This is a genomic window from Corynebacterium sp. MSK008 (genome assembly GCF_030232585.1).
Taxonomy (GTDB): domain Bacteria; phylum Actinomycetota; class Actinomycetes; order Mycobacteriales; family Mycobacteriaceae; genus Corynebacterium.
Genome location: NZ_JASPJX010000004.1, coordinates 32,263 through 88,403 on the forward strand (window position 1 = coordinate 32,263; position 56,141 = coordinate 88,403).

General features: G+C 65.5%; 57 protein-coding genes and 1 tRNA gene (1 of these 58 running past the window's edge). 18 read left to right on the forward strand and 40 right to left on the reverse strand.

The window, feature by feature from the left end; all coding sequences use genetic code 11:
• From QP996_RS04235 to QP996_RS04250, 4 genes are all read left to right on the forward strand, one after another.
• Positions 1–1,064, forward strand: a 1,064-nt coding sequence (locus tag QP996_RS04235) for a collagen-like domain-containing protein (protein ID WP_502870112.1), incomplete at its 5' end; no start/stop codon positions are given.
• Positions 1,065–1,163: 99 nt separating this feature from the next.
• Positions 1,164–2,063 (forward strand): metal ABC transporter solute-binding protein, Zn/Mn family, encoded by a 900-nt coding sequence (locus QP996_RS04240; protein WP_284871400.1) that lies wholly within the window; start codon positions 1,164–1,166, stop codon positions 2,061–2,063.
• Positions 2,064–2,074: 11 nt separating this feature from the next.
• Complete coding sequence (locus tag QP996_RS04245) at positions 2,075–2,746, forward strand: metal ABC transporter ATP-binding protein (RefSeq protein WP_284871401.1); 672 nt, start codon at positions 2,075–2,077, stop codon at positions 2,744–2,746.
• Positions 2,743–3,561 carry a metal ABC transporter permease gene (locus QP996_RS04250; RefSeq protein WP_284871402.1) on the forward strand — a complete coding sequence of 273 codons (819 nt, stop codon included), beginning with the start codon at positions 2,743–2,745 and terminating at the stop codon, positions 3,559–3,561. Before QP996_RS04245 ends, QP996_RS04250 begins: the two co-directional genes overlap by 4 nt.
• On the opposite strand, the gene QP996_RS04255 is transcribed toward QP996_RS04250, so the two are convergent.
• Complete coding sequence (locus tag QP996_RS04255; RefSeq protein ID WP_284871403.1) at positions 3,562–4,236, reverse strand: DUF2334 domain-containing protein; 675 nt, start codon at positions 4,234–4,236, stop codon at positions 3,562–3,564.
• Positions 4,237–4,376: 140 nt separating this feature from the next.
• Here QP996_RS04255 and QP996_RS04260 point away from each other — a divergent pair, with 140 nt between their 5' ends.
• The gene (locus tag QP996_RS04260; protein ID WP_284871404.1) at positions 4,377–5,852 is read left to right on the forward strand and encodes an HNH endonuclease signature motif containing protein; all 1,476 of its coding nucleotides are present in this window, start codon (positions 4,377–4,379) and stop codon (positions 5,850–5,852) included.
• Here QP996_RS04260 and QP996_RS04265 read toward each other — a convergent pair.
• The gene (locus QP996_RS04265; protein WP_284871405.1) at positions 5,849–7,930 is read right to left on the reverse strand and encodes a S9 family peptidase; all 2,082 of its coding nucleotides are present in this window, start codon (positions 7,928–7,930) and stop codon (positions 5,849–5,851) included. The genes QP996_RS04260 and QP996_RS04265 overlap by 4 nt on opposite strands.
• Complete coding sequence (locus QP996_RS04270; RefSeq protein WP_284871406.1) at positions 7,927–8,823, reverse strand: phosphoribosylaminoimidazolesuccinocarboxamide synthase; 897 nt, start codon at positions 8,821–8,823, stop codon at positions 7,927–7,929. The genes QP996_RS04265 and QP996_RS04270 overlap by 4 nt, the downstream gene beginning before the upstream one ends.
• 19 nt (positions 8,824–8,842) lie before the next feature.
• Here QP996_RS04270 and QP996_RS04275 point away from each other — a divergent pair, with 19 nt between their 5' ends.
• Positions 8,843–9,370 carry a hypothetical protein gene (locus QP996_RS04275; protein ID WP_284871407.1) on the forward strand — a complete coding sequence of 176 codons (528 nt, stop codon included), beginning with the start codon at positions 8,843–8,845 and terminating at the stop codon, positions 9,368–9,370.
• On the opposite strand, the gene purB is transcribed toward QP996_RS04275, so the two are convergent.
• Together purB and purD are read right to left on the reverse strand one after the other, a co-directional pair.
• Positions 9,371–10,804 carry an adenylosuccinate lyase gene (gene purB / locus QP996_RS04280; RefSeq protein WP_284871542.1) on the reverse strand — a complete coding sequence of 478 codons (1,434 nt, stop codon included), beginning with the start codon at positions 10,802–10,804 and terminating at the stop codon, positions 9,371–9,373.
• Entirely contained in the window at positions 10,804–12,051 is a 1,248-nt protein-coding gene (gene purD / locus QP996_RS04285) for a phosphoribosylamine--glycine ligase (RefSeq protein WP_284871408.1), read from the reverse strand. The genes purB and purD overlap by 1 nt, the downstream gene beginning before the upstream one ends.
• A gap of 31 nt (positions 12,052–12,082) precedes the next feature.
• On the opposite strand from purD, the gene QP996_RS04290 reads away from it, so the two are divergent.
• Positions 12,083–12,499, forward strand: coding sequence for an HIT family protein (locus QP996_RS04290; protein WP_284871409.1), 417 nt, complete (start codon positions 12,083–12,085; stop codon positions 12,497–12,499).
• Here QP996_RS04290 and QP996_RS04295 read toward each other — a convergent pair.
• The 3 genes from QP996_RS04295 to QP996_RS04305 form a co-directional block, all read right to left on the reverse strand.
• Complete coding sequence (locus QP996_RS04295; protein ID WP_284871410.1) at positions 12,477–13,853, reverse strand: sensor histidine kinase; 1,377 nt, start codon at positions 13,851–13,853, stop codon at positions 12,477–12,479. The two genes, QP996_RS04290 and QP996_RS04295, sit on opposite strands and share 23 nt — an antisense overlap.
• A 4-nt stretch (positions 13,854–13,857) precedes the next feature.
• A complete protein-coding gene (locus QP996_RS04300; RefSeq protein ID WP_181889050.1) occupies positions 13,858–14,565 on the reverse strand; it encodes a response regulator transcription factor in 708 nt (235 codons plus the stop codon).
• A 138-nt stretch (positions 14,566–14,703) separates the two neighbouring features.
• Positions 14,704–14,779, reverse strand: a tRNA-Thr gene (locus QP996_RS04305).
• A 66-nt stretch (positions 14,780–14,845) separates the two neighbouring features.
• Between QP996_RS04305 and thrE the strand changes: the two genes are divergently transcribed.
• The 6 genes from thrE to QP996_RS04335 are packed head-to-tail and all read left to right on the forward strand — an operon-like array spanning position 14,846 to position 19,815.
• Complete coding sequence (gene thrE, locus QP996_RS04310) at positions 14,846–16,300, forward strand: threonine/serine exporter ThrE (protein WP_284871411.1); 1,455 nt, start codon at positions 14,846–14,848, stop codon at positions 16,298–16,300.
• A gap of 53 nt (positions 16,301–16,353) precedes the next feature.
• A complete protein-coding gene (locus tag QP996_RS04315) occupies positions 16,354–16,713 on the forward strand; it encodes a hypothetical protein (RefSeq protein ID WP_284871412.1) in 360 nt (119 codons plus the stop codon).
• Positions 16,714–17,991 carry an alpha,alpha-trehalose-phosphate synthase (UDP-forming) gene (locus QP996_RS04320; protein WP_284871413.1) on the forward strand — a complete coding sequence of 426 codons (1,278 nt, stop codon included), beginning with the start codon at positions 16,714–16,716 and terminating at the stop codon, positions 17,989–17,991.
• Positions 17,988–18,371, forward strand: a complete 384-nt coding sequence (locus tag QP996_RS04325) for an META domain-containing protein (protein WP_284871414.1) — start codon at positions 17,988–17,990, stop codon at positions 18,369–18,371. The genes QP996_RS04320 and QP996_RS04325 overlap by 4 nt, the downstream gene beginning before the upstream one ends.
• Positions 18,368–19,063, forward strand: coding sequence for a trehalose-phosphatase (locus tag QP996_RS04330; RefSeq protein ID WP_284871415.1), 696 nt, complete (start codon positions 18,368–18,370; stop codon positions 19,061–19,063). The genes QP996_RS04325 and QP996_RS04330 overlap by 4 nt, the downstream gene beginning before the upstream one ends.
• Positions 19,045–19,815 (forward strand): CE1 family esterase, encoded by a 771-nt coding sequence (locus QP996_RS04335; protein WP_284871416.1) that lies wholly within the window; start codon positions 19,045–19,047, stop codon positions 19,813–19,815. Before QP996_RS04330 ends, QP996_RS04335 begins: the two co-directional genes overlap by 19 nt.
• Here QP996_RS04335 and rlmB read toward each other — a convergent pair.
• From rlmB to QP996_RS04380, 9 genes are all read right to left on the reverse strand, one after another.
• Positions 19,790–20,722, reverse strand: a complete 933-nt coding sequence (gene rlmB / locus QP996_RS04340; protein WP_284871417.1) for a 23S rRNA (guanosine(2251)-2'-O)-methyltransferase RlmB — start codon at positions 20,720–20,722, stop codon at positions 19,790–19,792. The two genes, QP996_RS04335 and rlmB, sit on opposite strands and share 26 nt — an antisense overlap.
• Before the next feature lie 3 nt (positions 20,723–20,725).
• Positions 20,726–22,051, reverse strand: a complete 1,326-nt coding sequence (gene cysS / locus QP996_RS04345) for a cysteine--tRNA ligase (RefSeq protein ID WP_284871418.1) — start codon at positions 22,049–22,051, stop codon at positions 20,726–20,728.
• An 11-nt stretch (positions 22,052–22,062) separates the two neighbouring features.
• Entirely contained in the window at positions 22,063–22,620 is a 558-nt protein-coding gene (locus tag QP996_RS04350) for a hypothetical protein (RefSeq protein ID WP_284871419.1), read from the reverse strand.
• Positions 22,621–23,181 (reverse strand): hypothetical protein, encoded by a 561-nt coding sequence (locus tag QP996_RS04355; RefSeq protein WP_284871420.1) that lies wholly within the window; start codon positions 23,179–23,181, stop codon positions 22,621–22,623.
• A gap of 9 nt (positions 23,182–23,190) precedes the next feature.
• On the reverse strand, positions 23,191–24,444 hold the full coding sequence (locus QP996_RS04360; protein ID WP_284871421.1) for a hypothetical protein: 1,254 nt from the start codon (positions 24,442–24,444) through the stop codon (positions 23,191–23,193).
• A gap of 62 nt (positions 24,445–24,506) precedes the next feature.
• Positions 24,507–24,992: a 2-C-methyl-D-erythritol 2,4-cyclodiphosphate synthase gene (ispF, locus tag QP996_RS04365; protein WP_284871422.1), complete on the reverse strand. Its 486-nt coding sequence runs from the start codon at positions 24,990–24,992 to the stop codon at positions 24,507–24,509.
• A complete protein-coding gene (locus tag QP996_RS04370) occupies positions 24,989–26,461 on the reverse strand; it encodes an HNH endonuclease signature motif containing protein (RefSeq protein ID WP_284871423.1) in 1,473 nt (490 codons plus the stop codon). Before QP996_RS04370 ends, ispF begins: the two co-directional genes overlap by 4 nt.
• Positions 26,462–26,615: 154 nt before the next feature.
• Complete coding sequence (ispD, locus tag QP996_RS04375) at positions 26,616–27,293, reverse strand: 2-C-methyl-D-erythritol 4-phosphate cytidylyltransferase (protein WP_284871424.1); 678 nt, start codon at positions 27,291–27,293, stop codon at positions 26,616–26,618.
• 1 nt (position 27,294) lies between these two features.
• Entirely contained in the window at positions 27,295–27,885 is a 591-nt protein-coding gene (locus tag QP996_RS04380; RefSeq protein WP_070844590.1) for a CarD family transcriptional regulator, read from the reverse strand.
• 166 nt (positions 27,886–28,051) lie between these two features.
• Here QP996_RS04380 and QP996_RS04385 point away from each other — a divergent pair, with 166 nt between their 5' ends.
• The 3 genes from QP996_RS04385 (at position 28,052) to QP996_RS04395 (ending at position 31,382) form a co-directional block, all read left to right on the forward strand.
• Entirely contained in the window at positions 28,052–28,597 is a 546-nt protein-coding gene (locus QP996_RS04385; RefSeq protein WP_284871425.1) for a hypothetical protein, read from the forward strand.
• Between the two features lie 86 nt (positions 28,598–28,683).
• Positions 28,684–30,036: a DNA repair protein RadA gene (radA, locus tag QP996_RS04390; protein WP_284871426.1), complete on the forward strand. Its 1,353-nt coding sequence runs from the start codon at positions 28,684–28,686 to the stop codon at positions 30,034–30,036.
• A 5-nt stretch (positions 30,037–30,041) separates the two neighbouring features.
• Positions 30,042–31,382, forward strand: coding sequence for a hypothetical protein (locus tag QP996_RS04395; protein ID WP_284871427.1), 1,341 nt, complete (start codon positions 30,042–30,044; stop codon positions 31,380–31,382).
• Here the strand turns inward: QP996_RS04395 and QP996_RS04400 are convergent.
• Positions 31,375–32,058, reverse strand: a complete 684-nt coding sequence (locus tag QP996_RS04400) for a hypothetical protein (protein WP_284871428.1) — start codon at positions 32,056–32,058, stop codon at positions 31,375–31,377. The two genes, QP996_RS04395 and QP996_RS04400, sit on opposite strands and share 8 nt — an antisense overlap.
• A gap of 9 nt (positions 32,059–32,067) precedes the next feature.
• Positions 32,068–32,688, reverse strand: a complete 621-nt coding sequence (locus QP996_RS04405; protein WP_284871429.1) for a carbonic anhydrase — start codon at positions 32,686–32,688, stop codon at positions 32,068–32,070.
• Here QP996_RS04405 and QP996_RS04410 point away from each other — a divergent pair.
• Positions 32,687–33,568, forward strand: a complete 882-nt coding sequence (locus tag QP996_RS04410) for an iron-sulfur binding domain-containing protein (RefSeq protein WP_284871430.1) — start codon at positions 32,687–32,689, stop codon at positions 33,566–33,568. The genes QP996_RS04405 and QP996_RS04410 overlap by 2 nt on opposite strands.
• Here QP996_RS04410 and QP996_RS04415 read toward each other — a convergent pair.
• Positions 33,547–33,717, reverse strand: coding sequence for a DUF4236 domain-containing protein (locus tag QP996_RS04415; RefSeq protein WP_074432070.1), 171 nt, complete (start codon positions 33,715–33,717; stop codon positions 33,547–33,549). The two genes, QP996_RS04410 and QP996_RS04415, sit on opposite strands and share 22 nt — an antisense overlap.
• A 90-nt stretch (positions 33,718–33,807) precedes the next feature.
• On the opposite strand from QP996_RS04415, the gene QP996_RS04420 reads away from it, so the two are divergent.
• Complete coding sequence (locus tag QP996_RS04420; protein ID WP_284871431.1) at positions 33,808–35,205, forward strand: alpha/beta fold hydrolase; 1,398 nt, start codon at positions 33,808–33,810, stop codon at positions 35,203–35,205.
• Here the strand turns inward: QP996_RS04420 and QP996_RS04425 are convergent.
• The 20 genes from QP996_RS04425 to dacB form a co-directional block, all read right to left on the reverse strand.
• Positions 35,148–37,877, reverse strand: a complete 2,730-nt coding sequence (locus tag QP996_RS04425) for an ATP-dependent Clp protease ATP-binding subunit (RefSeq protein ID WP_284871432.1) — start codon at positions 37,875–37,877, stop codon at positions 35,148–35,150. The two genes, QP996_RS04420 and QP996_RS04425, sit on opposite strands and share 58 nt — an antisense overlap.
• A 130-nt stretch (positions 37,878–38,007) precedes the next feature.
• Positions 38,008–38,310, reverse strand: a complete 303-nt coding sequence (locus QP996_RS04430; protein WP_284871433.1) for a CHY zinc finger protein — start codon at positions 38,308–38,310, stop codon at positions 38,008–38,010.
• Positions 38,310–39,122 (reverse strand): MetQ/NlpA family ABC transporter substrate-binding protein, encoded by an 813-nt coding sequence (locus QP996_RS04435; RefSeq protein ID WP_284871434.1) that lies wholly within the window; start codon positions 39,120–39,122, stop codon positions 38,310–38,312. The genes QP996_RS04430 and QP996_RS04435 overlap by 1 nt, the downstream gene beginning before the upstream one ends.
• A 78-nt stretch (positions 39,123–39,200) precedes the next feature.
• A complete protein-coding gene (gene ptsP / locus QP996_RS04440) occupies positions 39,201–40,892 on the reverse strand; it encodes a phosphoenolpyruvate--protein phosphotransferase (RefSeq protein ID WP_284871435.1) in 1,692 nt (563 codons plus the stop codon).
• On the reverse strand, positions 40,885–42,942 hold the full coding sequence (locus QP996_RS04445; RefSeq protein ID WP_284871436.1) for a glucose PTS transporter subunit IIA: 2,058 nt from the start codon (positions 42,940–42,942) through the stop codon (positions 40,885–40,887). Before QP996_RS04445 ends, ptsP begins: the two co-directional genes overlap by 8 nt.
• Before the next feature lie 78 nt (positions 42,943–43,020).
• Entirely contained in the window at positions 43,021–44,532 is a 1,512-nt protein-coding gene (gene lysS, locus QP996_RS04450) for a lysine--tRNA ligase (protein ID WP_284871437.1), read from the reverse strand.
• Between the two features lie 16 nt (positions 44,533–44,548).
• Positions 44,549–45,805, reverse strand: a complete 1,257-nt coding sequence (locus QP996_RS04455; protein ID WP_284871438.1) for a protein kinase family protein — start codon at positions 45,803–45,805, stop codon at positions 44,549–44,551.
• A 20-nt stretch (positions 45,806–45,825) separates the two neighbouring features.
• A complete protein-coding gene (locus QP996_RS04460) occupies positions 45,826–46,617 on the reverse strand; it encodes a pantoate--beta-alanine ligase (protein WP_284871439.1) in 792 nt (263 codons plus the stop codon).
• Complete coding sequence (locus QP996_RS04465; RefSeq protein WP_284871440.1) at positions 46,618–47,319, reverse strand: 6PGD fold domain-containing protein; 702 nt, start codon at positions 47,317–47,319, stop codon at positions 46,618–46,620.
• On the reverse strand, positions 47,320–48,117 hold the full coding sequence (locus QP996_RS04470) for a DUF6779 domain-containing protein (protein ID WP_284871441.1): 798 nt from the start codon (positions 48,115–48,117) through the stop codon (positions 47,320–47,322).
• Between the two features lie 10 nt (positions 48,118–48,127).
• Positions 48,128–48,595: a DUF3180 domain-containing protein gene (locus tag QP996_RS04475; protein ID WP_284871442.1), complete on the reverse strand. Its 468-nt coding sequence runs from the start codon at positions 48,593–48,595 to the stop codon at positions 48,128–48,130.
• Positions 48,592–49,050: a 2-amino-4-hydroxy-6-hydroxymethyldihydropteridine diphosphokinase gene (folK, locus tag QP996_RS04480; RefSeq protein WP_284871443.1), complete on the reverse strand. Its 459-nt coding sequence runs from the start codon at positions 49,048–49,050 to the stop codon at positions 48,592–48,594. The genes QP996_RS04475 and folK overlap by 4 nt, the downstream gene beginning before the upstream one ends.
• A gap of 3 nt (positions 49,051–49,053) precedes the next feature.
• Positions 49,054–49,425, reverse strand: coding sequence for a dihydroneopterin aldolase (gene folB / locus QP996_RS04485; RefSeq protein ID WP_284871444.1), 372 nt, complete (start codon positions 49,423–49,425; stop codon positions 49,054–49,056).
• Entirely contained in the window at positions 49,418–50,260 is an 843-nt protein-coding gene (folP, locus tag QP996_RS04490) for a dihydropteroate synthase (RefSeq protein ID WP_284871445.1), read from the reverse strand. The genes folB and folP overlap by 8 nt, the downstream gene beginning before the upstream one ends.
• Positions 50,261–50,263: 3 nt before the next feature.
• Complete coding sequence (gene folE / locus QP996_RS04495) at positions 50,264–50,839, reverse strand: GTP cyclohydrolase I FolE (RefSeq protein ID WP_269027977.1); 576 nt, start codon at positions 50,837–50,839, stop codon at positions 50,264–50,266.
• Complete coding sequence (gene ftsH / locus QP996_RS04500) at positions 50,832–53,162, reverse strand: ATP-dependent zinc metalloprotease FtsH (RefSeq protein WP_284871446.1); 2,331 nt, start codon at positions 53,160–53,162, stop codon at positions 50,832–50,834. The genes folE and ftsH overlap by 8 nt, the downstream gene beginning before the upstream one ends.
• 11 nt (positions 53,163–53,173) lie before the next feature.
• The gene (gene hpt / locus QP996_RS04505; protein WP_284871447.1) at positions 53,174–53,773 is read right to left on the reverse strand and encodes a hypoxanthine phosphoribosyltransferase; all 600 of its coding nucleotides are present in this window, start codon (positions 53,771–53,773) and stop codon (positions 53,174–53,176) included.
• Between the two features lie 540 nt (positions 53,774–54,313).
• Complete coding sequence (locus tag QP996_RS04510; protein ID WP_284871448.1) at positions 54,314–55,204, reverse strand: hypothetical protein; 891 nt, start codon at positions 55,202–55,204, stop codon at positions 54,314–54,316.
• 15 nt (positions 55,205–55,219) lie between these two features.
• A complete protein-coding gene (gene tilS / locus QP996_RS04515) occupies positions 55,220–56,116 on the reverse strand; it encodes a tRNA lysidine(34) synthetase TilS (RefSeq protein WP_284871449.1) in 897 nt (298 codons plus the stop codon).
• On the reverse strand, positions 56,116–56,141 hold the 3' portion of the coding sequence (gene dacB, locus QP996_RS04520) for a D-alanyl-D-alanine carboxypeptidase/D-alanyl-D-alanine endopeptidase (RefSeq protein ID WP_284871450.1). The gene runs 1,228 nt beyond the window's last position; the window shows 26 of its 1,254 coding nt (coding positions 1,229–1,254); its start codon lies off the right edge, out of view — the gene reads right to left on this strand; it ends in the stop codon at positions 56,116–56,118. The genes tilS and dacB overlap by 1 nt, the downstream gene beginning before the upstream one ends.

Here is a 56,141-nt window from a genome sequence, read left to right on the forward strand (position 1 = left end):
GCGGCCCCAAGGGCGACAAGGGCGACACCGGCGCTGACGGCAAGGATGGCGCCGACGGCAAGCCGGGCAAGGACGGCGAGCGCGGCCCCAAGGGCGACAAGGGCGACACCGGCGCTGACGGCAAGGATGGCGCCGACGGCAAGCCGGGCAAGGACGGCCGCGACGGCACCGACGGTAAAGACGGCCTCGGTGTGAAATCCTTCGAGGTCAACGGCGAGGGCCACTTGATCGTTACCTACTCGGACGGTGAGACCGCAGATCTGGGGAAGGTCACTGGCGAGGACGGTGCCGATGGCGAGCAGGGCCCGAAGGGCGACAAGGGCGACACCGGCAAACCTGGTAAAGACGGCCGCGACGGCAAGGACGGCAAGGACGGCGTCGATGGCAAGCCGGGCAAGGACGGCGAGCAGGGCCCGAAGGGTGACAAGGGCGACACCGGCACCGCAGGCAAGGACGGCGAGGACGGCACCGACGGCGAGAAGGGGCCGAAGGGCAACAAGGGCGAGACCGGCGCACCGGGCAAGGACGGCCGCGACGGCACCGACGGTAAAGACGGCAAGGACGGCGCTCCGGGCACCAATGGTCGTGGCATCGCCGAAGCTGCCGTCAACGAAGACGGCGAGCTCATCCTCACCTACACCGACGGCGAGACCCAGAACCTGGGCCGCGTGACCGGCGCTGACGGCATCGACGGTCGCGACGGCCAGGACGGCAAGCCGGGCAGGGACGGCGAGAAGGGCGCAGATGGCGCTGATGGCCGCGACGGCAAGGATGGCCAAGACGGCACCAACGCCCCGGCCGGCGAAGGCTCCAGCGTGAGCGACCGCTGTCTGCCGGCGGTGGGCATCATGGCGCTGCCGCTGCTGGCACTGGTCCCGCTGGGCCTGGCAGCCACCATGGACGTGCCGGCTCTGGCTCCGCTGAAGGAGCAGATCAACAAGGTCGGCGAGCAGCTGCCGGTTCCGGTCGAGACCGCCGGCGGCATCGCTGGTGCGACGCTGGCGATCGCGGCGATCGCCACGCTGGCAACGGTGTGCAGCACCGAGGGCGGCTCCTCTAAGTAGGACCACAACTCACCCCACGCGTCAGCCCCGCCCCGGGAATCGCCCGGCGCGGGGCTAACGCATTTGAAAACCGTTTCCAATAGTGGTTAGATTTCACTTATGCGAAACCGTTTTCATTTGACTCCCCTGGCCGCGGTTGCGGCTACTGCTCTGGTTGGCGCGTTGGGCGGATGCTCGTCGGAAAGCAATAGCGCGAGCGGCAGCGACATCATCGCCACCACCGGTGTGTGGGCGGACGTGGCCTCGGCGGTCACGGGCAGCGACGTGGACGCGATCATCACCGGTGACGCGGTGGACCCCCACCACTTCGAGCCGTCGGCGAAGGACCTAGCGCGTATCAAGGGCGCAAACACCGTCGTGGCCAACGGGGGCGCGTACGACGCGGCGCTTTACACCGCCGCCGAGCAGGACCGCATCATCTACGCGATCCCGCTTCTCGACGAGCACGAGGCCCACGACCACGACCACGACCACGCGCACATGCCCGACTCCCTGGACGAGCTCGAGCACGCCTGGTTCGCGCCGGAGAAGGTGCTGCAGGTCGCAGAGTACGTCGCGGAGCGCACCGGTGGCGACGCAAGCGACGTCAAGCAGCGCATCGGTGCCATCCAAGACAAGCTCAACGCAGTGCCGCACGTGCACATCGGCATGACTGAGCCGATCGCCGCGGGTCTGGTGTGGGGCACCGAGCTGCACGACATCACGCCCGAGGAATACGTCAAGGCCAGCCTGAACCACCAGGAGCCGTCCGCATCTGCGGTGGCGGCCTTCCTGGAGCAGATCGAAAACGGCGAGCTGGACATGCTGTTTGTGAACCCGCAGAGCACCAACAGCGCGACGCAAAGGTTGGCGGATGCGGCGAAGGAGCATAATGTTCCCGTTGTTGAAATCCGCGAGACACCGCCGTCCGGCCAGCGCTTCCTCGACTACTTCGAGGAGATCGTCGACCAGATTGCGGACATCGCTGCCCACGCCGAGCCGACCAGCCACCACCACTAGGAAATGCCAATTTGATCGCTGAGCTTCGCAGCGCCGCCGTCGAACCACTCTGGCGCGACCTCACCCTCACCGTCGAGCCCGGCGAATTCATCGCAGTGCTCGGCCCAAACGGCGTGGGCAAATCCACCCTGCTGGGCACGCTGATGGGCACGCGCAAGCTCACTTCCGGCACGGCCACGGTCCACGGGCAGATCGGTTTTATCCCGCAGCAGCACATGTTTCCGAAGGACCTTCCGGTGCGCGGGCGCGACCTGGTGGCGTTGGCGATGGGAAAAGGTGCGAGACCGGAGGACGTCGATAAGCAATTGGCCTCTGTGGGGGCGCAATCCTTTTCCGAGCGGCGCGTGGGGGTACTCTCCGGCGGCCAGCAGCAGCTGATCCGCCAGGCGCAGGCATTCTCGCAATCGCCGGAGCTTTTGCTTTGCGACGAGCCCCTGCTCTCCCTCGACCCCGCCCGCGCACGCGACACAGTGCAGCGCCTCGCCGCGCACCCCGCGGCCGTGATCTGCGTGACGCACTCCATCAACCCGGTGATGGGCGTGGTGGACCGGGTGCTGTACCTGGGACCTGAGGGACACGTGGTGGGCAGCGTTTCCGAAGTGATGCGCTCCGAGGTGCTCAGCGAGCTCTACGGCACCCGCGTGGACGTGGTCGAAGTTGACGGACGGATGGTGGTCCTGTGAGTGCGTTTTTGGCGGACACGTCCTACCTGCTCGGGCAGGATTTCGTGCAGACGACGCTGGTGGCGTGCGCGCTTTTGGGAGTGTTGTCCGGGGTGATGGCTCCGCTGATCGTGCTGCGCCAGATGTCGTTTTCGGTGCACGCGACCTCGGAACTCGCGCTCATGGGCGCCTCGGCGGCGCTGCTGTTCGGGCTCAACGTCGGCTTCGGCGCTGTGGCTGGCGCGGTGGTCGCTGCCCTGGTGCTGGCGGCGCTGGGGTTAAAGGGCCAGCAGGACTCCGCTGTGGGCGTGGCCATGAGCTTCGGCATGGCCCTGTCTGTGCTGTTTATCCACCTGTACCCAGGAAACTCGAACCGGGCGCTGGCGCTTTTGACCGGCCAGATTGTTGGCGTGTCGGCGCAAAACGTGGCGCTGCTGGCGGGCACTACCGTGCTGGTTGCAGGCGCCGTGCTGGTCCTGTGGCGGCCGCTGCTGTTCGCCTCCGCGGACCCCGTGATGGCCGCCGCATGCGGGGTGCCCGTGCGGACGATGGCGCTGGTGTTCGCCATGCTGGTGGGCGTCGCGTCGGCACAGTCCGTGCAGATCGTCGGCGCACTGCTGGTGATGTCGCTGCTGATCACCCCCGGTGCGGCAGCCGCTCAGGTCACCGCGAACCCCAAGCTTGCGGTGGTGCTGTCCGTGGTATTCGCCGAGGTCGCGGCGGTCGGCGGGATGGTGCTCTCGCTCGCCCCCGGCATGCCGGTGAGCGTGTTCGTGGCCTTTATCTCGTTCGGGATCTACCTGGTGTGCCGGGTGGTCGGCAGGGTGCGGAGCTAGCTAGCGGTACTCCCGGTAGTCCGCCGGTGTCGCGCCCTTGTCTACCGCCGCTGCGGCGGCTGCGAGGAAGTCGCGGCGCACCTTCTTCTGCCCCAGCTCGCGCCCGGAGACCGACAGACGGATCGTGTTGCCCTTCTCCGCGCCGCGCTCAGCAGCCTTGATCACGTTGCGGCGCCACCACTTCGCGGCGCCGTAGCCCTCGCCCACAGACAGGTTGCGGGCCTGGGCGAACTCGCCGCGTTCAAGGCGGTAGATGCCCTTCGTGGAGGCGGCGACGGTAAACCCAAACTCGCCGAGCACCTTCAGCGTGCCATCCGACATGCGCCAGCGCGGCGGCGCGAACATGTCCAAGTCAAACCCCAGCGCGGCCATCTGGCGCGTCGCACCTTTAAGCCGAAGCCGCGCCTCGTGCTCCTCCAAGCTGGCAAACTCGCTTCGGCGCCCCTGCACCGGCTGGTCAAAACCGTTGAGCATGAGCGCACGGCTTTCGAGCTGCTCGGCAAGCCAGGAACGTGTGGTCTCATCCTTGGCCAAGTGCCACTTTTTGTCGATGTGCGGCGCCACCAGCAACGACACCGGCACCCCCTCGCGGTCCAGGTCGCGCACCATGCTGGCGACGTCCCCCAACGTCGCATCGAAGATGGAGGAAATAGAGACAAGCACGCACCCAGGCATAGGGGAAATTATCGCACACGCAGACGGTGCGTGCCGGGTGAAATTTCCACCGCGATTCGAATGTGTGTTCTATTTCAGCGGGCGCGTGTCGGACGAGGTTCTACTATGCGAAGTCAAGTGCAATGAAAGGAGGTGCTCCAATGAGTGCAGTGCTCGACCAGGCGGTCAATCAAATCGTCGCCGGGCTGCGGTCGCTTGCCGACGTGATGAGGGAGCCGGACTCCCTCCACCTCGCCTCCACCCACGTGGCCATGGAGCGCCTCCACGCCTGCCTGCCGCTGCTGTCCAACGCGGACGCCGCGTTCGCGTTCCTCTGCGACCGGGACGGCGCAGGCGCACTCGTCGGCGCGAACCACGCCGTCGAGTATCTGACGCGGAGCCTGGGCTTGTCTCGTCGAGAAGCATTCGCACTCTTGGAGCAGGGTAAGAAGCTCTACGGCGAGCCCGAGGTACCCGAGCCGGAGCCGAGCGCGGACGAAGCAGACCGCGAGCGCAAAGAGCAGGAGGCGGAAGCGCGCCGAAAGAAAGCGCGCGAGGCGCAGGAGCGGGCGCGACGTGCAGCAGAAAACGCCAACGCGGAGAAGAAGCGGATCATCACCGACGCGCTCAAAGACCTCAACGAGCATGCTAACCCCGGCTACGAAGAGATCCTCGCCGAGGCGTTGGAGGCAGCCGAATCCCTCACCGCCGAGGAGCTCCGGAAGTTCGTCCGCGACCTAGTCAAGCGCGCCAACAAGCGCGGGCGCGACTACGACGGGCAGAAAGACCCCCTCGCGGCCTGGAAGAAGCGCGGCATCTGGCTCGGGGAACCGGACGCGGACGGCGGCTCCTACTTCAATGGCTACCTCGACGCCGCATCGCGGGCGCAGCTCGAGGCCTGCCTCGCCGCTGGCGACCACATGGGTTCCAACATGGAAGGCGAGGACGCCGCGAAGCGGGACAGCCGGCGCAAGCACCAGCGCCGCTTCGACCAACTCATGAACGTGCTCGACCGCTACAGCGACGCCGCCACCAAATCCCGCGGCGGGGTGGGCACAGTGGTGATCTCGCTGACCCTCGACGACCTTTTGGAGGCGGACGCCTTCACCGAGTTCGCCACCAACACCTCGGTGTCGCTCACCCCGCTCGACATCGTGCGCTTGGGCCTTGCCGGCGACAGCTTCATCCTCCAACTCGACTCGGTCACCGGTGTCCCACGCTCCCTCGGCCGCACCCGCCTGGCATCCGTAGAGCAGAAACTCGCGCTGCTGGCTATGCAGGGCGTGTGCGCCTGGAACGGCTGCACCAAGCCGGGCGTCGAACTCGAGGCCCACCACCTGGATTCCTACGTCAGCGGCGGGCTTACCAGCATCGAAAACCTGGTGCTGTTGTGCCGCGAGCACCACATGTGCAACAACGACAACAAAGACGGCGCCGGAAACAAAGGCCACTTCGGCCGGGACCCCGACACCGGCGACGTGCACTACCACCCCGCCAACGGGGACCCACCCAGGCACACGACCACCTACCAGTACCGAAATTCACCTGGTCAGAGGCTTGCCAAGAAGGCAAGGTCCCGGCACGGCGGCAACCATAACCGCCCGCCGGACCCTGCCCTATTCGAGCCGGACGGTTAAACCGCCCCGGACTTCACCAGCGTCCACGCGTACTCAAACGCGGTCTGCTTCCACTTGGCGTAGCGGCCCGACACGCCGCCGTGCCCTGCGGACATCTCCGTCTTCAACAGGATCTCGCCTGCGGTGCCCACCTCGCGCAGCTTGGCCACCCACTTCGCGGGCTCGACGTAGAGCACGCGGGTGTCGTTCAAGCTGGTTACCGCGAGAATGTCCGGGTAGTCCTGGGCGGTGACGTTCTCGTACGGGGCGTACGTCGCCATGTAGTCGTACACCTCGGGGTCGTGGAACGGGTCGCCCCACTCCTCCCACTCCCCCACCGTCAGCGGCAGCTCGGGTTTCAAGATAGAGGTCAGCGGGTCCACGAACGGCACGATCGCGAGAATGCCGGCGAACTTCTCCGGCGCCATGTTCGCCACCGCGCCCATGAGCAGGCCGCCGGCGGAGCCTCCCTCGGCCACCAACTGCTTAGGCGTGGTCAGGCCCAGCTCCACGATGCGGTCGGCGCACGCGATGAAGTCAGTGAACGTGTTGGCCTTGTGCAGCATCTTGCCGTTGTCGTACCACGCGCGGCCCATCTCGCCGCCGCCGCGCACGTGGGCGCACACCCACACCATGCCGCGGTCGAGCAAACTCAGCCGCGCAACGGAGAACCCGGGATCCGTGGACGCTTCGTACGAGCCGTAGCCGTACAGCAGCGCAGGTGCCGGGCCTTCGACGCCCTTGCGGCGCACCACCGAAATCGGCACCTGCTGCCCGTCCGCGGCGGTTGCCCACTCGCGGAAGGCCTCATACTCATCCGGGTCGTAGCCGCCCTCGACCTCTTTTTCCTTCAGCAGGGTCAGCTCGCCCGTCGCCACCGTGTAGTCCAGCACCTGCGAGGGCTGGGTGTAGGAGGAGTACCCGATGCGCACCACCGGGGCGTCCCACTCTGGGTTCCCGCCGAGGCCGACGGTGTAGAGCTCCTCGGAGAACTCCAGCTCCTTGAACTCCCCGAAGCCGCCGTCGAGCGACGCCACGGCCAGCCGCGGGATCCCGCCGCGCCGGTAGGCCATGAACATGAAGTCGCGGTAGGTGTCGATCGCCTCGACGCGCACGGTCTCGGAATGCTCGACCAGCACCGGCAGCTCCCGCAGGGGCGGCACAGCACCGACGGGTGTCGTCGCCACGCAGAAGTTTGCACCGTGGGCGTTGTGCGTGACCACCCACTGCTCTTCGCCGTCGACGACGCAGAAGTCCGGGTGGTACTCGATGCCGGCCTCGCGCTCCCACAGCACCTCGAACTCGCCGGTGGGATCCGCCATGTCAAGCACGCGGTACTCGGAGGTCAGCGACGACGACGCGATGATCATGAGGAAACGCTCGGCACGGTCCGCGCCCACGCCGACGCCAAACTTCTCGTCGGTTTCTTCGTACACCAGCACGTCTTCGGCAGCGGGCGTGCCCAGCTTATGGCGCCAGATCTGGTGGGGGCGCCAGGCGTCGTCGCAGCGGACGTAGAACAGGTAGTCCTCGCCCGCCCAGGTCGCACCGTAGAAGATCCCCTCGAGCTCGTCGTCGAGCAGCTCGCCGGTCTCCAAATTCTTAATCCGCAGGGTGAAGCGCTCGTCGCCCTCGGTATCGAAGGAGTACGCCAGCAGGCGCCCGGAGGTGGACACGGACGATGCCCCGAGCGCGAAGAACTCGTACCCGGCGGCGAGCTCGTTGACGTCCAGAAGCACCTGCTCCCCCGGCATGTCCTCGGTGACCTCAGGCGGGGTCCACGGGTCATCGGCGGTCGGGACGCGGCACGAGATGCCGTAGTCCTTGCCCTCGATCGTGCGGCCGTAGTACCACCAGTCGCCCTGGCGCTGCGGCACGGACATGTCGGTCTCTTTGACGCGGGACTTGATCTCGCCGTAGACCTCGTCCACCAGCCCGGACCAGGCGGAAGTCCGCTCCGACGTGTAGGCGTTTTCCGCCTCGAGATACCCAATGACCTCGGGGTTGTCCTTATCGCGCAGCCACTCGTAGTTGTCCACGAACTCGCGGCCGTGAAACTTCCGGACAATCGGGCGCTTGTCAGCTACGGGTGGGATCATGCATGCTCCCCCGGCCACTCGGAGAAGCGGCGGCCAGAAAGGCGCTCGTACGCCTCGATGTAGCGGTCGCGGGTGGCCTCCACGACGGAGCCCGGCAGCTCCGGCGGCGTGGTGCCTTCCTCCTGGTCCCACCCGGACTTCGGTCCGGTGAGCCAGTTGCGCACGTACTGCTTGTCAAAGCTGGGCTGGCTGCGGCCTTCCTCGTAGCTGTCGGCGGGCCAGTAGCGGGAAGAATCCGGCGTGAGCACCTCGTCGGCAAGCACGAGCTCGCCGTTTTCGTCCAGGCCGAACTCGAGCTTGGTGTCGGCGAGGATGATGCCCTTGGTCTCCGCGTAGTCGGCAGCGCGACGGTACACCTCGAGCGTGGCGTCCCGCAGACGCTCCGCAAGGTCCGCGCCGAGCTTGCCCGCCATGTGCTCGAAGGTGACGTTGATGTCGTGGTTGCCCTGCTCAGCCTTGGTTGCGGGGGTGAAGATCGGCTCGTCCAGCTTGGACGCTTCGGTCAGCCCCTCGGGCAGCTTCACGCCGCAGACGCGGCCGGTGGCATCGTATTCCTTCTTGCCGGAGCCGGTGAGGTAGCCGCGGGCGACGCACTCGAACGGCACCATGTCCAGCTTCTTCACCACCATCGCGCGGCCGAGGACGTCTTCGGGGATGCGCTCGTCGTCGATCGGGCCTGCCAGGTGGTTCGGCACGTCGGACAGCAGGTCGAAGAAGAACATGGAGGTGGCGGTGAGGATCCGCCCCTTGTCCGGGATCGCCGGTTCGAGGGAGAAGTCGAAGGCGGAGATGCGGTCTGTCGCGACCATGAGCAGGGTCTGCTCATCCACCTCGTAGATCTCGCGAACCTTGCCGCCGGAGATGTGTGAGTAATCTGAAAGCTCTGGACGCATGCGCGCTAGTATATGCGCCGTGAAAAACCGCGCTACCGTTGTCCTCCTCCCACTTCTTCTCGCAGCGTGCACCGCACCTTCGGAGTTCAGCGGGCAGATGCCGGAGTTTTATCCTTCGCGCGACGGCGCCACGTTCCGTTTTGGGCAGACCGCCAAGATCGTCACCGAGGACGTGCGCTACCACGTGCCGGTGCAGTGGGAAGTCACGGTGGATGAGCCCACCACCACCCGCGCGCCCCGCAGCGCCGAGCACGCCCGCTCCATCGTGTGCTTCCCCGTCAGCTTCACGCCGGTTGGCATCGGCGAGTTTCCCATGGATGTCACGGTTGCTTTGCCGGAGCTTTTGCCTATCGACGGCGACCTCGCCGCCAACGTGGCCGACCCGAATTACTGCGGCGACTGGGACATCACCGGCTACACCGGCGAGCTGGAAGAAAACCACACCTACACCGGCTTCGTGGCCTCCTGGGCGGGCAGCGCCGACCCGGGCATCATCGGCCGCGGCGTCGAGCTCAAATCCCGCGACGCCACCCTCACTTGGAAGTAGCTACAGGATGTCGCCCGGGGTGTAAGCGGCGGCCTGCGGATGCGCGTCGACAAGCTGTTGCACCCTCGCGAGCACCCGGTCCACCTGGGACTCGGCCGCGCCGATGAAAGCGTGGCGATCCGAAAGCGCCTCCTCCAACTGGGCCTGATCCAGCGGCAGGCGCTCGTCGGTGGCCAAACGCTCCACCAGGTTCTGCTCCGCGCCGCGCTCGCGCATGTCCAGCGCCATGGCCACCGCGTTTTCCTTGATCACCTCGTGCGCCGTCTCGCGGCCCACGCCGGCGCGCACGGACGCCATGAGGATGCGGGTGGTGGCCAGGAAAGGCAGGTAGCGGTCCAGTTCGCGGTTGATCATGGCCGGGAAGGCGCCGAACTCGTCGAGCACGGTGAGCATGGTCTCCAGCTGGCCGTCGATGGCGAAGAACGCGTCCGGCAGCGCCACGCGGCGCACCACGGAGCAGAACACGTCGCCCTCGTTCCACTGCTGGCCGGACAAATCCGCCACCATCGTGAGGTAGCCGCGCAAGATGACCTGGAAGCCGCCGACGCGCTCGCAGGAACGCGCGTTCATCTTGTGCGGCATTGCAGAAGAGCCAACCTGGCCTTCCTTGAAGCCCTCGGTGACGGTCTCGTTGCCGGCCATGAGCCTAATAGTGGTCGCCAGCGAGGACGGGCCCGCGCCCAGCTGCACCAGCGAGGACACGACGTCGAAGTCGAGGGAGCGCGGGTAAACCTGCCCCACCGAATCAAACACGCGGTCAAAGCCGAGGCCTTCGGCGATGCCCTGCTCGAGCTGGGACAGCTTCTTCTCGTCGCCGCCCATGAGGTCCAGCATGTCTTGCGCGGTGCCCATCGGACCTTTGATGCCGCGCAGCGGATACCGCTCCAACAGCTCATCAATGCGCTCGACCGCAACCAGGATCTCGTCGGCAGCGGAGGCGAAGCGCTTGCCCAGGGTGGTGGCCTGCGCCGCCACGTTGTGGGAACGGCCCGCCATGACCAGGGACTTGTACTCGCCGGCGCGGTTGCCCACGGCCTTCAGCAGCGCGATCGCCTTGTCGCGGGTGAGCTCGAGGGCGCGACGCACCTGCAGCTGCTCCACGTTCTCGGTGAGGTCGCGCGAGGTCATGCCCTTGTGGATTTCCTCGTGGCCCGCCAGCGCGTTGAACTCCTCGATGCGCGCCTTCACGTCGTGGCGCGTAACTTTCTCGCGCTCAGCGATGGATTCCAGGTCAACCTGGTCGATGACCTTCTCGTAGTCGTCGATCGCGCCCGGCTCCACAGAAACACCGAGCTCTTGCTGCGCTTTTAGCACCGCGATCCAGAGCTGGCGCTCCAGGATGATTTTGTGCTCCGGGGCCCACAGGGTGGCCATCTCCGGGGAGGCGTAACGGTTACTCAAAACATTCGCGTTATTCGGCTTCACGGCATTCATCATAGGGAGATGGCACCCTCGATCGCGGGACGGGCGATGTCCTTGCGGTAAAACGCCCCGGGAAGTTCAATCCCAGCCATGACCTCGTACGCCTCCGCCACGGCGTCCTCGAGCGTCGCACCCTGCCCGACGACGCCGAGCACACGGCCGCCAGACGCAACGTACTCGCCGTCCTCCAACGCAGTGCCGGCGTGCAGGACCTTTGTCGGATCGTCCAACGCCTCGCCGGTCACAACACCACCGGTCTTGGCGGCCTGCGGGTAGCCCTCGGCAGCCAGCACAACCATGGCGGCGAACCCGTCGCGCCACTGCAACGGCTCAACCTGGTCCAGGCGGCCTTCCGCGACGGCGAGCAGCACGTCCGCCAGCGAGGTCTCCAGAAGCGACAGCACCGCCTGAGTTTCCGGGTCGCCGAAGCGGGCGTTGAACTCCACCACTGCCGGGCCCTGCGGCCCCCAAGCAGCGCCGATGTACAAAAGCCCCTGGTACGGGGTCCCGCGGCGCACCATTTCTTCCGCTACCGGGCGCGCAATCGCATCCACGATGGTCTGCACCCCATCCTCCGGCAGCCACGGCAGCGGCGCGTACGCACCCATGCCACCGGTGTTGGGGCCCTCGTCGTTGTCGTAGGCGCGCTTGTGGTCCTGCGCGGGCAGCAGAGGCACCACCGTCTCGCCGTCCACCAGGCAGAATAGCGAGACCTCGGGGCCTTCCAAGAAGGATTCGAACAGCACCGGGTTGCCGGCCGCCAGCACCGCTTCCGCGTGCGCTTTCGCCTCGGCGCGGTCCTCGGTGACCACCACGCCTTTGCCGCCTGCCAGGCCGTCGTCTTTGACCACGTAGCGCGGGCCGTACTCGTCCAGCGCGGCCTCAACGTCTTCCGGCTTCTCAACGCGGGCCGCCGACGCGGTGAGCACCCCCGCCGCGGCCATCACGTCTTTGGCAAACGCCTTGGACCCCTCGAGCTGCGCCGCGGCCTTCGTCGGGCCGAACACCGGCACGCCCGCTTCAATGAGCGCGTCCGCCGCACCCGCTACCAGGGGCACCTCCGGGCCGATCACCACAAGCTCTGCGTTGGTCTCGCGGGCCAATTCAACGATGGCTTGGGGCGATGCGACGTCGACGGGACGTACCGTCGCTAAGCGGGACATGCCCGCGTTACCCGGTGCGACCGTGAGATCGTGGCCTTGCATTGCGTTGAGTAGGGCGTGTTCGCGGCCGCCCGAACCGATGACAAGGATGCGCATGGGGCCCAATTTACCGGTAGCGTCTGTAAGCATGAGCACCGTATTCAGCAAGATCATCGCAGGCGACATCCCGGGCCGCATCGTGTACCAGGACGACACTGTCGCGGCCTTCCTCACCATCGAGCCGGTCGCGTACGGCCACACGCTGGTCGTGCCGGTCGAGGAGATCGACAAGTGGACCGACATCCCGGCCGAGCTGTGGTCGCACATGAACGAGGTCGCCCAAAACATTGGCGCGGTCATCGTGGACAAGTTCGACGCGGAGCGCGCCGGCTACCTCATCGCCGGATTCGAGGTTCCGCATGCTCACATCCACGTCTTCCCCGCCAACGACATGTCGGGCTACACGCTGTCTAGCGCGATGCGCCACGACGAAACCGACGCAGCGAAGATGGACGCCGCCGCGGAAACCATCCGAGAAGCTCTTAAAGCGCAGGAAGCGAAATAGTAAACGTCGATCCCTCGCCCGGCGCGGTGGTCACTTTCACGGTGCCGCCGTGCGCCTCGATGAGGGATTTGGTGATGGCCAAGCCCAGCCCGGAACCGCCGGTGGCGCGGTTGCGGGAGGAGTCGGCGCGGTAGAAGCGCTCAAAGATGTGCTCCGCGTCCTTGGCTTCCATGCCGCAGCCGTTGTCGGCGACGTCGATGACCACTCGGTCGAGATTTTTGCGGATGGTCACGGTGACCTCCGCGTCCGGGCCCGCGTGTTTGTAGGCGTTGGTGATCAGGTTCACCAGTACCTGGTGCAGCCGGTCCGGGTCGCCGTTGACCTGGGTGATATCCGGGGTGTCCTTGATAACTTCAACGGAGCGGTCTGGGAACGCGGCGTCGACAGTGCTCTTCGCGGACAGCACCCACTCCAGCACGTCCATCGGCTTCTTCTCTAGGCGTGCACCTTCGGCGCGGGTGAGCGCCAGCAGGTCCTCCACCAGCAGCTGCATGCGGGCGGATTCTTCGTCAATTTTGCCCAGGACCATGTCCGGGTCGTTCGCCATGCCTTTGCGGTACAGCTCTGTGTAGCCGCGCACGCTGGTCAGCGGCGTGCGCAGCTCGTGCGAGGCGTCCCCGACGAAGCGGCGCATCTGTTCCTCCTGGGTGCGGGCGTTGTCCAGGGAGTCCTGCAGCTTGGACACCATCGTGTTCATCGCGTAAGACAGACTGCCCACTTCGGTTTCGCGCGGCCACGCGGGCACGCGGCTGTCCGTCTCACCGTTGGCGATTGCCAAAGCGGTGTTCTCCACGATCTTCAGCGGCGCAAGCGCACGGGCCACCATATAGTTGGCGGCCACGCCGATGCCGAACAGCGCCAGCACACCCACGCCAGCTTCCACCCAGGCGAGCGCGCGCAGCATCTTCGCCTCGGTTTCCAGCGACTTGGCCACGTACTGCACCGTGCCGTCGGACTGCTGGTGCGCCATCGCCCGCCACTTCACGCCTTGGCCTTTGTCGTCGACGGACGGGATGGTGGTTGGTTGGTCCAGGCGCTCCACCTTCGAGTAGTCCGGCGGGTTCACAGATCCCCTGCGCGGCACCAGCTGGTCGTAGCCGGGGTACAGGGTGGCCTGGTTGAACTCGCTGGGCAGGCTCAGGATGTTGAACTGCCAGGCGGGGGTTTGCTGCGCCCACGTCGCCATGCCTTCGCGCAGCTGGTCGTCTGCGCGGTCGAACAGGAAGTAGCGCATGACAAAGTAGATCAGCACCGAGCTCAGCGCGATGCCGATCGTCGATGCGGCCATCACCACCGCGACAAGCTGTCGCTTGAGCGGCTTTTTCGACGGCGCCGTTAACACCGAATAGGGCATGGGACTACTGGCGCGGGGTGCGCAGCACGTAGCCGACGCCGCGGACGGTGTGGATCAGCTGCACGTCGCCGGTGTCCACTTTGCGGCGAAGGTAGGAGATGTAAGACTCGACGACGTTGCCGTCGCCGCCGAAGTCGTAGTGCCACACGTTGTCCAGGATCTTCGCCTTGGACACCACGACCTCGGCGTTGAGCATGAGGTAGCGCAGCAGGTTGAACTCGGTGGGCGAAAGTTCCACGATCTCGCCGGCTTTGGTTACCTCGTGGGTGTCGTCGTTGAGCGTCAGGTCCGCGTAGCGCAGGGTGGTGTCTTCGTTGGCGTCTTCGCTGACGTTGCCGCGGCGCAGGATCACGCGCAGGCGGGTGATCACTTCTTCGAGAGAGAACGGCTTGGTCACGTAGTCGTCCGCGCCGATGGTCAGGCCGTGGATGCGGTCTTCCACTGCATCCTTGGCGGTGAGGAAGAGCACCGGAGCATCCAAGCCTTCGGCGCGCAGTTTGCTCAGCAGCTCGAAGCCGTCCATTTCCGGCATCATCACGTCGAGGATGTAGGCGTCCGGCTTCCAGGAATGTGCGAGTTCGATGGCTGCGGGACCGGAGTTTGCGGTCTCCACCTCGAACCCTTGGAACTTCAGGGAAACAGTTAACAGCTCCACGATGTTCGGTTCGTCGTCGACGACGAGGACCTTCAGGTTCTGCGAGTTGTCTGCCATGTCAATCACTTTCCGTTTCGTTGCAACAAGATAGAGCGATTAAACCGCACGAGTCTGCACGTTTCCTGTACGTCCACTGAATGGCTCTCGCGGACTTCCCCCGAAATGCCTCCCCACAAAAGCGCCCCCAAAAAGAATTGGAGCTGGAGACGGGACTTGAACCCGCAACCTACGGTTTACAAGACCGTTGCGCTACCAATTGCGCCACTCCAGCAGTGAAGCAGAATCTTACACACGCCCCGCACCTGCGACACAACTGGCTAACCGTTAGTGTGAGCGTGTGGCAGAAGGTAACTCATTGTGGGAGAGGATCTCCGGCTCCCGGCAGCGCGTGGCAACGATTGACGAGGCCCGCACGTCTCCGCCGCCGTCCGTCCTCGCACCCATTAACCTGGCAGATCCGGCTGAGGTCGCGGCGGTGATGAACATCGCGGCGCGCATCGGGGAGATCCTCATTGCGAACGCGACGACGTCCGCGGATGCGGCGAAGCAGATCCATACGGTGTGCTCGTCTTATGGCCTGCACTACGTGCACGTGTCGATCACGGTGAACACGATCACGCTCAACACGATCATCGGCGTGGATCAGCGCACCCCGGTGAACGTGTTCCGTGTGGTCACGATGATCAGCGAGAACTACCACAAGCTGCAGGAAGTGGACCGCCTGATCCGCTCGATCCGTTCCGGCGCGACGCCGCCGGAGATGGCGGAGCGGATCCTCAACGACATCGACACCTCCCCGATCCCCCACCGCAACACCCGCAACCTCGCGGGCTGGACGGTGATGGGTTTCTTCGTGGCGATGCTGCTCGGCGGCGACCTTCTGATGATGACCGTCGGCGGCCTGACCGCGTTCCTCATCATGGGCTTCAACAAGCTACTTTCGCGCGGCGGCCTGCCCGCGTTTTTCCACAACGTCATCGGCGGCTTCCTTGCCACGGTCCCTGCGGCAATCACGTACGACTTCTCCGCGTCGATCGGCCGCACAATCGTGCCCAGTCAGCTCATTGCGACGGGCATCATCGTCCTTCTCGCGGGTTTGACGCTTGTGCAATCGCTTCTCGACGGCGTGACCGGCTCCCCCCTCAACGCTTCCGCCCGCTTCTTTTCCGCCATGCTGAACACCGGCGGCATCGTGGCCGGCGTGGCCAGCGGCGTGGCGGTATCAGAGATGGTGGGCATGCCCCTGCCGCCGATTGAGCTTCTCCCCGGCAGCGCCGCGTATTCGAACGCGTTGCTTACCGTGGTCGGCGGTGGCATGGCCGCAGCCGCGTTTGCCGTGTGCTGTTTCGCGGAGCGCGCCGCGATCATCTTGTCGTTTGTCACCGCCGCGCTCGGCTCCGCTTGCTACTACATCCTGCTCGCTCCGCTGGGCTTGGGCAGGCTGTCCGCAACCGCGGCCTGCGCCATCGTGGTGGGCCTCGTCGGTGGCCTGATCTCTCGCCGCTTCCTGATCAACCCGGTGATCACGGCTGTGGCCGGCGTGACCCCGTTTTTGCCCGGTTCGTGGATTTACCGCGGCATGTACGCGCTGATGAACGAGCAGCTTCTGCTTGGCATGATGAACTTGTTCACCGCTATCGGCACCTGCATGGCTTTGGCCGCGGGTGTGGTGTTCGGCGAGTGGGTTGCGCGCCGCATCCGCAGGCCGCAGCTGTATGTGCCGTATCAAGCGTTCAAACGCGCCGGCCGCTTCACCTTCGAGCAGCTGCTCAGGGTGCGGCGACGTCGGTAAGCTCATCGCGTAGGATGAAAGCCCTTGACGCCTGATGGAAGAAGGAGAACGTAGTGCCACCCAAGATCACCGATTCGCGCCCAACCGCTGAGGCGATGCACGCTGTTGAGGAGCAGACGGCTTCGGGTGCCCGTCGGATCGTGGCAACCTACGCCGAGGACTTCCTGGACGGCGTAACGCTGATGTCCATGTTGGGTGTTGCCCCGAAGGGCTTCGTGTACAAGCGTTACGTGGAGGATCTGGAGAAGGAGGCCGAGGAGGAAGCTCCGAAGAAGGCCACCAAGAAGAAGGCGACGAAGAAGAAGGCCACGAAGAAAAAGGCAAGCAAAAAGGCCACGAAGAAGAAGACCACGAAGAAGGCGTCCAAAAAGGCCACCAAGAAGTCGACGAAGAAGACTGCCAAGAAGGCCTAAATGGGGGACAACGAGTTCGTCGTTGTGGCGAACCGCCTGCCGGTGGACAAGGTGGGAGACTCTTACGAGGTCTCCCCTGGCGGCCTGGTCGCCGCCCTCGCCCCGGTTTTGCGCGCCCGTGAGGGGTGTTGGGTGGGGTGGCCCGGCAATATCGGGGAAACACTCGAGCCGTTCGAGTTCGGCGGCATCTCGCTTTTGCCGGTCTCCCTCGACCAGGACGATTTCGAGGGCTTTTACGAGGGTTTTTCCAACTCTGCGCTGTGGCCGCTCTACCACGACCTGATTGTCCAGCCGGAGTACAAGCAGGAATGGTGGGACCGCTACGTCGCAGTCAACCGCAAGTTCGCGGAGGCGACCGCTCACGCTGCTGCCGAGAACGCCACGGTGTGGGTGCAGGATTACCAGCTTCAGCTTGTCCCGGGGATGCTCAAGGCGATCCGTCCCGACGTGACCATCGGCTTTTTCCTGCACATCCCCTTCCCCGCCCCCGCGTTGTTCCAGCAGCTGCCGTGGCGCGAGGAGATCCTGGAGGGGTTGAAGGGCTGCGACCTGATCGGTTTTCAGCGCCACACCGATGAGGACAACTTCCGCCTGCTCACGGAGGACATCCGCACGGGCACTTTCCCTATTTCGATCGATTCGGGGGAGATCGCGACCGCGACAGACGAGCAGGTCAAAGCGTTACGCAGCGCCGTCGGCAGCCCGAGGCACCTGCTGCTCGGCGTGGACCGCCTGGACTACACGAAGGGTATTCTGCAGCGCCTGCTGGCCATCGAGTCGTTGCTGGAGGAGGGCAAGCTCTCCGACATCGCGTTTGTGCAGATTGCCACCCCGTCGCGTGAGCGCATTGAGCACTACCGCACTACCCGCAAGGATGTCGAGGAAGCGATCGGGCGCATCAACGGCCGCTTCGGCGAGGTGGGCCGTCCGATCGTGCACTACGTGCACCGCAGCGTGCCGAAAGAACACCTGGGCACCTTCTACGCCGCCGCGGACATCATGCTGGTCACCCCGTTCAAGGACGGCATGAATCTGGTGGCTAAGGAGTATGTGGCGGCCCACCCGGACGGGGACGGCGCGCTGGTGCTCTCCGAGTTCGCGGGTGCCGCCGTGGAGCTCGACCAGGCGTATTTGTGCAACCCGTTCGACCTGGAGTCCATCAAGGAGGCGATCCTCGAGGCCACCGACCCGGACACGACGCGCATGCGCCACATGCACGACTGGGTGATGGAGCACGATGTGGCCGCGTGGGCGAAATCGTTCCTGGAGGAGCTGTGAAGCGCGCTCTAGCAATCGTGCCACTGTTCGCCCTGGCCGCCTGCGCGCCCGCCCCCACGTGGCAGCTCGTCTCGCTGCGCACCAGCGAGGACCAGCCCGCCACTGAGACATCGGTTGCGCGCGTGCGTATCGACGACCAAAGGTTCACCGGCACCACCGGCTGCGCCGACGTGTCCGGCTCGTTCGAGGGCAAAGACACCATCACGCTGGAAAACATCACTCTCGGCGACCCGGGCGATTGCTCCGGCTGGGCCCGCTACACCCACGACCAGCTGGAACATCTCCTCACCGAGAACACGACCTTCCAGGTGTCCCGCCCCGCGGACTTCGAGATGATCCTCGTGGCAGAAACCGGCGAAACGCTAAGGCTGATGCGATGAGGCTGCTTGTTTGCCTGGATTTCGACGGCACCCTCGCCGAGCTGGATCCTGACCCGTACGCAGTGCGCATCCACCCAGATGCGGAAGTCGCCATCCGTCGTCTCGCCGCCATCCCAGAAACGGAAGTGGCCATCCTCACCGGCCGCCACATCGAGGGCATTAAACAGGTCCTGCCCGCAGACCTCCCAGTCACCCTGATCGGCTCCCACGGCGCGGAGCCGGGGCCACTACTTGGAAAAGAGGACCAAAATTACCTCGACCACATCGAAAACCAGCTAAAAACCTTCGCCACCGACGGCGCCTACGTGGAGGTCAAGCCCTATCAGCGCGTCCTCCATGTGGCGAAGGTGCAAAACCCCGACACCGCACAAGCCATCCTCGCCGCTGCAGACACCATCGACACCCATGGCCGCCCGAAAACGCACGGCCACAACGTCGTGGAGTTTTCCGCGGTGGAGATAACTAAGGGCACCTGGCTCAACGCCTACAAGCAGGCCTTCGACCGCACCATTTTCGCCGGCGACGACGACACGGACGAGCACGCGATGGCAGTGCTCGATGACACCGACCTCGGCATCAAGGTCGGCACAAAACCGTCGCGGGCCACCCGCCGGGTACCCGACGTCGACGCCATGGCACAATTGCTCACCCAACTCGCCGACGAAAGGGAAGCATGGAGCGCCACGCGCTAGTCCACCAGGGCCACGAGCGTCGCTGGATCGAGGTCGAAGGCACGACCAACGCCCTCCTTCTGGTCCTGCACGGCTCGCTGCAGTCCGGCAACGTGCTGCGCAACTTCACCGACCGCACCTTCGAGGGCCTCGGCCCCACCGTGGTCTACCCGGACGGCATCAAACACCACTTCAACGACCTGCGCGCGGGCTTCAACGAGGATGCGCGCCGCATGCGCATCGACGACGTCGGCTTTCTCACAAAACTTGTCGAGCACTACAACGCCGACACGGTCATCGGCTGCGGTTTCTCTAACGGCGGGCAGATGATCATGCGCCTGCTTTTCGACGCCCCAGGTCTGCTCACCGGCGCCGCCACCTTCGGCGCGTCGATGCCCACCGAAGACAACACGCTGACCACCGTCGATAACTACCAACCGACGAAGCTTCTGGCCGTCCAGGGCACGAAAGACAAGTTCGTGCCGTACGACGGCGGCGTGGCCGGTATCGGCGGCAACAACCGAGGAGAAACCCGTTCCGCACTCGACTCCGCCGAGTTCTTTGCGGAATTGAACGGGTGCGTCGGCCACGAAACGTCGATAAGCGAGAAGCTCCGCGTCGACGATTGGACCGGCGAGCACCCGGTCCGCCTCGTCTCCCTCGAAGGTGCCGGGCACATGGTGCCAGTAAACAAGGACCTCGACCCGCGGCTGGGCCACAACCCGAAGTCCCCGACCGGCGGGGAACTTATCCGCGAGTTCTTCTTTGCCTAGCAAACTCGCTTAGCACCACGCCCGCCGCGACGGAGGCGTTGAGGGATTCGACCCAGTCCTCCATGGGCACGGACATGATGACGTCGCAGTTCTCGCGCACCAGGCGCGAAATGCCCTTGCCTTCGGAACCAACGACGATGACCACGTTGTCGGTGGCCTGGTCGAAGGTGTCCAGGGTGTGCTCGCCGCCCGCATCGAGGCCGACCACGGTATAGCCGTTGTCCTGGAACTGCTTGACGGTGCGGGTCACGTTGGTCACCCGCGCCACCGGCAGCCGCGCCGCGGTGCCGGCGGACGTCCTCCACGCCACGCCTGTGACCTGCGCCGAGCGGCGCTCCGGGATGATCACGCCATTGCCCCCGAACGCCGCAGTCGAGCGGATCACCGCGCCGAGGTTGCGCGGATCCGTGATGTTGTCCAGCACCACGAACATGCCGGGGCCGTCCACAGATTCGAGCAGATCCTGGAAGTCCGCGTACTTGTACGGCTGGATCTTCAGGCCGACACCCTGGTGCATGCCGTTGCCAGTCATCGCGTCGAGCTGCTGGCGCGGCACCTCGTGCACCGGGATGCCCTTGGAGTTGGCCATTCCGACCGCCTCGCTGAGCCGCTCGTCGTGGCCGGTACCAGCCACCACGTACAGCGCCTCCGCCGGCACCTTCGCCTTCAGGCACTCCACCACCGGGTTGCGGCCGACTACCATGTCGGCGACCTCGCGGTCGTGGCGCCCCTGCGCGCGGCGCTGGCGGTCCAGCTTGCGCTGGTGCGCGGCGTGGTAGACGCGGTCTTCCGCCTTCGGGGTCGCGCCCTTGCCGCGCAGGCCGCGGCGGCGCTGCCCGCCGGAGCCCTTCGTGGGGCCTTTCTTGTTCTTCTTTTGCTTGTCGGGCCGCTCGTACGGTTTCGCCATGATTTACTCCTTCACCTGCCACTGCGGCCCGTCGGCCGTGTCGGTCACCTCGATGCCAGCCTCGGCCAACCTGTCGCGCACCTCATCGGCGGTCGCCCAGTCCTTCTCCGCGCGGGCGACCGCGCGCCGCTCCAGCTCGGCGCGCACCAGCACATCGAGCGCGTTGCTATTGCTTGTCGACGACGGCCACGCCCCCGGATCCACACCCAACACGGCCGCCATCGCACGCACCTGAGCCGCGATAGGGGCGGGATCCGAAGCCTTGTTGCCCTCGCGGACCAGGTTGTGGATCTCGGCGAGCGCCTTGGGCACGGAGAAGTCGTCGTTGAGCGCTTCTGCGAACCCGTCGGTCCAGGTCGTAGGCTCGGGCATGCCGGCGCGCTTGACAAATTCTTCGATGCGCCGGTAGCCGGCCGCCGCCTCCTGCAGCGCCTCCGGCGAGTACTCCAGCACGCTGCGGTAGTGGGCCGACCCCAGGTAGTAGCGCAGCTCCACCGGGCGGACCTGCTCGAGCATCGCGTCGATGGACAGCACGTTGCCGAGCGACTTCGACATCTTCTCGCCCGCCATGGTCACCCAGTGGTTGTGCATCCAGAAGCGCGCAAATCCATCGCCGGCGGCGTGCGACTGGGCCTGCTCGTTCTCGTGGTGCGGGAACTGCAGGTCCAATCCGCCGCCGTGGATGTCGAATTCGGAGCCGAGGTACCAGGTGGACATTGCCGAGCACTCCAGGTGCCAGCCGGGGCGGCCCGGGCCCCACGGGGTGGGCCAGCTCGGCTCGTCTGGCTTGGCGGCCTTCCACAGGGCGAAGTCAGGGTCGTCGCCCGTCATGTCCGCCAGCTTGTTGCCGGAGATCGAGCCGTAGTCTCCGCCGGCTTCCACCCAGGCGTTGACGTCGAAGTAGACGGAGCCGTCGCGGGTGTAGGCGAAGCCAGCGTCGATCAGCCTCTGCATGTAGTCGACCATCTGGGTGACGTGCCCGGTCGCGCGCGGCTCGACGGACGGCGGCAGCACCCCGAGGGTGTCGTATGCGCGGGTGAACTCGCGCTCGTACGTGGAGACCCACTCCCACCAGGGGCGGTTGTGCTCGCGCGCCTTGGTCAGGATCTTGTCGTCGATGTCCGTGACGTTGCGCACGAAGGCGACGTCGTAGTCGTTGGCCAAAAACCAGCGGCGGACGATGTCGAACGCGACACCCGAGCGCAAGTGCCCGATGTGCGGTTTGGCCTGCGGGGTGGCGCCGCACAGGTAGATCGAGACGTGGCCGGGACGGATCGGCTCGAAGTCGCGCAGCGTGCGGGTCTTGGTGTCGAAAATGCGTTGCTTCACAACACCGCAGTCTACAGCGACGACTCGTCCACCTTGAGCTCCGAGTAGCGTGCCTCGGGAACGCTGAACTCGTACGGTTTACCCACCGGCTCCCAGACCTGGTCCGCGCTGCATTTCACGTCCTGGGCGTCGCCGTCGAGCATGGTGAAGCCCCACACCAGCCTGCCCTGCTTCCCGGCGTCCAGGGTGTATGGGCCGACCACCTGGTTCAGCGACCAGCTGACCTGGTGCACGTAATTCCAGCCGTACGCGCGGGAGACGTTCTTCACCAGGTCGCCCTTCGGCGTGAAGGTGCCGGAAACCTCGAGGGTCTCAACCCGCTTTTCCTTCACGGTCTGCTCCACCGGAACCGGGCCTTCGGTGTCGTTGCCCACGCTCGCGGCGTCGGTCTGTTTGAACCAGCGGCGGGTCGCATCGACGTACGTATCTGTCATGCCCGGCGTGGCGCACCGGCTCCCCGGTGCGAGATCCTCGTTCCAGCGTTGCGGAAGCTCGAAGTCGTAGGACTGCGCGTTAGCGGGGGCAGCAAACAGCAGCGTTGCCGCCAGCGCAGGGATGACCCGTTTCATTTACGCACCCCAGTCGATGTTATCGCGGGTGCTCACGCGGACGTGGCGTTCCTTCGGCATCGTCGCGGTGAAGGTGTTGCCGGCTGCTTCCCAGGTGCCGTCTGCGCCGCACACGGTCTCCTGGCCCTTGAAGTCGGAGACGATCCAGCCGGCCTGCAGCACAGCAGTCTTGCCCGGGGCGATGTTGTACGGGCCGATCTTCTCGCCGACCTCGTAGGACTGCTCGTCCGTGTAGCTGGTGGAGAACGTGAACTGGATCAGCTTGGCCACGTCGAAGCTCAGGCCTGCGGTGACGTTCCAGGTCTTGGTCTTGGTTTCGGTGATCGAGCGGGTCACGGGCAGCGGCTCGTCGTTGTAGTTGGCCACGGTCCAGGTGCCGGCGGAGCCGTCGAAGTAGCTGCGGACGATTTCCACGGTCTGGCCACGGTCGCCTGGAACAGCACAAGAAGCGCCGATCGTGGTCGGGTTGGTTTCGTCGTAGGTGCGCTGCGGCAGGGCGTTGGCGGCCGGGGCGAGAGCGATAACGGCGGCGGTGGTGAGCAAAGCGATGGTGCGTTTCATGGTTGTTCCTTAGAGGTAGGTTTGGGTGGGTACGGGGAGGTTGCGGTACTCGTCCGGGGTGACGTCGATGACCCGCTCGGTTCCGTCCTTGCTGGTCACGGTGGCCTCCGCCCAGAAACCGGACGGTGCTGCCGACTGCGGGTGCGTGACCACGCGGGAGTACTTGCCGTCGCGGCCTGCGGAGATTTCGCTGTAGTTGATGCGCGTCATCGTGGTGCCGTACTCGACGCGGACTCGGTCGCCCGGCTTCAGGTCGATGGGTTTCAGCGGGGTGTTCACCGGCATGTAGGCGCGCTTGACCGCACCGACGGAGCTGAGCCAGCCTTCCGGCAGCCTGCCATCCTCGCCCATCCAGTTGAGGTACTGGTTGTTCTCCGCGCCGACGACGTAATCCGTCACGGGGCGGAAGGTGTAGTCACCCTTGGACCAGTTGAGGAAGTCCTGCGAGTACCCCGGCTTCCGGAAGGTCGGCGCCACCGCCTCGATGTCGTGCGGGTACCAGGCCTTGTCGCCCTCGCGTGCGGGCTCGTTCAGCTGCGGCCACTCCTCGTCGCGGCGGAAGGAAGCATCAGGCCTGACGACGGCGTCCCGCTCCCCCGCCACCTTCTCCAAGCTCGGACCAGAGGTGGCGGTGTACGTGTCGCCGGCAGGCCTCGAGTTTGCGCCCTCGGCACGGGCCGGGATTTCCATGGCCAGGTTGGACACGGAGCCGTCCGCCTTGATGATGTACGCGAACGCGTAGCGCTCCGCCGGGCCGGTGCCGCGGATGACGTTGGCGCCAGGGGCGTTGCGCAGCACGCCGTTGTCACAGGTGACGAACATGGAGATGAAGTCCTTCTCCAGCACGCCGTAATCCACGCGGAACGACTCACCCGGGCCGAGCTCGATCGGGCCGAAAGTCTCGCCCTCGATCCAGCCGTTGGACTCCTTCAGGCCGATATCGGTCTTCGCGGTGGTGTCCCAGCCACTCGGCAGCGCCGCCTTCGAGTTGGCCTCGATCTTGCGGTTCGTGCCCGTCTCCACCGTTGCCGTATAGGGCACGGTCTGGTCGGTGCGGTTGGTGAACTGGAGGGTGCCGTCCGCCAGGTAGCGGCGGGCGGTCTCGCCGTAGCGCCACTCGGGCGTGACACCGGCGCTGCACTCCGTATCCAGGTTCTCAATGGGGTACCCCTGCGGCATCGCCGGGACCGCCGCCGCGATGGGCGCGTGGGCCACCGCGACCGTTCCAAGCACCGCAGCGAGCGCTGTACGTATTTTTCGCATGCGCTCACGATAACCCTCCAACTTCCTGGCCGGAAGTTAAAACCGCAGGTAGGGAACTTTAGTTACGAAATAGGGAACTTTCGTTCCACCAACGCCGTCGCTATGGCCGCGCGACCCTCGCCCCTGCCGGTGAATCCCATGTGGTCCGTCGTCGTCGCCGAGACGGACACCGGGGCACCAAGGGCTTCCGAGAGGACCCGCTCCGCTTCCTCGCGCACCGGCGAGATCTTCGGGGTTTGGCCGATCAGTTGGGCGGAGACGTTGACGACGCTGTGACCGTGGGCGTCGAGAAGCTCTTTCAGCTCCTGCAGCAGTTGGGTACCTTTCACACCGTCATACTCCGGACGGCCGACGCCAACGAAGGAGCCAAGGTCGCCGAGGCCGGAGGCGGACAATACGGCGTCGACGATGACGTGGCTGACCACGTCGCCGTCCGAATGCCCCTCGCAGCCGTCCTGGCCTTCGTGGAGGATGCCGGCGATCCAGCATTCTTTCCCGGGTTGGATCTGGTGGGCGTCGAACGCCGTGCCTACTCGAAGATTTGTCATAGGTACGACGCTACTTCAGGCTCGCCGAAGTCGTAGTCGGAGTAGCGCTCCTGTAGCTCCTCGTATTCCGTCTCCTTCCATTGCCTTTCCAGTGCTGCGAGGACATTTAGGGTGTCCTCCGGCTCCTTTATGGGCGGGTAGTCGAACGTCATGCCGAACCTGTCCTCCATCGCGCGGATCGTGGCCATGCATGCGTCGTAGTCGAGGTCGTTTTCGTACTTCTCCACCGCGGAGTGGCAGCGGTTGTAAAACTCGGCACGGTCTTTGCGTTTCTGCCGCCGTTTCGCCAGCGTTGTCTTCCACCTCGGGTTCGTCGGCTGCAGATAGTCGGTGATGAACCCTTCCGGAGCCGAGACTTGGAAAGTGCCGTCCGAATGCAGCCACACTATTTCGCCGGTAACCGGATCGGGCACGTAGTAGACGCGGCGATCGGTCTTTAGGTTGTGGTGGTGCGCACAGAGGCTAAACAGGTTTGAGGCGGCGGTCTTGCCGCCTTCGTTGAAGGGGATGCGGTGGTCCAGCTGGCAGTTTTCGGCCTTCACGCTGCAGCCGGGCCAGAGGCACACCCCGTCTCGGGCCTGCACCAGCGCACGGATGGCGGCGATGGGCACGTACGCCTCAGTTTCGGCGTCTTCTGCTTCATCCAGGTCCACGACGTGGGGCGGGTTGTCCTCCAGCATCTGTTCCACTGCGGCGGTACCGTCCGCGTCGGTCCATCCGAAATTCGGGATGTAGTACGAGCTGCCCGGTGTCTTCGACGTGAACATGTAGAGCACGACCTTCGGCGTCGCACGAATCTCGCCGGTGAGGATGGCCTTGATTGCGTCATCCCTCGAGAGCTTGTGCTCGCGCGCCACCTGTTCGGTGAAACGCTCCATTAGGGCGACCGTGACGGGGTCGCCCTCCACATTCAGCCCGGCATCGCCGTCGTCTTGGCCGTAGAAGTGGCTGCGGCAGGTGCCGAACGGCAGATCCTTCTCCTTCTTCCTGTCCTTGATCTTCTTCTGGTTCGGCGCCAGGTCCGAATCGATGCGCTGGATCCGCTCGCGCAGGCGGCGACGCAGCGAGCTTGGCGACGGCAACTCCGCCCCCACACGTCGCGGCGTGAAAACCTTGACTAGGTACTCGTCCATGTCGGCGAGAATGTCTGGCGTGGCCAAGTGGTTGAGCCGGTTCAAGGTGGACTCGATGGCCGACAGGCGTCTCACGTCCAACCGGCGGGTCTCTTCCTGCAGCGCCCGTAGCTTCGGCAGATCAGCTAGCACCGAATACCCAAGAATCCCACTTTCAGCCCAACCCTGGCTCTCCCCTACGGCCATCGCAATCGAATAGGCCTCTAGTTCGAAGTCCTCCACTTCTACCAACGGCTTGGCGTAGCGGTGGAAGATCTGAAACTCCGCTTCCCGCATCGCCTGGCCTGCAGCGGCGATCGCACAGCCTTCCCGCTCCGTTGCAAATGTTCCGTTCACGTTTCACCCTCCTCTCGAAACTAATATCGAAATTAATGCCGACGCATGTCCCATGTCAAGGGTTTTCCAAAAGTTTTTTCGGATAAGTTTTCGATCCCACGATAAGACGAGATCTCCCCACGCGTACCTATAGCAAACGACCCCGACACGGGCCTTAAAGCGCGCCAACCACGCTTTCCGCCAACCGTAAATCCAGCGGGGTGGTGATCTTGAACGCCATGGGATCCCCCTCCACGGACACGACCGGAACACCGAACCACTCCATAAGGGAGGCGTCGTCGGTGGCGACGAACGCTGGCTTCTCGGCGAGGTACTTTTCGTTCGCCTCGCGCAGCATCCGCAGGTCAAAGCCCTGCGGCGTCTGGGCAGCGCGAAGCGCAGAACGGTCCAGGGTCTCTTCGACAATCTCCCCCGAAACCCGCTTCACCGTGTCCGCCACCGGCACCACGGGCACCACGGCAGGGGCGCCGCGAAGCACCGCGTCAACTACGCGCGAAACCATCGCCGCGGGGGTTAGCGCGCGGGCGGCGTCGTGGACGACCACGCAGGCGTCGTCAAGCGAAATTGCTTTGAGCGCCGCGAAGATGGAGTCCGCGCGCTCCGCACCCCCATGCACGAACCGGACCTCATAGCCGGCCAGAAGCTCGCGGGCGCGCGTTTCCATCGACGGGCTGACCACTACGACCACGTGGTCAACGACCTCGGTCATCGTCGCCACGGAGCGCTCCAGCAGCGTCCGGCCACCAAGTTCCACATAAGCCTTGGGCACTTCGGCACCCAGTCGGGTTCCCTGGCCGGCGGCGGCGACGACCGCCACAGTTTCGCGGCGCAATTTACTTGTCGTCGTCCTCGTCGTCGAAGGAGAGGTCGTCCAGATCCACCTCGTCATCGTCGTCGACCTGGCCCGGATCAACGGAGATGCCAGCCTTGACCTGCTCGTCGATGATGGCCTGGATCTGCTTGTCCATCTCGTCGACCTTCTTCTCGTCCACCGGCTCCGCCAGCGCAAGCTCGCCGACGAGAATCTGGCGCGCCTTGCCCAGCATGCGCTTCTCACCAGCGGAAAGGCCCTTACCCTGGTCGCGGCGCCAGAGGTCGCGGACCACCTCGGCGACCTTGTTGATGTCGCCGGACGCGAGGCGCTCCTGGTTGGCCTTGTAGCGGCGGGACCAGTTGCCCGCCTCCTCCACGTCGGTCTCGCGCAGCACGGAGAACACCTTCTGCAGGCCTTCCTCGTTGACCACGTCGCGCACACCGACAAGCTCGGAGTTCTTCACCGGGACGCGCACTTCAAGGTCCGAGTGGAGAATCTGCAGCACCAGGTAATCGAGCGTCTCCCCGCGCATCTCGCGCTGCTCGATGTCGGCGATGCGGGCCGCTCCGTGGTGCGGGTACACGACCACTTCTCCGACCTTGAATTCCATTGCGGCTCCTTGCGTCGTTGGGCGAAGTTCAGACCTCAACACCCTACCACCGAGCTTTTTGCTTATCGACGACCAAAGGTCGGCTCGCCCAATAGGGGGAGCAAGTGGGAAAACTTGCTGTGCAGACGCTAGAGTAATGCGGAGAAAACCCTCGAATGAGTTGATGATGGAGGACACCCCCGTGAAGTCCCTGAAGCGCGTCGCTGCCGCTGCCGTCGCCGGCTGCGCCACCCTGGCCCTCGTCGGCTGCTCCGCCGGCCAGATCACCCAGACCTCGAACCAGGTTGCGGCCGTTGACGGCGCAAGCGCCTCCACCGAGGACGGTTCCGTCGCCGTGCACGACGTGACCGTGGTGCTGGCAGAGGACGGCCAGGCCGCCCTGAAGTTCACTGCCACCAACCAGGACACCTCCATGAAGGACCACACCCTGAAGTCCGTGGAGGTGGACGGCAAGCCGGCGACCGTTTCCGGCACCTCCGCTATCGCCTACAACTGCGCGCTGGTCGCGGATTCCAAGGACGGCCTGGAGCGCATGCCGCAGGACAAGAACGACAACTGCATCGAGTACACCGCGACCACGCTGGCGAACGACGACTTCGCCTACGGCGGCAACGTGCCGGTGACCTTCAACTTCGACACCGGCTCCCTGGATGTCGTAGCCACTGTGTCGGCTCCGACCCTGGCTTCCGGCCAGGTCGACCGCGAGGTCTAATCTTCCTTCTTCCGAAACCGCTGGCTTGACCAGCGGTTTTTCCGTGTTCGAACACCGTGTCGGGGCCGTGTTATACGGTGTGGCGCATGGCAAAGAAACCCCGTGTGATCCACACCTGCACCGAGTGCGGCTACTCCTCCCCCAAGTGGCTCGGCCGCTGCCCCGAGTGCGGGTCCTGGGGCACGCTCCAAGAGGAGACGCCGGTTGCTTCGGGCCCGGTGAAGACGTCCTCGCTGACACCGTCCGCCCCTGCGAGCCCGATCACGAAGGTCGAGGCCGCGGCGACGAAGACGGTGAAGTCGGGCATCCGGGAGCTGGACCGCGTGCTCGGCTCCGGTGTAGTGCCCGGCTCCGTCGTGCTGATGGCGGGCGAGCCCGGCGTGGGCAAGTCCACGCTGTTGCTGGAGGTGGCGTCTCGCTGGGCGAAGCAGGGGCGCAAGGCGCTCTACGTCACTGCGGAGGAATCCGCGGGCCAGGTCCGCGCCCGCGCCGAGCGCACGGAGGCGCTGGTGGACACGCTGTATCTGGCCGCCGAGTCCAACCTGGACGTGGTGTTTGGGCACGTGGAGCAGCTGAAACCTTCGTTGCTGATTGTGGATTCGGTGCAGACCATGCACGCCGCCGGCGTCGAAGGCGTGGCCGGTGGCGTGGCGCAGTCGCGCGCGGTGACGGCGGCGCTGACCACGCTGGCCAAGACCACGAATATCCCGGTGCTGCTGGTGGGGCACGTGACCAAGGACGGCAACGTGGCCGGCCCGCGCGTGCTGGAGCACCTGGTGGACGTGGTGTTGAACTTTGAGGGGGACAGGCAGTCGTCGCTAAGAATGCTCCGGGGCATTAAGAACCGCTTCGGCGCCACTGACGAGGTCGGCTGCTTCGAGCAGACCTCCGGTGGCATCCGGGAGGTGCCGGATCCGTCCGGGCTGTTCCTGTCTCACCGCGGGAAGACGCCGGACGGCTCCGCGGTGACGGTGGCGATGGACGGTGTGCGCCCCATTCTCGCCGAGGTGCAGGCGCTGACCGTGGATCCGGTGAACAAGAGCCCGCGGCGCGTGGTCACCGGCCTGGATTTCAACCGGGTGCCGATGGTGCTGGCGGTGCTGCAGGCGCGCTGCGGGGAGCGCACCAACGACAAGGATGCGTACGTGGCCACCGTCGGCGGGGTGAAAATCACGGAGACGGCCACGGACCTCGCGGTCGCGTTGGCCACGTGGTCGAGCCTGCACGAAAAGCCACTGCCTGCGAAAACAGTGGTTGTGGGCGAGGTGGGGCTGGCCGGGGAGATCAGGCGCGTGCCCAACCTCGGCCGGCGCCTCCAAGAAGCGGCGCGCATGGGCTACACCGGCGCGATCGTGCCTGCCGGGGAGAAGCTGTCTATCGACGGTCTGACGGTCCGCCCCGTCTCCACCCTCGTGGAAGCGCTCTCCTTGCTACAGTAGGCGCCATGAAATCGGGGGAAATTCAGCGGGCTATTCATGTGCTCCGCGAACACACGGCAGATGCAAACCATGTTGTTGCAGTGATTGAGACGGCGACGTTTCTGTTGCGGGGAGGGCTGCACGACCAGGCGTTCGGCCTGGTCTCCGGCACCGAGCCGTTCATCGAGCATCCGGCGGAGGCGATGGACGCCCTCGGGGAATTCTTCGCCGTCGCGGCCGAGGCGGGGCTGGGGGAATATCCGCTCGTGCGGTTCACCTCCCCGCGATGGCCGGGCACGGACCCGCAGGTGGCGTCGCTGGCGAAGGCGTTCGGGGGACGGTGCAGGCAGGTCGAGGTGTCCTCCCTCGACCTGGCGGATTTTGCGGACACGGTGGTGTTTTCGTTGACGGCTCCAACTGGCGCGCACCTGCCGGAGCCGGACCAGCTGGTGGAGCAGGTGATGGTGCTGCAGGACCTGGACCTGGGCACGGAGCAGGCCCGCCAGATCTTCGACGCGGCCGGCGCGGTGGCGTTCCACCCGTCGCTGGACTACGTGGTGGTGTTCCAGTTGGCACTGTTGGCGGACGAAGCCCGGCGGCCACTGGACGCACTGGCGTTTCTGGATGCGCTGTCACGGTTGCCGGAGCGAATGTGCCCCGGCATGGAGGAAATAGATCTCGCGCTGGTCAAGGCCGGGAACTACATGGATTTGGGCGCCACGCGCGACGCCGCGGCGTGCCTGCTGCTGGACACCGCCGGCGCAGACCCAGACACCGCGCTGCGCCGGTATTCGCTAGTGATGCGCAGGCTGCTGCGCGCAGACGCGTTCGACGCCGCGCTGTACCTGGTCTCCCCCACCCGGGACATTGTGGACGCTGGCGAAGGGGAGCTCTGGTGGCGCTTGCAAGGTGCGTCGGCAGTGGCGCAGTGGGTCGCCTCCGCGGCCGATCCCGGGTTCGGGCAGCTGTGGCCGTCGGCGCGCGCCCGTCTTGAGCTCGCGTTTTCGGAGTATATGGAAAGCGGTGCGTTCGACGGTCTGGGTTCTCAGTACGTCGGCAATGTGGTCACCGCTCTGCAGAAAACACAGCGCGCGACGGAGGCGGTGGACCTGTCGTCGTGGGCACTGGCGGTCGCGGCGAAAACGGACAACCCGAAAGAGACCCTGTTTACGCTCTGCGACAACGCGGTGTCCCTGTTTTGCTGCGAGCGCTTCGAGGAATCCGCGATGGTGTTTGAGTCGGTGCACCAGCGGGCCCGTGAAGCCGACGACGCGGAGGCGATGGGGTGGGCCGTGAGCTACCTGCGCGACTTCGCAGTGTTCTCGGGCTCGCCCGCGTATTCGCAGGCGCTCGAGAGGCTTAGGTGATGTTGAAGGGGCTGGCGTCGGAGGCGTTGTCCCCGATCACGCCGTGCAGGAAGTAGGATCCAGCCTTCACTTCCGGGCGATTGTCGCACTGCCCCGGTTGCGATGCGGTGGCGGACCAGCGGGCCTCCCAGCGGCGCTTCTCGCCCGGCGCGAACTCGACGTTGCCTGCCGCGACCGGCGGGTAGCAGTCGGTGTCGGACCAGATGCGGTCGTTGGTGGCCATGTCGTAGACCTCGAAGCGCAGCAGGTCATCGTCCAGGTTGATCACGCAGTCGGCGTCGGTGGGGTTTTCCACCTCCATGTAGAACACCGGCTGGACCCCAACCGCATACGAGGGCTGGTTGCTGGAGGCGTGGATCTTCAAGTCAGCCAGCTCGCAGCTGCCCTTCTTCACCGGAGCGGCGGCGGTTTCCTCGCTGGGCTCGGTCGGTTCGGTGGGTTCCGCCGAAGAGGTCGTGCTTTCCTCCGAAAGCTGCACCGTCGGCTCGGTGGCCAGGGTGGTTGACGGGGCTTCTGCGGTGGTTTCGGTAATGTTTTCCGTCTCGTCCGTCTTTCCGCTGCGGGCGAACGCGGACAGCCCCCAGACCAAAAGCGCCACAACCACCAGCAGGATGACGAGTGCCGCCACGCGGCGGCGCATGTAGATCTCCGGAGGAAGTGGGCGCTGGTTCGACATGCCTATAACTTAATCGCCGAAGTTTTCGTAGGTGGTCTCGACACGGCCGTCGGACAGGCGGTATCTCGCACCGACAACCCCGACCGTCTTCTGCTCCAGCCCGGAAATGACGGATGGGATGCGCGCCACCAGGTGCTCCGCACCGTTGCGGGCGTGCGCCTGCTCCACCTGCTCGCCGCGGGTTTTCGCCTCGGCCACGGCCGGCGCGATCTTCTCCACGAACACACGCGTCAGCCCCGGAGGGATGTCGCCGGACTCGAGCGCGGAAACCGCGGCACCTACAGCACCGCACTTCTCGTGGGCGAGGAAGAGCACCAGATCCACCCCGAGGCCATCCACCGCGAACTCGACGGACGCCGACACCGCGGAGTCCACGCAGCCGCCGGCGGTGCGGATGACAAAGATGTCGCCGAATCCAGCGTCGAACAGCAGCTCCACGGGTACTCGGGAGTCGGAGCAGCCCACCACGCACACCGCGGGGTTCTGGCCCGAGGTGAGCTGCTGGCGGGTGGCTGGGTCGCGGCGCGGGTCCGCGGTGTTGCCGGTGGCGAAGCGCTCGTTGCCGGCTTGGAGCAGCTCCCACACCTCGCGGGGTGTGGTGGCGGCCTGGAGATCGGTTACGTCAGTCATGGCCACTATTGTTGCACGCATTGTGACGAAACTTCCCCCAAACAAGATCATCGATTGGTACCGGGCCAACGCCCGCGAGCTGCCGTGGCGTTCAGTTTCGGTTTCTCCGTGGGGTGTGCTGCTCAGCGAGGTGATGAGCCACCAAACCCAGGTCGAGCGCGTCGCTCCGATCTGGCAGGAATGGATGGGGCGATGGCCCACCCCGGCGGCGTTCGCGCAGGCGAGCACCTCCGAAGTTTTGCGTGCCTGGGGCAGCCTGGGCTACCCGCGCCGGGCTCTGCGTCTGAAGGAATGTGCGCAGGTCATCGTGGATGAGCACGGCGGGGAGGTGCCGGAGGACGTCGATAAGCTGCTGGCGCTTCCCGGCATCGGCGACTACACCGCGCGGGCGGTGGCGTGCTTCGCGTACGGCAAAAATGTGCCGGTTGTGGACACGAACGTGCGGCGCGTGGTCGCTCGGGTGGAGCGCGGCGAAGCGCTCGGGGCGCCCGGCAAGAAGGAAATCGAGCAGGTTGCGGCGCTGCTACCTGCGGAAAATGGCCCCGAGTTTTCTGTCGGGCTGATGGAGCTCGGCGCGCTCGTGTGCACGGCCCGGGCGCCGAAGTGCGAGGAATGTCCGGTGAGTGACGGATGCGCGTGGCTCGCAGCAGGCAGGCCTGAGGCCGAAGTGAAGAAGCGTGCTCAGCGCTTTGTCGGCACCGACCGCCAGGTGCGCGGCAAGATCATGCGGTTGTTGCGGGAGTCCGACAGCCCAGTGGAGCAAAAGCTTATCGACGACCTCTGGCACGACCCCGCACAGCTTTCCCGCGCGCTATTTTCCCTGCTCGAAGACGGTCTGGCCGAGCAGGACGAGAAGGGTTACTTCCACCTGCCGCGGTAGTGGAGCCCGCCGGGCAGCTTCACGTACACGCCGCCGCGGGAATTGAAGGTGACCGGCCCGATCTTCTTCGATGCGGACACGCCGGACTTGGAGTAGTTGAGCCAGCTGCCGTCGCTGATCTTTTGGCGCTTGCGGTACTGAATTCCCATGGACGGGAGCTTACACTGCTCCCCATGCGTAAACGGTGGTGTCTTTTTGCTGTCCCGCTCCTGATTTGTCCCTCTGCGCACGCTGAGGACTTGAGTGCGGAATCGTTGTCTTCCCTGTCGTCGGTTGGCTCGTCCGCCTTCGAGGTGATCGGTGACGCGTCGTCGCTTTCGTCTCTCCCAGAGCTGTCTTCGCAATCGCTTGACGGTGCGGCGGGCAACAACCCCGGCAAACTCGACGCGAAGAAGCGGGTGTTGGGGTCCAACGGCAAGCGCATCCGCTACACCTCCGTCAACGAGCGCGGCGAGAAAGTGCCGGTCACCGGCGCGCTGTACGACCGCCCGTTTGCGAAGGGCCTGATCGTTCTCGCTCCGGGCACGCGCGGCCTGGGCGACCAATGCGCGCCGTCGGCGGCATCGTCGATGCTGTCGTCCCTCGGCCCAGACGGCACGGTGAACATCAACTACGAGGTGCCAATGGTGCAGATGCTTCTCGACGACGGCTACCGCGTGGTAGTCACCGACTACATGGGCCTGGGCACCGACGGCCTGCACACCTACCTCAACCGCGTCGACCAGGGCCGGGCGGTGATTGACGCCGCCCGGGCCGTAGCCAAACGCGGCGAGAAGGTGGCGTTCTGGGGCTACTCGCAGGGCGGTGGCGCAGCTGCGGCGGCCGCGGAGCTCGTCGGCGACTACGCCCCGGAGCTCAACGTGGTGGGGACGTTTGCCGGCGCTCCCCCTGCCGACCCCCTAGGCGTGCTGCAGCAGGCGTCCGCGCCGATGCTCACCGCCGTGGCCGGTTTCGCCGCCGCGAGCTACTCGGAGACCTATCCCGAATTCCGCGAGGCTCTCGACGGGTATCTCACCGACGACGGCAAGGCCCTGCTAGAGGACCTGAAAACCTCGTGCGTGGTGGACGCCTCAAGGAACGCCCCGAAGATCGCCGGCGACATCTTCGTCGACGGCAAGACCTTCGCCGACATCGCGGAGGAAGACGAGCGCATCGGCAAATACCTCGAGCACAACAAGCTGGGCAAGGTGAAGCCGAACGCGCCGATCATGGTGCTGACCAACCCGGACGACGACCTTGTGCCGGAGCCGCAGGCCACCCAGCTGGCCGAGGACTACTGCGCAATCGGCGCGGACGTGGAGTACCGCCGCGTGGTGGTGCCGGGGTCGCCCACGCAGCCTTTGTCGTCCGGCCGCCGCGAGCTCACCCCGCGCGCGCCGGGCTCCGGCCACGCGCTGCCGCTGCTGCTGCAGACCGGCAACGTCTCGGACTGGCTGTCCGACCGTTTCAAGGGCAGGCCCATGAAACAGGTCTGCCCCTCCGACCACCCCGAGTATGAGGTGGTGGAGGGGCTCAACGCCGTGGAGATCACCGCGATCGTGTTCTCCACTCTCGGCGCCCTGGGCTTGTGGGCTTACGCTTACACCGGCTCGGGGCCGTTGCCCTCGTTGCCGTCTTTGCCCTCGCTGCCCTTCTGATCTTCCCGCTCGTCCGGGAACTCTGAGGCCTCGGATTCCGGCTGGGTGCGCTCCGGCTCGATGTCGCGGACTTCGTCCTCCGGCTCCACGTCGAAGGCCTCTGCCGGCAGCGGGCGCGGGCGCGGGGTGAAGGTGAACTTCGCGTCCGGCGCAGCCTTGCCGCGCTCCTTGCGCGCGGACTCGACGTCGCCGTCCCAGCCCTCGACATCCACGGTGATGATCTCGCCGGCGCCGATCTCGCCGAACAGGATCTTCTCCGACAGGATGTCCTCGATCTCGCGCTGGATCGTGCGACGCAGCGGGCGGGCGCCCAGCACCGGGTCGAAGCCGCGGACCGCGAGCAGGTTCTTCGCGTTCTCGGTCAGCTCGATGCCCATGTCCTGCGCGGCCAGGTTCTTGTCCACGCGGCCGATGAGCAGGTCCACCATCTTGACAATCTCGTCCTGGCTGAGCTGCTTGAACACCACGATCTCGTCGATGCGGTTCAGGAACTCCGGGCGGAAGTGTTTCTTCAGCTCGTCGTGGACCTTGCCCTTCATGCGCTCGTACTGCGCATCGGAATCCGCGGCGGTGTCGCCGGTGAAGCCCAGGCCGACCGGCTTGGAGATGTCAGAGGTGCCCAGGTTCGAGGTGAAGATCAGCACCGTGTTCTTGAAGTCCACATTGCGGCCCTGGCCGTCAGTGACGTGGCCTTCTTCGAGCACCTGGAGGAGCGTGTTGTAGATCTCCTTGTGCGCCTTCTCGATCTCGTCGAAAAGCACCACGCTAAACGGCTTGCGGCGCACCTTCTCGGTGAGCTGGCCGCCCTCCTCGTAGCCGACGTATCCCGGAGGGGCGCCGAAGAGGCGCGAGGCGGTGAAGCGGTCGTGGAACTCACCCATGTCCACCTGGATCAGGGAGTCGTCGTCGCCGAAGAGGAACTCGGCGAGCGCCTTGGACAGCTCTGTCTTACCCACACCGGACGGGCCAGCGAAGATGAAGGAGCCGGACGGACGGTTCGGGTCCTTCAGGCCGGCGCGGGTGCGGCGGATGGAGCGGGAGACTGCCTTGACTGCCTCGTCCTGGCCGATGATGCGCTTGTGCAGCTCATCTTCCATGTTGAGCAGGCGGTTCGACTCGCTCTCGGTGAGCTTGAACACCGGGATGCCGGTCCAGTTGGCCAGCACGTCCGCGATCTGGTCCTCGCCCACCTCGGCGATCTCCTCCAGATCGTCGGAGCGCCACTTCTTTTCCTTGGCGGAGCGCTCCTCCCCCAGCTTGCGCTCGGTGTCGCGCAGGCCGGCGGCTTTTTCGAAGTCCTGGGCGTCGATCGCCGCTTCCTTCTCCTTGCGCACCTCGGAGATGCGGTCGTCCACCTCGCGCAGGTCCTCCGGGGCGGTCATGCGCTTGATGCGCATGCGGGCACCGGCCTCGTCGAGAAGGTCGACGGCCTTGTCCGGCAGGAAGCGGTCGTTGATGTAGCGGTCCGACAGCGTCGCTGCCGCCTTGAGGGCGTCGTCGGTGTAGGACACGCGGTGGTGCGCCTCGTAGCGGTCGCGCAGACCCTTGAGGATCTGCACTGTGTCTTCCACGGACGGCTCGTCCACCTGCACAGGCTGGAAGCGACGCTCAAGGGCCGCATCCTTCTCAATGTGCTTGCGGTACTCCTCCAGCGTGGTCGCGCCGATGGTCTGGAGCTCGCCGCGCGCCAGCTTCGGCTTCAGCAGCGAAGCCGCGTCAATAGCGCCCTCTGCGGCACCCGCGCCGACGAGGGTGTGGATCTCGTCGATGAACAGGATGATGTCGCCGCGCTGGTTAATCTCCTTGAGTACCTTCTTCAGGCGCTCCTCAAAGTCGCCGCGGTAGCGGGAACCCGCCACCAGGGAGCCCAGGTCCAGGGAGTAGACCTGCTTGTCTTTCAGCGTCTCCGGGACCTTGCCGTTGGCGATGTCCAGGGCGAGGCCCTCCACCACGGCGGTCTTACCCACACCGGGCTCACCGATGAGCACCGGGTTGTTCTTGGTGCGGCGCGACAGCACCTGCATGACGCGCTCGATCTCCTTGTCGCGGCCGACAACCGGGTCGAGCTTGCCCTCCTTCGCGGCCGCGGTGAGGTTGCGGCCGAACTGGTCCAGCACCAGCGAGTTGGAGCGCTCGCCGCCCTGCGGACCACCGCCGGCGCGCGGGCCTGCGCCTGCGCCCGCGAAGCCCGGCTGGCCCTGCTGCGGGGACTCCGGGTTCTGGCCCTCGCCGCCCTCGTAGCCGGACAGCAGCTGGATAACTTGCTGGCGCACGCGTGGCAGATCCGCGCCGAGCTTGATCAGCACCTGGGCTGCCACACCGTCGCCCTCACGGATGAGGCCGAGCAGCAGGAACTCGGTGCCGATGTACTTGTGGCCCATCTGCAGGCCCTCGCGCAGGGAGAGCTCCAGCACCTTCTTCGCGCGCGGGGTGAACGGGATGTGGCCGGTCACCGGCTGGGTGCCGTGGCCGATAATGTCGATGACCTCGCGGCGCACGTCGTCGAGGTTGATGCCCATGGACTCGAGCGCCTTCGCTGCGACGCCCTCGCCCTCCTTGATCAGGCCGAGCAGGATGTGCTCGGTGCCCATGTAATTGTGGTTGAGCTCGCGCGCCTCCTCCTGTGCAAGGACGATGACGCGACGGGCCCGGTCGGTAAACCGCTCGAACATGTGGCTGACCCCTTCTTTCCTAAATCAGTTGTTCACCACCATAACGCTGGGGTCCGACATCACTTCCCTGGTTTGTGCGCGCGTACCCGCATGGTCGTCGATAAGCGCAGGTGAGAGGCAATGTTCACCCTTAGCGAACAGGCCGAAAGTACACGTCTTCGTGGGCCTTGCATCCGGGGTTAAAAGGGTGCCCGCACGAGGGGCAGGACGCGCCGTATTCGGCATGCGTCATCATGCGCCCGCAAGCGCCGCACATCACGGAGGGCAATTGCCTATCGACGGGCACGAAACCGTGATCGGCCAACTCATCGTGGCACAGCGAGCAGGCCCACAATTTCTCACATTCGCCGCACGTGTTGGCAACGACGTCGCGCTCAGAGTGCCAGTGAGCGCAACGCCCTTGCCCATCGACGTCGATTCCGTGGATCACCATTAGTTCGCTGGGATGACGGAACCGTCGTACTTTTGCTGGATCCACTCTGAGGTTTCAGCGGAGGTCAGGTCCGCCGCGAGCGCGTCCATGCGCGGGTCTTCGGCGGCGTCGGCGTTTGCGACAAGGATGTTCACATACGGGTTGTTCTCCGGGCTTTCCGCAATGATGGAATCTTCCACCGGGTTCAGCCCCGCTTCCAGCGCGAAATTGGAAGAGGCGATCACGCCGTCAACAGAGTCGTCGGACAGGGACTGGATCACGATGGTGTCGTCGACCGGGACAATTTGGATGTCCTTCGGGTTTTCCGTGATGGACTGGAGGTTGATCTTGGACACGTTGGTCGGATCGATTTCCTGGTCCAGGCTAATCACACCGTTCGTCTCCAGCAGGATCAACGCGCGCGCAAGGTCCGACGGCGAGTTCGGAGTCGCTACCTTGGCGCCCTGCGGAAGCTTGTCGATGGAATCGATGCTGGTGGAATACATCCCCATCGGCTCGATGTGCACGCCAGCGACGTTCACCAGCGTCTCGCCGGTCTCATTTTCCCAGTCGTGCAGGTACGGCGGGTGCTGGTAGAAATTCGCGTCGGCCGAACCATTGGACACCGACATATTCGGATCCGGTCCGCCGGGCACGACTTTGATGTCCAGCTCGTAGTCCGGGTTCGCCTCGTCCACGTACCGCAGTATCTCAGCGTGCGGGGTGGCCGCAGCGAGCACGGTAATCGGCTTGTCGCTTCCAGATTCGGTCGAGCACGCGGCGGCACTCAAGCCCAGCGCTGTGGCTACCGCAGTTGCAGCAAATCGCTTCATGGGAACTTCCCTCCAAACAAAAATGGACTGTGCTGTCTATACAGATTAGACAGCACAGTTCATTTCCGGAAGATTTACTTACAGCAGATCCTTCAGCACCGGATCGGCGAGGTTCAGCACGGCCTCGCGGGCGCCTGCGGCGGTGCGGGCGTCGACGGCGAAGTTGGCCATCTGGCGGCAGGTGTCGAAGTCGTGCAGGCGCAGCGCGGCGCGCACGGCGTTGACCTTGCCCGGGGCCATCGACAGGGACTTCACGCCGAGACCCACCAGCACGAGTGCCATGAGCGGGTCGCCGCCCGCCTCGCCGCATACGCCGACCGGCTTGCCGGTGGCGTCGCCGCCGCGGCAGGTTTCGCGGATCATGGACAGCACCGCGGGCTGCCACGGCGACAGCAGCTCCGCCAGCTCGCCCTGCATGCGGTCCGCGGCCATCGTGTACTGCGAGAGGTCGTTGGTGCCAATGGAGGCGAAGTCCACCTCTTCCAGCACCTGCCAGGCGCGGATGGCGGCCGCCGGTGTTTCCACCATCACGCCGACTCTCTCCAGCCCGGTGCCGCGGGCGCGCTCGGCGAACCACTTGGCTTCCTCGACGGTGGCGACCATCGGGGCCATAACCCACAGCTCTGACTCGGGGACGTTGTGAGCTGCGTTTGCAAGCGCCTCCAGTTGGGTATCCAGGAGATCTTCGCGTGCCTGCGAGAGGCGCAGACCGCGGCGACCCAGCGCGGGGTTTTCTTCTTCGCCGAGGTCCGCGAACGACAGCGGTTTGTCCGCGCCGGCGTCCAAGGTGCGCACCACCACGCGGCGGTTGCCGAAGGCCTCGAGCACCTTCGTGTAGGTTTCGGTCTGCTCTTCCAGGCTGGGCGCTGCGTCGCGGTCGAGGAAGAGGAACTCGGAGCGGAACAGGCCGGAACCTTCGAGGTCGTAGCCCGCAGCCGTCTGCGCGTCTTCGGCGGTGCCGGTATTCGCTAGCAGCTTCACCTTGTAGCCGTCGCGGGTCGCGCCCTCGCCGGAGGAACCGGCCAGGGCTGCCGCGCGGCGGCGGGAGCGCTCCTCGAGTTCCTCCACGTCCGATGCGTTCGGCGCGACGATGACCTCGCCGACGCCGCCGTCGAGGGCGATCAGCGGTGCGTCGACAGTCGCCTCGGCGATGCCCTTGACCTGCACGGCGCACGGGATCCCCAGCTGCGCGGCCAGGATCGCGGTGTGCGAGGTCGCGCCGCCCGCCTCGGTGACGATGCCGAGGACGAAGTTTTTATCCAGCGTCGCCGTCTCCGCCGGCGCGAGGTCGTGCGCGATCAGGATGGACGGCTCGGTAAGGTCCGGGATCCCCGGCTCAGGCAGGCCCCGCAGGCGCGCGGTGGCGCGGTCGCGGATGTCGTAGAGGTCGGTGACTCGCTCGGCCATGTAGCCGCCGATCTTGCGCAGCTTGTTGGCGTAGAGCTCTACCGCGTCATGGATCGCCTTCGTCGGGCCGGCGCCTTTCTTCAGCTCCTTGTCGATGCCTCGGATGAGGCCCTTGTCGGTTGCCAGTCCTGCGGTCGCCTCCAACACGGCTTTCGCCGAGTCCGAGTTGGCGTGCTCGGCGCGTGCGGAAAGCGAAGCCGCGACGTCGTTAAGCACTGCGCGAATGCGCTCACTGTCGGCCTCCGGATCGGTGGAGGCGGGCTCGTGCTCGTCGATGCCCACTGCGGGCGTGACCACGGCGATCGGGCCGGACGCGGTGCCGGCCGAGACGCCGATGCCGTGCAGGACGGTGCGGTTAGACATTCGTGTTCACCTCAGTTGTGACCTCGAGAATAGGATCTCCGGCGACGACCGTGCCGTCCGCAACGTCACCCACGCCGCCGAGCTTCTTCGAGTTCACCACTGTAGTGATAACAGTCGTGTCCACGCCGTGACCGGCGATTGCGGCGAAATCAACCTCCGCCAGCGGGTCGCCCACGTTGACCATCTGCTTCTTCTCCGCCAGCGGGGTGAAACCCTCGCCGCCTAGCTTGACGGTGTCCACGCCGATGTGGACGAGCAGCTCCACGCCGCCATCGGTCTTGATGCCGTAGGCGTGGCCGGTCTTCGCCACGGAAATCACCTTGCCGGCCGCCGGGGCGACCACGGTGAGCTTGGCATTTTCGGGGGTGATGCCGACGGCCTGGCCGAGGGCTCCGGAGGCAAACGCGGCGTCCGACAGCGCTTCCATCGCGACAACCTCGCCGGCGATGGGCGCGAGCACGGTGGCATCCGCATTGCTTTCCGACGTCAGCTTCGCCGGGTCATCCGTGGCCGTGACTTCGTCCTCGACCAGCTCGGCCTCCTCGGCCTCGTCCGCATTGCGCGCGGCAGCGGCGCGGGCGAGCGCCTCCGCCTTCTCCTCCGGGGTGCGGTAGTCGGTGACAAGGATGATGAAGAACGCGGTGAAGAAGGCCACCGCGATGGCGATCATGTAGACCCACACCGGGTCGAACACGAACATGGTCGGGATGGAGGTGAAGACGAACGCGTTCGTCTTCACGCCACCGAACGGGGTACCCAGGATCGCGATAGTCAGGCCACCAGCGAAGCAGCCCACCAGCATGCGCGGGTAGATCTTCTTGTAGCGCAGGTGGATGCCGTAGAGCGACGGCTCGGAGATTCCGCCGAGCAGGCCTGCGGCGAGCGCGGAACCGGAGGTCTGGCGCATGAGCGGGTCGTGGTCGCGGATGGACAGCGCGAGCACCGCGGCGGTGGCGCCGAAGCAGGCGAAGTTCCACGCACCCATCGGGCCCTGGATGAAGTCGTAACCGAGGGTGTCAATGTTGACCAGCATCAGGGCGTTGAGTGGCCAGTGCAGGCCCAGCGGCACCAGGAATGGGTAGAGCATCGGAATCAGCAGGGCGAACACAAACGGCGCGTTGCTGTTCATCCAGGCCAGCCCGGTGCCGATCCACGCGCCAAGCAAGTAGCCGAACGGGCCGATGAGGAATGCGGTGACCGGGATCATCACCAGCAGCGTCAAAAACGGCACGAAGACCATGTGCACTGCGGATGGGATGATTTTCTGCAGCCCCTTATAAAGCAACGCAGCGACCGCGGCCATGATCAGCGGCACAAACACGTTGCCGTCGTAGCCGTTATGGATCATGGGCAGGCCGAAGACGTCGACAACATCGGTCGGCTCGCCGAAGAGCTCCACCACGCGCGCTTCGGGGTGGTCGGCCAACTCCATGAAGTTCGGGGTGAACAGCGCCAGCATGATCGCGGCCGGCACCCACGGGTCGATGTCGAGCCTCTTACCCGCGTTGTAGGCCACCGCCACCGGCAGGAAGAAGAACACGGAGCTCCACATGGCGTCCACGAACTGCCAACCTGGGCTCTTCACTTCGGCACGGAAGTCCACAAGGTGGAACGCGTCCAGCACAGCGGCGAACGCGATGATCAGGGAAGCCCCGAGCAGCACACCCAAAATGGGGCGGAAAGAATCGGAGAGGTACTCAAAGAAGGCGTCCAGCCAGGGCACCTTGCCCTTGGCCTTGTCGCGTTGCTGGGCTTTGAGGTCCTCGTTGGACACGTCGCGGCCGGCCAGCTCCGGCAGCTTGTTCATCGCGTTGTACACGGTGGCCACGTCGCCGCCGACGATGACCTGGTAATGGTTTCCGCCCTGCGGGACGGCACCCATGACCTTGGGATTTGCCTCGAGGTGGTCTTTGTCGGCCAGGGAAGCGTCGTAAAGCTCGAAGCGCAAACGCGTCGCGCAGTGCGTCATGGACGCGATGTTGTCCGCCCCGCCGACGCCGGCGAGGATATCGGCAGCCTGGTCCTGCAGGCTCGCCTTGGTGGTTGCCATGCTGGTGCTCCTTTCAACCACAATTGATTGATCGCACCAAACTTTAGTTGGTTATAACCACCACGCACAACTGCGGAGTTAGGCCTCCGGCTTCACCATCGGGAAGAGCACCGTCTCGCGGATACCCAGGCCGGTCAGGGCCATCAGCAGGCGGTCCACGCCCATGCCGCAACCGGCTGTCGGGGGCATGCCCTGCTCCATCGCGGCGAGGAAGTCCTCGTCGAGCTGCATCGCCTCGTCGTCGCCGGCGCTGGCCAGGCGGGCCTGGTCCTCGAAGCGCTCGCGCTGGATCACCGGGTCAACCAGCTCGGAGTAGCCGGTGGCCAGCTCGAAGCCGCGGACGTACAGGTCGAACTTCTCGGTCACGCCCTTTTTGCTTCGGTGGTCGCGAGTCAAAGGCGAGGTCTCCACCGGGAAGTTGACCACGAAGGTCGGCTCGTAGAGCTGGTCAGAGCACAGCTCCTCCCAGATCTCCTCCACCAGCTTCCCGTGCAGCCAACCGGCGTTCTCCGGCACCTTCAGGCCGATGGTTTCCGCGATGCCCTTCAGGGTGTCCACGTCGGTGTCGATGGTCACTTCCGGCTGGCCCGGGAACTTGCGCTGCAGCGCTTCGTTCAGGCTCGGGTACATCTCTAGGACCTTCCACTCGCCGCCGAAGTCGTACTCCGTGCCGTCCGCAAGCGTGACTTTCTGCGAACCGAAGACTTCCTCAGCGCAGAACTGCACAAGCCCCTTCATGGTGGCCGCGCCGTCCTTGTAGGTGCCCCACGCCTGGTAGGTCTCCAACATGGTGAACTCCGGGGAGTGGGAGGAATCCACGCCCTCGTTGCGGAAGTTCCTGTTGATCTCGAAGACGCGCTCAATGCCGCCGACCACAGCCCTCTTGAGGAAGAGCTCCGGCGCGATACGCAGGTACAGGTCGATGTCCAGCGCGTTGGAACGGGTGACAAACGGACGTGCCGCGGCGCCGCCGTGCAGCGTCTGCAGCATCGGCGTCTCAATCTCCACGAAGTCCAAGCCCGTGAGGTACTTGCGCACCGCCGCGATGACCTTGATGCGGGTCATGGCGTTGGTGCGCGCGTCCTCGCGCATGATCAGGTCGGTGTAGCGGCGGCGCACCCGCTGCTCTTCGTTCATGTCCGCGAACGCCACCGGCAGCGGGTTGAGCGCCTTGGACGCCATGTGCCAGGACTTCGCCATCACGGACAGCTCGCCGCGCTTGGAGGCGATCACGCGGCCGCGCACGGAGACAATGTCGCCCAGGTCCGTGTCGGCCTTCCACTGCGCAAGCGCTTCTTCGCCGACCTCAGCCAGGGAGAGCATGACCTGCAGCTGGGTGCCGTCGCCTTCCTGCAGGGTGGCGAAGCACAGCTTGCCGGTGTTGCGCTGGAACATAATGCGGCCGGCGACGGCCACCTCGTCCTGGGTCTCCTCGCCGGGCTCCAGCGTGCCGTCGTACTTAGCGCGCAGGTCTTTCAGAGACGTCGTGCGATCGACTTCGACGGGGTAGGCGTCCCGCCCTTCGTCGATAAGCCTCTGCCTCTTCTCCCTGCGGATTTGCTGCTGCTCTGAAAAGTCCTGCGTAGTCACGGCGAATAATCGTAGCTTATTCGCACACCGGGAGGTCCAGTCGCTGGTTCTCCGCGTCAAAACCGTTGACGACGAACAGGTACTCCGGCTTGTCCTGCGGCGTCATCACATACGCCGGCGGGTTCGCATCCGGCAGCTCGTAGGAGTAGATCGTGCACTCGCCGGAACCCAGCACCACAGCCTCGCTGGGGTCCGGCACAGCGTCGTCGCGGTCGGACTCAGAGGCGTACTGCACCACGGAGACTCCCAGCTCATCGTTGGCGCAGCGGATCTTGCCCACCTGGTCGATGTCCAGCGAACCCGGCTCGCAGTTAAGGTCCTTCCAGCCCTTCTGGCCCGCGCGCTCGGAAACAACCTTCGGGTAATCCTCCGCGATCTGCGCCTCCGCGCCGGCCCACTCCTCGCCGCGGTGGGTGCTCCAATACCACAGGGCGGCCAGCGCGATCAGCAGCAGCGCAAGGATGGCGATGATCCACGGCCACGGTGCCGTCTTCTTCTGCTTCGGCGGAGCCGAGCGTACGTAGTTGCCGTCGGTGCCGTAGGCGTAGGGCTCCGGCGGCTTGCGGTAACCGTCCTGCGGGCGCGGCGCCACGGACTGATCGGGCTTTTCAATGGCCACCTGCTCCGCCGGGGCGGTCTCCAGCACGCCGGCGCAGGTGCGTGCACCGGAGCGTGGTTCGTCCCCGGTCATCAGCGCGACCACGTTGGCGAACTTCTCCACGTTGCCCTTCGCTGCCACCTCGTCGCTTTGCGCCAGGTCGGTGCTCGGCCCCACTAGGGTGAGCTTGACCGGGGTGGTGGACCACTGCGGCTGCACCAACAGACGCTCCGGGGTGATGGAGCGCGAGACAAAGCCGGACAGGCCCTTCAGGTCGTAGTCGTCGATCGCCTCGGCCACCGGGGCGAGCAGGTCGCGCACCTCCTGCGGGGTAAACGTGGCGCCCTTCTCTGCAATCAGATCCGACAGCGGCGTGCCGGTGGGGGCTTCGCGCAGGACAAACAGCTTGCCGTCTTCCGTGGTGCCCACGCTGCGCGGCTGGAACGCACCCGGGTGTGCCGCCAGCGCAAGGCGCGAGTTCAAGGTGTTGACTTCCTCGCCGATCGTGGAATCCACAGGGGTGTTAAAGACCTCTACTTCAACACCGTGGCCGGTGTCGTCGGTGGCGGTGTAGAGCGTGGAGGTCTCGGTGCTCCCGGTTTGTTCAACCTGCTCCGGGGTGAAGGTGAACCCGAAGCGTTCTGCGAGCATTCCGGCGATGGTGGCGTTGGACATGCGCGAAAGTCTACCGGGTGTCACGCTTCGACGTGTTTGAAGCCGACCCCCAGCGGTAGCCCGACGTTGTCCGTCAGGCGCACCCCATCCAGATCCACCGCTCCCAAAAGCCGCGCGTCGCCCTCCTCGGGCGCCTCGCGCATGGCCAGGTCACGCAGCTCCAGGTACGCCGGCGTGACGCCAGCGGCCTCGAGGACACCTCGCGCGGTTTCCAGCACGGTGGTCTTTCCATGCTCCGCGGCGTGCGCCCCAGCTGTGAGTGCGGCCGAGAGCGCGAGAGCAGCATCCCGCTTATCGACGGCGACAAGCGCGTTCCTGTTCGACAGCGCCAAACCATCAGGCGTGCGCACTGTGGGCACGCTGCGGAGCTTGCACTCCATACGCAGGCCGGACACCGCGTACTGGGTTGCCACCAGCACCTCGAAGTCCTTCTCCCCCAGCACCACATCCGTGGCGTGGGTGGCGTTGATCGCTGCGAGGATCCGCGCAACTGCTGCTTGCGTGTGTTGCGGATCCTCCAGCGGCTCCACGCCGGAATCCACCCGCACGGTCGTGGCCAGCTCGCCGTGGAAGACCACGTCCACCTTCTCCCGGGCGAAGACCTCGGGGACCTCCTCGCCCGAGAACGTGACCACCACGTAGGAGCCGAGCAGCGACTTCGCAGCGCGGATGAGCTCCACGTGCCCGCCGTGGATGTCCGTGCCCAGCGGCACCACAACCACCGACTTGCCGATCTTGCGGAACGCCCGGCCGTAGGTAGCCAGCATCCGCTCGTCGGTGACCACCACTGCCTGGCCTGGTTCGAAAGCCATTTATCCTCCCTCGTATTTCTGAATTACCCACAACTCGGTGTCGGTGTCCTGCTCCAGCTCGCCGCGCCTGCGCACCAAATCCACGAACAGGCGGCGAACACCCGGATCCGGCAACGCGCCGACCAGCTTCTCCAGCTGCTGCGTGTCGTGGGCGTGTCGTGTCGCTGGCGGGGCCGACAGGAACTGCTGCGCCACCGCGTCGAACCCCGGCACTGCATCGGCGAGGATGGCCTGCGCGTCGTCGCGAATGACGGCCTCCATCGCCCGCAGCTCCTGGGCGGCGGCGATCGCGGGGCGTGCGTCGTCGTTAATGCGCAAGCTCACCCCGCCGATCTCCGCGATGAGCAGCCCCACCACCGTCTCGCCGAGCTCGTCGGCAGCCGAGGTCACCCACACGTTGTCGAAGATGTTGTGGGCGCACATGGTGATCGCCTGGGCGGTCTCCACGTCGTCCAGCAGCTGCTGGCCCTCGTCCAGCGCGGTGTGCAGAAACATCTGCCGCGGGCGGGCATGGTCCGCGAGGATTTCGCAGGCGGTGCGGATGTCGGCCGACGGGCCGTCGAGAAGCACGAGGTCCACGTGCGCGACCGCGCCGGGGTCATCGGCGATGTCCAGCGGACGCACGGTGTGGCCGGCGCGCTCGAAACGCTCCGCGAGCGGCGAGACGCCGAACACCGCCCCCACCAGCAGGCGAGGCGGCATCTACTTCCCCTGGCGAGCGAGCAGTTCGGCAACGGAAACCGCGCCCTCTCCCCGCTCATCGGCGCGGCGGCGGCCCGAACGGCGCTCAGGCTGCGGCTCGGGCGCTGGCTCTGGGGTGGGCTCGGGGGTTGGTTCCGGGGCGGGTTCTGCCTTCGCCTTTTCCGCCTCCCGCTCGCTGATCAGGTCGGACAGCGGGTTGCGCGCCGGGCGGGCGGACGGCTGGGTGCCGATGCGGCCCGCGATCGCGTCCGAGCTCGGCGCGCCGGTCGGGCGGGAGGGGCGCACGCGGCTGATCACTACGGTGTCGTCCGTGGACGGGCTGTGCGCCGGCTGCGGCTTCGGCTCCGGTTCTGGTTCTGGCTCTGGCTTCGACTCCAGCTCGCTGATGCGGCGTGCGCGAGCCTGCACAGCGGCGGGCTCGTACTCGAAGACGCGGCCGTTGAGCTCCTCCAGCTGGGCGCGCAGCGCCTGGATCTGCTCCTGCAGCTCGCGCAGTGTCTCCACATCCACGGAAGACCCGCTCGGCCGGGCTTCGAGCTCTTCCCGGTGGCGCTGCTCCTGCTCCTGGATGCGCTGCTCAGCGGCCGCGGCCTCAGACGCAGCGGCGTCGCGGTCACGGCGCACCTTGGAGTTGATCAGGATCCCGGCGGCACCAGCCCACAGCGCGAAGATCAGCGCGACTTTCAGCGCGTTGGCGGAGTTGGTGAACAGCATGACCACGGTGCCGATGACAGCGACCACAAAAGGCACGATGACCCACAGGCTCGCGCGGTCTGGGGACGCATTCTGGGCACTCATGCCCAACACTCTAGCTAACGCCTTGGCCCTCGTTGGGCGGCGACACCTCGCAGTTTTTCTCTAACCAGATTCCGGCCACGCACAGGGCGATTCCGCCCAGGGTGCCGGCGGCCAGCGGCGGGACGTCGCCAGGCGCCGCCTCGAGCACACCAAGTTTCGTCACCACAAAGCTCAGCGTGCCGCCGTACAGGCCGCCGAACACCGCGCCGGCCCAAGCGCTCGCCTTGCCGAAGACCATGAAATTCGCCGCCTGCATGGGGTTGAGCTGGCTGCGGTCCAGCCCAACCTTGCCTTCCTTGCGGCGCTTGCGCACCACCAGCGCAAGCCAGGCGGCGATGACTGCCATCACCCACAGCGACAGCGGCACCACCATGCTGAGCGATTCCAGCAGGTTATAGAACCGGCGCACCAGGATCACCGCCGCAGCCGCGCAGAACCCGGCGACGGCGATCAGACCTTCGTACGGCGTGCGCTTCATAGCTTGCGCACCCCCTGGTCCTCGAGGTTGTCGAGCAGCCCGCTTATCGACGCTCCGTTCAACCGCGCACCAGAATCCATCTCGAGCCAGGGTTCGAGCACAAACTGGCGCAAGTGCGCGCGCGGATGCGGAACGGTCAGCTCCGGGTCATCGCTGGCGTAGCCCTCAATCCAGATGATGTCCACGTCCAGCGTGCGCGGACCCCAGCGTTCTTCGCGGACGCGGTGCGCGCGCTGCTCCAGCTTTTGGCAGCGGGCCAGGAGTTCGTACGGGGTGTCGTCCACGTCCACCAGCAGGGACTGGTTGAGAAAGTCCGGCTGGTCCGTGTTTCCCCACGGCGCGGTGGCGTAGATGGAGCTCGCGACGAGGGTTTCGCCAGCGAACTCGTCGGCCACCGTCTGCAGGTGGGCGCGCGCGTCGCCCATGTTGGACCCGGAAGACAGCACGGCACGCATCGGCTACATCCGCTTCCGGGAGCGGCGGGCCACCACCGCGACGTCGTCGAACACCGCCGGGATCGGCGCGTGCGGCTTGTGCAGGGTGACCTCCACGGCGTGCAGCGCGTCGTAGCTGCGCATGGCGGTCTCTGCGATCTCCACCGCCACCGTCTCAATCAGCTGGCGCGGGGTGCCGGTGGCGATGTGCAACGCTGTTTCCGCCAGCTCAGCGTAGTTGACGGTCTGTGTCAGGTCGTCGTCCTTAGCCGCGCCCGCGAAGTCGAGCCAGCACGTAATGTCTAGAGAAAACGCCTGCCCGAACTCGGTTTCGTGGTCGAGCACGCCGTGGTTGGCGTGGAATGTCAGGCCTTTGAGTTCAATCCGGTCAGCCATTTTTCCACCTTTCTGCCACGTCCACCGCGTCGCGCGAGACGGCCACTTCGTGCACCCGCACGCACCAGGCCCCGGCTTGCGCGGCGAGGGCGGTGACTGCCGCGGTGGCGGGGTCGGCGTCGATAGGCGAGTGCTCCAGGCCGCGTTGCTGCCGGACTTCCATGAGGAAGCGCTTGCGCGACGCGCCCACGAGGATGGGGAACCCGCTCGCGATGAACTCCGGCAGCGCATTGAGTAGCGCCCAATTGTCCGCCGCGGTCTTGGCGAAGCCGAGGCCCGGGTCCAGGGTGATCTGGCTTTCGTCCACACCCGCAGCGGTCGCCTTATCGACGAGCTCCGCCAGCACCTCGTGCACATCCCCCACCACGTCCCCGCCGTGATCCGCCGACCCGGACGCGTTGACGAACGCGTCCGCCCGCCAGTGCATCAGGCACACCGGGAGCTGCGTCTCAGCCATCACGCGGTACATGTCGGCGTCGGCGAGGCCGCCGGAGACGTCGTTGATCAGGTCCACGCCCTCCTCGGCCGCAGCCTGGGCAGTGGCGGCGCGCATGGTGTCCACGGAGGTGCGGATCCCATCGGCATGCAGCGCCCGAATGACAGGCCGGATGCGCTCCGCTTCCACCTCCGCCGGGACACGGGTGGCGCCGGGGCGGGTGGATTCCGCGCCGACGTCAATAATGTCCGCGCCCAGGCGCACCAGCTCATGGGCGTGCGCGATGGCGTCGTCCGTAGCCAGCCACTTGCCGCCGTCCGAAAACGAATCCTCCGTGACATTGACAATGCCCATCACGCTCGTGCGCCCCGGCACGGTCAGATCGGCAACGGTAGTCATCTTCTATCCCCTAATCAGGCTCAGCACTTCCGCGCGCGAGGCCGCATTGTTCTGGAAGCCGCCGCGCACCGCCGAGGTGGTGGTGGTCGCGCCCGGCTTGCGGATCCCGCGCATGGCCATGCACAGGTGCTCGCACTCGATGACCACGATAACCGCAGAAGCATTGAGCTTATCGACGATCGCGTCCGCAATCTGGGCCGTCAACCGCTCCTGCACCTGCGGCCGCTTCGCGTACATGTCCGCCACCCGCGCCAACTTGGACAGACCGGTGACCTTGCCCTCCGGGCCCGGGATGTAGCCAATGTGCGCCTCGCCGTAGAACGGCACCAGGTGGTGCTCGCAGGTGGAGTAGATCGGGATGTCGCGCACCAGCACCAGCTCGCGGTGGTTCTCGGAGAACGACTTCTCCAGGTGCACCTTCGGGTCCTCGTGCAAGCCCGCGAAGACCTCCTCGTAGGCACGTGCGACGCGGGCTGGGGTTTCCACCAGGCCCTCGCGGTCCGGGTCTTCCCCGACCGCGATGAGCAACTCGCGCACGGCGGCCTCGGCGCGTTCGCGGTCGAACTTCGGGTTAGTCATCGTCCCTCCTGTGCTTCGGCGCGCGCTCCTCGCGCGGCAGCTCGGTGGTCTCCGCATCCGGGGTGGTCTCCGGCTCCGGGCCGCGGGTGGCGTGGTCCGGGCGCTCGTTTTCCGGCAGGCGGAAGCCGATCTGTTCTTTGTTATCCGTGGTACCCGCCGGGTAGTTGCGGGCACCCGGGTGCTGCTCTTGTTTCGGCGCAGGTGCGCCCTTATACGTCCAGCCCTCCGGGGGCTTCGGGCCACCGTACTGTGGCTCGTTGTGCTTTGGCTGCTGCCAGCGGGTCGAGCCCTTCTTCGGCGGTTGGTTTTGCTCCGCCTCGCGCTCTTTCCGGCGGCGCTCACGGGTGGCCTTGGACGCCTCCAGGATCGAGAAGCGCTTCGGCGGCTCCTCGCCGCGTTCCTTGGCAATCTCCACCGGGGTCTTCACCGGCTCGCGGTCCGCCTGGCGTCCGAAACGCGCGTCGTGGGCGGGCAGGGCCGGACGGGTCGGCTCGACGGTGTCGAAGATGGCTTCCAGATCGCCGCGGCGCAGCGTCTCCTTTTCCAGGAGCTTCGAGGCCAGTGTGTCCAGCTCGTCGCGGTAGCGCTCGAGGGTGGCGTAGGCGACCTTGTGCGCTTCGTCGAGAAGCATCTGCATCTCTTCGTCGATCTTGGCGGCCACCGCCGGCGAGTACTCCAGCGAGCCGCCGGCGCCGCGGCCGGAGAAGGGATCGCCCTGCTCTTGGCCGTACTTCACCGGGCCGAGCGCGGAGGTCATGCCGTACTCGGTGACCATCGCGCGCGCGATCTTGGTCGCCTGCTCGATGTCGTTGGACGCTCCCGTGGTCGGCGCGCCGAAGACCAGCTCCTCGGCAGAGCGGCCACCCATGGCAAAGACCATGCGGGCGAACAGCTCGTCGCGGGTGTACATGCCCTTGTCGTCCTCGTCGGCGGTCATGGCAAACCCGCCGGTGCGCCCGCGCGCGAGGATGGTCACCTTGTACACGCGCTCAATGTCTTTCAGCGCCCACGCGGCGAGGGTGTGGCCGCCCTCGTGGTAGGCGGTGACCTTCTTCTCGTGCTCGGAGATGACCTTGCTGGAGCGGCGCGGGCCGCCGATGACGCGGTCCGTGGCCTCCTCCAGCGCGTCCGCGGTGATGACGTTGCCGCCGATGCGGGCCGTCAGCAGCGCGGCCTCGTTGAGCACGTTGGCCAAATCCGCACCGGACATGCCGGCGGTGCGCTTGGCCAAAGCGTCGAGCGAGACGTCGTCTGCGAGCGGCTTGTTCTTGGCGTGCACCTTGAGAATCTGCGCGCGACCTGCGATATCCGGGTTGGTCACCGGGATCTGGCGGTCGAAGCGGCCAGGGCGCAGCAGTGCCGGGTCCAGGATGTCGGGGCGGTTCGTCGCCGCGATGAGGATGACACCTTCGCGGCCGGAGAACCCGTCCATTTCCACCAGCAGCTGGTTCAGGGTCTGCTCGCGCTCGTCGTGGCCGCCGCCCATGCCGGAGCCGCGCTGGCGGCCCACCGCGTCGATCTCGTCGACGAAGATGATGCACGGGCTGTTCTCGCGCGCCTGCTTAAACAGGTCGCGCACACGGGAGGCGCCCACGCCGACGAACATTTCCACGAAGTCGGAACCAGAGATGGTGTAGAACGGCACGCCCGCCTCGCCTGCCACGGCGCGTGCGAGCAGCGTTTTACCGGTGCCGGGCGGGCCGTAGAGCAGCACGCCGCGCGGGATCTTCGCGCCGAGTTCCTCGTACACGGTCGGGTCGGTGAGGAAGTCCACCACCTCGTGCAGCTCGTCCACCGCCTCGTCGGCGCCGGCGACATCCGCGAACGTGTTGGTCGGGTTGTCCTTAGTCAGCTGCTTCGCCTTCGAGCCGCCGATGCCGAATGGCCCGCCGCCGCCCGCCTGCATGCGGTACATGAAGTAGAAAATCAGGCCGAACACCAGGATCATCGGCAGCATGAAGCCGAGCATGGACATCAGGAAGGATTCCTGCGTCACGTTCGTCTCGTACTTGTCCGCGCCGGATTCGCGCACCGCGCCGAAAATCTCCGGGGTGGTGCGTGCCGGGTACTGGGCGGCAATCGCCTCGATACCCTCGCGCTCGTCCACGGTGATCGGTTCGCGCAGGTCTATGCGCACGCGCTGCTCGCGGTCGTCGATCTGCACCTCTTCCGCGTTGTGGTTCTGCAGCTGTTCAAGCGCCACAGAGGTGTCCACACGCTGGTAGGCGCGGGAATCGTCCCCGATCAACGTGAGCAGATAGAGGACGATCAGCGCGATGGCGCCAATGACGCCCCACCGCAAAACCTTTTTATTTTTGCTCATAAACCTTTGTTCTAGTCAGCGTCCGAGTACACGCGCGGGTGCAGCGTGCCCACATACGGCAGGTCCCTGTAACGCTCGGCGTAATCCAGGCCGTAGCCGATGACGAACTCGTTGGGAATATCGAAGCCGATGTCCAGCAGATCAATCTTGGCCGTCTGCACTTCCGGCTTGCGCAGAAGAGTAACGACTTCGAGGCTCTTCGGGTTCCGGTTGCGCAGATTCCGCAGCAGCCAGGACAGGGTCAGGCCGGAGTCGATGATGTCTTCCACCACGAGCACGTCGCGGCCGGCGATCTCCTTGTCCAGGTCTTTCAAGATGCGCACCACGCCGGAGCTCGTGGTGGAGTTGCCGTAGGACGACACGGCCATGAACTCCATCTCCGCCGGGATGGTCAGCTTGCGCGCGAAGTCGGTGAGGAAGAACACCGCACCCTTGAGCACGCACACCAGGATCAGGTCTTCGTCCGAGTCGCGGTACTTCTCCGAGACCATGTCCGCCAGCTCCTGGATGCGCTCCTGGAGCACATCTTCGGGGATCAGAATCGCCTCGACGTCATCGCCGTAGCGGTTCGCAGGGACGTCGAAGTCCTTCTTGTCGAGCAACTCGGTCATGGGCTGGCCCTTCCCTTTCGCGGTCTTAGCGCTTCAGTTTGCGTTTACGTGCGCGTAACTTCCACATCTTGCCACCTGCCAGGCGGTAGGTACAACCATCTGCGGGGTTCGGGTCCCGATCAGTTCAGCCCGGCCTCATCGTCGCTGAGCGCTGCGCCATCGAAGAGCCCGTCGCAGTCTTCTAGGATGCCCCCTTCAATGCCGTGCGCGCTTTGAAACTCACGGAGGTCGCGTACCGTTCGCCAGTTTCCGCTCGTTATTGTCTCGCCCATCCGGCACCTCCCGTGTGTTTACGGAAACCGTAGACACGGCAGGGGTCATTCCACAAGGGCCGATTTTCCGCCCTCGCGCACTACCGCTCGCCCGCCCGCAACAGCGGTCTTCTGTTGCAATCCGCGTAGTTACATGCGATGATTGCCAACAGGATTTCCGAGAGAGACTCCGCTGGTTCATGACCTAGAATTCCACGAAAGAGGGAGACTCGGGTTCGATTCCCGGCCCACGTAAGTGGTGTAGCTCAATGGCAGAGCCCCTCTTTTCTTATATCCACCGTGGAATCGTCCAATACCCACCAGCTACTGCTGCCGTTTGCAACTGAGCTGGCGTGATCTGCACTGGTGCGTAATTGTGACGGACGAACCCTTTCAGTGAACGAGCCCAGCTACTCGAATTTTTGGGCGCATTTGTACCACTCGCAAAATGCTCCACCGCAATCTCCGCCCATTTTTCTGCGGATACTGCGGAACCAAGTGCAGCATTCACGCTTATCGCCAACGATTTGTTAACTCCGAAGCTCAAAACAAGTTCCCCCGAGTTAAGTCGCAGTCCCCCATCGCTCGTCAGGACATTGTTCGGTGAGTGCCCAGCCACTTTCTCCCAGTAACTTTCGGCGTCCGCCGGCAAGGATTGCAAACGGTTCAGCAGAGATGGGGAATACTCACCGTTGCGGTGAATTACTCCATTTCTAATCAGACGTAGGGCGTGGAATAACTCAAGCATTCCCGAAGGACCTGTAAGAGCACCAGTCCCACATGAAGCGGCAAAAACCTCATGCATGTTCGCCATCTTGATTGGCGGATTTAGCTCCCCGTCCGAACCGCGTATCGCTATCCCATCCTGTCGGAGCAGATCCAATGCAGACTTCATGTACGCCTCCTGCAACGCAAGCACATACGGAATCCCGATGCGTGCGAGGTGCGCTTCCGCTTCCTGAAGGTTGCGTTGAGCTACGTCGGACCGAAGGTTGAACCTCTCGATATGACTAACACGGGGAAAAATTTCCCTCAGTGTCTGATCCGACCCCGCCGTGAGGTTGAGTGTATTTGCAGCAAGCTGGGAACCTGCGAGTAATGCCATCATCGCAGTGTTCATATCCTGACGTTGCTGTTTGAATTTCAGGTAATCGGGATACCTGATCTCCCCCTGCGCCATTTCGCCCCCAACTCTTTATGTTTCGGGTCCCAAGATAGCCAGCCGTCCGCCCTCGCGCACTACCGCGCGCCCGCCCGCGACAGCCACGGGCCCCTGCCCATGCCAATCGACGACCAAGGCTTCCACCGCGTCGAGCTGGTCCCCTTGCACCGGAACCCCCTCCTCCAAGAGCCATGCAGCTAATCGACGCCTCCGGATCGGCCCCGCATCTTCCGCCAACTCCGCGCAGGAGGTGGTCGGCGCGAGGTCGGTAAGTGACTCGATCAGTTCCTCGTCCGCCGCGATCCGGTCAGCGGTGGCGGCGATCGCCGGCACGGCATCGCCGCCGAGCAGCTCGCTGAGCAGCGGCAGCACCCGCCTTCGCACCGCCACGCGGCGGAAGGCCGGGTCCGCGTTCATCGGGTCGTGCCACGGCTCGAGCCCGAGCTCCTCGCAGGCGCCGACGGTGTCCGCGCGGCGGATGCCTAGAAACGGCCGGACGACGCGCCCGTTGCGCGGGGCCATGCCGGATGGGTTGCCGCGCAGCGCGCCGAGCAGGAGCGTTTCCGCCTGGTCATCCGCGGTGTGGCCGACCCAGACGTCAACCCCGTACGACAGCAGCGCCTCGTACCTGGCGCTGCGCGCGGCGGCCTCCAGGTTGCCCGGAGTTACATCAACGCCGACGATCTCCGCCGCGAGACCGAAAGCTTGAACCGTTTGCGCTGCCCGCTCGGCCACTGCTGCCGACCCGTCTTGGAGTCCGTGGTCCACCACCACGCAGCGGACATCTTTGTTCTCTGCCGCTGCCGCGGCGGCCAAGGCCAGCGAGTCGGGCCCGCCGGACAGTCCGATGATGGCGGGGCCGTCGAAGGGGCGGAGCGCTCGTCGACAGGCAAGAAAGTGCGGCGAGCGGCGCGGCCAGAACGGCTCCATCAGAACTCGCGCAGCGCGGAGGTGA

Coding starts and splice junctions, on each gene's coding strand:
- QP996_RS04240 (WP_284871400.1), top strand. CDS start 1,164: ATGCGAAACCGTTTTCATTTGACTCCCCTGGCCGCGGTTGCGGCTACT.
- QP996_RS04255 (WP_284871403.1), bottom strand. CDS start 4,236: ATGCCTGGGTGCGTGCTTGTCTCTATTTCCTCCATCTTCGATGCGACG.
- QP996_RS04260 (WP_284871404.1), top strand. CDS start 4,377: ATGAGTGCAGTGCTCGACCAGGCGGTCAATCAAATCGTCGCCGGGCTG.
- QP996_RS04265 (WP_284871405.1), bottom strand. CDS start 7,930: ATGATCCCACCCGTAGCTGACAAGCGCCCGATTGTCCGGAAGTTTCAC.
- QP996_RS04270 (WP_284871406.1), bottom strand. CDS start 8,823: ATGCGTCCAGAGCTTTCAGATTACTCACACATCTCCGGCGGCAAGGTT.
- purB (WP_284871542.1), bottom strand. CDS start 10,804: ATGAATGCCGTGAAGCCGAATAACGCGAATGTTTTGAGTAACCGTTAC.
- purD (WP_284871408.1), bottom strand. CDS start 12,051: ATGCGCATCCTTGTCATCGGTTCGGGCGGCCGCGAACACGCCCTACTC.
- QP996_RS04290 (WP_284871409.1), top strand. CDS start 12,083: ATGAGCACCGTATTCAGCAAGATCATCGCAGGCGACATCCCGGGCCGC.
- QP996_RS04295 (WP_284871410.1), bottom strand. CDS start 13,853: ATGCCCTATTCGGTGTTAACGGCGCCGTCGAAAAAGCCGCTCAAGCGA.
- QP996_RS04300 (WP_181889050.1), bottom strand. CDS start 14,565: ATGGCAGACAACTCGCAGAACCTGAAGGTCCTCGTCGTCGACGACGAA.
- QP996_RS04320 (WP_284871413.1), top strand. CDS start 16,714: ATGGGGGACAACGAGTTCGTCGTTGTGGCGAACCGCCTGCCGGTGGAC.
- QP996_RS04330 (WP_284871415.1), top strand. CDS start 18,368: ATGAGGCTGCTTGTTTGCCTGGATTTCGACGGCACCCTCGCCGAGCTG.
- QP996_RS04335 (WP_284871416.1), top strand. CDS start 19,045: ATGGAGCGCCACGCGCTAGTCCACCAGGGCCACGAGCGTCGCTGGATC.
- rlmB (WP_284871417.1), bottom strand. CDS start 20,722: ATGGCGAAACCGTACGAGCGGCCCGACAAGCAAAAGAAGAACAAGAAA.
- QP996_RS04350 (WP_284871419.1), bottom strand. CDS start 22,620: ATGAAACGGGTCATCCCTGCGCTGGCGGCAACGCTGCTGTTTGCTGCC.
- QP996_RS04355 (WP_284871420.1), bottom strand. CDS start 23,181: ATGAAACGCACCATCGCTTTGCTCACCACCGCCGCCGTTATCGCTCTC.
- QP996_RS04360 (WP_284871421.1), bottom strand. CDS start 24,444: ATGCGAAAAATACGTACAGCGCTCGCTGCGGTGCTTGGAACGGTCGCG.
- ispF (WP_284871422.1), bottom strand. CDS start 24,992: ATGACAAATCTTCGAGTAGGCACGGCGTTCGACGCCCACCAGATCCAA.
- QP996_RS04380 (WP_070844590.1), bottom strand. CDS start 27,885: ATGGAATTCAAGGTCGGAGAAGTGGTCGTGTACCCGCACCACGGAGCG.
- QP996_RS04385 (WP_284871425.1), top strand. CDS start 28,052: ATGGAGGACACCCCCGTGAAGTCCCTGAAGCGCGTCGCTGCCGCTGCC.
- radA (WP_284871426.1), top strand. CDS start 28,684: ATGGCAAAGAAACCCCGTGTGATCCACACCTGCACCGAGTGCGGCTAC.
- QP996_RS04395 (WP_284871427.1), top strand. CDS start 30,042: ATGAAATCGGGGGAAATTCAGCGGGCTATTCATGTGCTCCGCGAACAC.
- QP996_RS04400 (WP_284871428.1), bottom strand. CDS start 32,058: ATGTCGAACCAGCGCCCACTTCCTCCGGAGATCTACATGCGCCGCCGC.
- QP996_RS04410 (WP_284871430.1), top strand. CDS start 32,687: ATGGCCACTATTGTTGCACGCATTGTGACGAAACTTCCCCCAAACAAG.
- QP996_RS04405 (WP_284871429.1), bottom strand. CDS start 32,688: ATGACTGACGTAACCGATCTCCAGGCCGCCACCACACCCCGCGAGGTG.
- QP996_RS04415 (WP_074432070.1), bottom strand. CDS start 33,717: ATGGGAATTCAGTACCGCAAGCGCCAAAAGATCAGCGACGGCAGCTGG.
- QP996_RS04425 (WP_284871432.1), bottom strand. CDS start 37,877: ATGTTCGAGCGGTTTACCGACCGGGCCCGTCGCGTCATCGTCCTTGCA.
- QP996_RS04430 (WP_284871433.1), bottom strand. CDS start 38,310: ATGGTGATCCACGGAATCGACGTCGATGGGCAAGGGCGTTGCGCTCAC.
- QP996_RS04435 (WP_284871434.1), bottom strand. CDS start 39,122: ATGAAGCGATTTGCTGCAACTGCGGTAGCCACAGCGCTGGGCTTGAGT.
- ptsP (WP_284871435.1), bottom strand. CDS start 40,892: ATGTCTAACCGCACCGTCCTGCACGGCATCGGCGTCTCGGCCGGCACC.
- QP996_RS04445 (WP_284871436.1), bottom strand. CDS start 42,942: ATGGCAACCACCAAGGCGAGCCTGCAGGACCAGGCTGCCGATATCCTC.
- QP996_RS04455 (WP_284871438.1), bottom strand. CDS start 45,805: ATGTCCAACGCCACCATCGCCGGAATGCTCGCAGAACGCTTCGGGTTC.
- QP996_RS04460 (WP_284871439.1), bottom strand. CDS start 46,617: ATGGCTTTCGAACCAGGCCAGGCAGTGGTGGTCACCGACGAGCGGATG.
- QP996_RS04465 (WP_284871440.1), bottom strand. CDS start 47,319: ATGCCGCCTCGCCTGCTGGTGGGGGCGGTGTTCGGCGTCTCGCCGCTC.
- QP996_RS04470 (WP_284871441.1), bottom strand. CDS start 48,117: ATGAGTGCCCAGAATGCGTCCCCAGACCGCGCGAGCCTGTGGGTCATC.
- QP996_RS04475 (WP_284871442.1), bottom strand. CDS start 48,595: ATGAAGCGCACGCCGTACGAAGGTCTGATCGCCGTCGCCGGGTTCTGC.
- folK (WP_284871443.1), bottom strand. CDS start 49,050: ATGCGTGCCGTGCTGTCTTCCGGGTCCAACATGGGCGACGCGCGCGCC.
- folB (WP_284871444.1), bottom strand. CDS start 49,425: ATGGCTGACCGGATTGAACTCAAAGGCCTGACATTCCACGCCAACCAC.
- folP (WP_284871445.1), bottom strand. CDS start 50,260: ATGACTACCGTTGCCGATCTGACCGTGCCGGGGCGCACGAGCGTGATG.
- folE (WP_269027977.1), bottom strand. CDS start 50,839: ATGACTAACCCGAAGTTCGACCGCGAACGCGCCGAGGCCGCCGTGCGC.
- ftsH (WP_284871446.1), bottom strand. CDS start 53,162: ATGAGCAAAAATAAAAAGGTTTTGCGGTGGGGCGTCATTGGCGCCATC.
- hpt (WP_284871447.1), bottom strand. CDS start 53,773: ATGACCGAGTTGCTCGACAAGAAGGACTTCGACGTCCCTGCGAACCGC.
- QP996_RS04510 (WP_284871448.1), bottom strand. CDS start 55,204: ATGGCGCAGGGGGAGATCAGGTATCCCGATTACCTGAAATTCAAACAG.
- tilS (WP_284871449.1), bottom strand. CDS start 56,116: ATGGAGCCGTTCTGGCCGCGCCGCTCGCCGCACTTTCTTGCCTGTCGA.